We start from the raw sequence: 57671 nt of genomic DNA, 5'->3' as shown, positions 1-57671 counted from the left end.
GAAGCTAATCGTTTCTATCAACGACATGGCTTTGCATTCGTTGCGGAAGAAGAGTGGGATATCTATTACATCCGCTCGCCGCGCTGATCACGCGCCGTTGTTTCGGCAGCCAGGTGGAAGCCGAAACAACCAGATTGCGCACGGGTGGAAGTTCAGTGCTTCACCGGTAACACTTCACCGGTAACACTTCAGCAGCAACACTTCAACAGCAACACTTCAACAGCAATACTCCTGAAACAACACCTCACCAGCAATACAACACACGACATTTAATCGAGGTTGATGCGCGCACGGTCATCAGCGCGTAATAATGGTTCGGCATGATGTAAACGTTTACATCAGAGGTTGCTGCATCGTGCGTCCATCCATCAAACAAGTTGCTTTAGAAGCCGGCGTGTCGATCGCCACGGTGTCGCGTCTGCTGAACAAGCCGGACTCGGTCAGCATCGATACCGCGAGCAGGGTGAATCAGGCAATCGAGGCACTTGGTTTCAGGCCGAATTTCACCGGACGCAATTTGCGCGAAGGGCGTTCGCATACGGTCGGCGTGGTGGTGCCGACCCTATCCAACACCGTGTTCGCGCAATGCCTGCAAGGCGTCGAGATCGCGGCGCGGCAACTCGATTATTCGGTGATGTTTACCGCCACCGAATATCGCCAGCAGGACGAATTCGCAGCGGTGGAATCGCTGTTGGCGCATCGCGTTGACGGCGTCATCCTTACTGTAGCCGATGCTGACGCCAGCAGCACGCTCGATGTGCTTGATCGCGAGCGGATCCCATACATACTGGTGTACAACCAGCCGCAGCAGACTGCACGGCCATCAGTGTCGGTCGATAATCGGGCTGCTGCATACGACGCGGTAACGCACCTCATCAAGCTCGGACATACGCGTATCCAGATGCTGGCCGGACAGTTCCATGCGTCCGACCGTGCGCTGCAACGCTTCCACGGTTATCAGCAGGCCATGCACGAAAATGGATTGCCAGTACTGACACCAATCGAAGTTCCCCGTCATACGTCCGCCGCACTTTCCGTCGCCTACCTGCAAGCCTTCCGCGATCCATTGCAACGCCCAAGCGCGCTGTTTTGTTCCAACGATCTGCTGGCGCTGAGCGCGATGCGCGACCTGCGCGCACTTGGCTTGCGCGTGCCTGACGACGTGTCGGTGATGGGCTTCGACGGCATCCCGCTGGGCGATTTGATGGATCCAATGCTGAGCAGTGTTGCGCAACCATCCGAGCAAATCGGCGAGCAGGCATTGCGCGCATTGGTGCGCGCGATTGAAGAACCGCAGGACGGCCGCGCGCCGGCCACTTCGCAAATATTGCCCCACACCGTTCGCCTGGGCGGATCGGTCAGAACTTTTCATTCTCGCAGTTAAATTCAAGAAAGGAACAAGCATGCGCTTAGCACGTGTTTTCCATGCGATGGTCGCCACCGTCGCCCTAGCAGCCTCGCTCCATGCCGGCGCCCAGAATGCGATTTGCTATAACTGTCCGCCAGAATGGGCAGACTGGGCGACGCAAATCAAAGCTATCAAAGCAAAGACCGGCATCACCGTCCCACCAGACAACAAGAACAGCGGACAGTCACTGTCGCAGATCATCGCTGAAAAAGCCAGCCCGGTGGCCGACTTCACTTATGTCGGCGTGACCTTCGGCATCGAGGCCAAGAAAAGCGATGTGATTACGCCATACAAGCCAGCCGGCTGGGATGAGATTCCCAACGATCTGAAAGACCCGGACGGCTATTGGTTCACGATCCACTCCGGCACCATGGGATTGATGGTGAACGTCGATGCGCTCAAGGGCAAGCCGGTGCCACGTTCCTGGCAGGACCTGTTGAAGCCGGAATACAAGGGACTGATCGGCTATCTCGATCCAGCCAGCGCATTTGTCGGCTATGTCGGCGCGGTAGCGATCAACCAGGCGCTGGGCGGTACGCTGGATAATTTCACGCCGGGCATCAACTATTTCAAGGCGCTGCAAAAGAATCAGCCGCTGGTGCCGAAGCAGACTTCGTATGCACGCCTGCTGTCAGGCGAGATCCCGATCCTGTTTGGTTATGACTTCGATGCCTATCGCGCCAAATACAAGGACAAAGCCAACGTTGCGTTCGTGATTCCTACAGAAGGAACCGTAACGGTGCCGTATGTGGTGAGCCTGGTGAAAAACGGTCCGAATCCTGCCAACGCCAAGAAGGTGCTGGATTTCCTGTTGTCCAACGAAGGACAGGCGATCTGGGCCAATGCCTATCTGCGGCCGGTGCGCGCATCCGCTATCTCCAAAGAAGCACAAGCGCATTTCTTGCCGGCTTCGGAATATGCCCGCGCCAAATCGGTTGATTACGGCAAGATGGCCGAAGTCCAGCGCAAATTCAGTGAACGCTATCAGGCTGAAGTGCGGTGAAGATGCGTGTATCAAAACGGCGAGCGCAGCCGGGGCGCCAGATTTATCTGCTGTTTGCGGCGCCCGGCCTGACGCTGTTCCTGGCGTTCTGGCTGCTGCCAATGCTGCGCCTGGTCGAGGTGGGAGCAAGCGGGCCTAGCGGCGCCGCTGCCTATCTCGCAGTGCTGACCAATCATCACTATTTCATGAGCCTGCTATCGACGCTGTTGTTATCGGCGGCAGTCACTGTGGCGACGCTGCTGATTGCCTCGCTGGTGGGGCTGTTCCTGCAGCGTAATCGTTTTCCCGGCAAAGCGATCCTGTTGTCGATGCTGACTTTCCCGTTGGCGTTTCCCGGCGTTGTGGTTGGTTTCATGGTGATCATGCTGGCCGGACGCCAAGGCTTGATCGGTGTGGTCAGCAACTGGCTGTTTGGCGATTCGTGGGTGTTTGCGTATTCGCTGGGCGGCCTGTTTCTCGGCTATCTCTATTTTTCAATTCCACGCGTGATCCTGACCGTGATGGCGGCGGCAGAAAAGCTTGATCCGGCGCTGGAGGAAGCGGCACGATCACTCGGCGCCAATCCTCTGCGCATTTTCACCGATGTGGTCATGCCGGCCTTGTCGCCCGCCTTGATTTCCTCAGGCGCAATCTGCTTTGCGACCAGTGTCGGTGCGTTTGGCACCGCCTTCACGCTGGCGACCAATATCGATGTATTACCGATGGCGATCTATAACGAATTTACCAGCTACGCCAACTTCTCGATGGCGGCGGCACTGTCGATTGTACTGGGCGCGGTGACCTGGCTGGTGCTGGCCGTGGCGCGCTCATGGTCGGGTAGTGCAGCAGGAGCCGCAGCATGAAGCACTCTTTCCGTTTTTATGTACAACTGGCGTTCACCTTGTTGGTATGTGCGTTCCTGATCGTACCTATCATCTTGTCGATGCTGGCCGGAATTACCGATAATTTTTTCATCGGCCTGTCGAGCGGATTCACGCTGCGCTGGGTGGAGCAGGTCTGGGATACGTATCAGCTGACTATCTGGCGTTCGATTGCGATTGCGCTGGCTTGCCTGGTCGTCACCGCGATTGCCGGCGTGCCATTGGCGTATATGCTGGCACGCTATCAGGGCGGCAATAGCCGCCTGGCGCGCGCGATTGAAGAGTTGTTGATGATGCCGGTGGCGGTGCCTGGGTTGGCCACCGCGCTGGCCTTGATCATGGCTTACGGCCAGTATCGGGAATTCCGCAGCAGCGCGTTGTTCATCCTGGTTGGCCATGTGTTGTTTACCTTGCCGTTCATGGTGCGGCCAGTGCTGGCGGTGATGCAGTCGTCGCAATTGTCGGTGCTGGAGGAGGCTGCTGCCAGCCTTGGCGCAGGGCTGGGACAGCGCTTTTTCGGTGTGGTGATTCCCAACGTATTTTCCGGCATCCTGGCCGGTGCGCTGATGGTGGTGACCTTGTCGATTGGCGAATTCAATATCACCTGGATGCTGCATACACCGCTGACGATGACCTTGCCGGTTGGCCTCGCCGATAGCTATGCGTCGATGCGGCTCGAAGTCGGCTCCGCTTACACGTTGATTTTTTTCCTGATGATCATTCCTTTGCTGATCGCCATGCAATGGGTGACGCACACTACACAATCAAGAGTCCGTTTATGAAGAATGCCGTTTCCATTCAATTAGTCCAATGCGGCAAGACCTTTCCCAACGGCGCGCAGGCACTGCAGCCGCTGGATCTGGAAATCCAGCCAGGCGAAACCGTCGTGTTGCTGGGGCCATCCGGCTGCGGCAAGACCACCACTTTGCGCATGATTGCAGGACTGGAGTTTCCAGATGCCGGCGGCCGCGTTCTGTTTGGTGGCGAAGACGTGACTGCCTTGCCGATCGAGCGCCGCGGCGTTGGCATGGTGTTCCAGAATTACGCGTTGTTTCCGAACATGACGGTGGGTGAGAACATCGCTTATGGCTTGAAGATCCGCAAAATTCCGGCTGCAGAACGCCTCGCCAAAATCGAGACGCTGCTGGAGATGGTGCATTTGCACGGACTGGGTCAGCGCCGCATCGATCAACTGTCCGGCGGACAGAAGCAACGGGTTGCGCTGGCGCGTGCACTGGCTGTCGAACCTCGGGTACTGCTGCTGGACGAGCCGTTGACGGCGCTGGACGCCAAGTTACGCGAAACCCTGCGCGCCGATCTGAACCAATTGCTGCGCAAGCTTGGCATCACCGCGATCTATGTGACGCATGACCAGAGCGAGGCCATGGCGCTGGGCGACAGAGTGGTGGTGATGGAACGCGGCAAGATCGCACAGATCGGCAGCCCGCGGGATATCTATTACCGGCCCGCCAGCCATTTTGTCGCCGATTTCATCGGCACGATGAACCGGGTGAGCGGCACTGCACGCGACGGTCAGCTGCGATTTGCCGGAGGCATGCTGCCGTTCAACGGAGCTGAGAGTACGGCGACACTGATGTTTCGGCCGGAAGACGTCGAGGTCGTCACGGAAAGCATGGGCGCAGCGGACATGCAAGGTGCTGTGTTGTCGACCTTTTTCCTGGGCGACAGGACACGTCTGGTAATCGATGTCGGGGCCGAACAGCCCGTCATCGTCGAGACCGGCAAACGTGCATCCTGGCAGGTTGGAGAGCGGATTGCATTGCGCGTGCCACAACATGCGCTGCTGCATTTTGGTGAAGGAGTGCCGGCATGATTCTTTGCCAGATTTCCGATTTGCACATCAAGGCGCATGGCAAGAAGTCGTACCGCATCGTCGACACGGCAGAAAGCCTGCGGCGTTGTGTGGCCCAGGTCAACCAGTTGCGACAGCGGCCGGATGCGGTGGTGCTGACCGGCGACCTGGTCGATTTCGGTTTGCCGGAAGAGTACGCATTCCTGCGCCAGTTGCTGCAACCGCTGTCGATGCCTTTTTATCTTTTGCCGGGCAATCACGATGAACGCGAGGCATTGCGCGCAGCGTTTCCCGACCATGCATATCTGCAGCAGGGCGGTGAACGAATCGAATACGTGATCGACGATCACCCGTTGCGCATCGTTGCGCTGGATAGCGTCATTCCACGCGCCAGTAGTGGTGCCTTGGCGCCGGCTAGCTTGATATGGCTGGATCGGGTATTACAGATGCAACCGGACCAACCGACCGTCGTTGTCATGCATCACCCGCCGTTCAATACCGGCATTGGCCACATGGATAAGATCGGCCTGGAGAATCCGCAGGCGCTGGCGGATGTGGTGCGCCGTCATCCGCAAGTGGAGCGGGTTCTGTGCGGCCACTTGCATCGCTCGATTCAAGCGCGGTTCGGCGGCACCATCGCATCAACCTGCCCGGGTGTGGCGCATCAGGTGATGCTCGACCTCAGTCCGCAGGCAGCGTCGCAATTCGCGATGGAGCCGCCGGCGTTCCAGTTGCATCTATGGGATGCACAATCCGGATTGATCAGCCATACCGCGTATATCGGCGAGTTTGATGGACCGTATCCGTTCTACGACGGCGACGAACTGATCGACTGAAAGAAGGATTAGCGTAGCGTCAGTTTCAGCGCTGGCGCTTCGCCATAATCGGCATAGCGCTCATTGATATCGTCGATGCAAAATTCCAGCGTCTCGATAATCTCGGGCGCGTTCTGGCGCAATTTTTCACTGTGCTGCACTTCAATATCGAGCACCTCGTTTTCTCGCAGCCGGAATTTGCTCATGCCGTCTTCGTCGCGCAGATAACTGAGGCAATCGATCCAGGCGTTCATGTTGCGGCCGTAAAATTCCGGGAAGCCGAATACTTCTGCGGAGACGGTGTGAAAACTTTCCCAGTCGGTGATCAGTTCACCATTCAGACGTGCGGTTGGCATAATGTTTTTCCCTGCTAAATTGCGTATTGATTGCTGAACTTATCACATCTGCGGCAGGCGCTTGCGAGATTTGCGTTACGGCAGCAACAGTTTCAGCATCAACCCTGCCAGCGCGCAAGCCGCGATCACATGAATCACATTACGCTTGAAGCGAAACAGCGCAATCGCAGCGGCCAGTGCGATCAACGCAGATATCCAGTCGAAGTGAGCGCCGAGACCCTGTGGCCAAAGTACGTGATAGCCGAAGAATACCGCCAGGTTCAATATTACGCCGACTACGGCGGCAGTGATCGCCGTCAGCGGCGCGGTAAATTTCAAGTCGTTGTGCGTGGTTTCAATCAGCGGACCGCCAGCCAGGATGAACAGGAAAGACGGCAGGAAGGTGAACCAGGTCACCAAGGTTGCCGCCGCTGCGCCAGCCAGGAACAGGCTGTACGGCCCGAACAAGGCTTTTGCATAAGCGCCGACGAAACCGACAAACGCCACCACCATGATCAGCGGTCCCGGCGTGGTTTCGCCGAGCGCCAGGCCGTCGATCATTTGCGTTGGCGTCAGCCAGTTGTAGTGTTCGACCGCGCCTTGATAAACATAGGGCAGCACGGCATACGCACCGCCAAAGGTCAGCAAGGCGGCCTTCGTGAAAAACCAGCCCATCTGCGTCAGCGCGCCGTGCCAGCCATAGAAAGCGATGAGCAAGCCCATCGGCACTGCCCACAGCAAACCTCCAACCACGGCTATGCGAAGCAATCCGGGCCAGCGGAACCGGGCATGCTCGGGTGTCGGCGTGTCATCGTCGATCAGGGCCGGACCAAACGATTTGTCGGCATTGCCATGTGCTCCGCCGGTCTTGAAACGATCCGGTGCGATACGGCCGCCGATGTAGCCTATCAAGGCAGCTGCGGCGACGATGGCAGGAAACGGCACATCAAGCGCAAAAATGGCGACGAACGACGCTGCTGCAATCGCCCACAGCGTGCTGTTCCTGAGCGCTCTTGAACCTATCCGGTGTGCTGCCTGCAGCACGATGGCCGTGACCGCTGGTTTGATGCCGTAGAACAGGCCGGCGACCAGTGGCAAGTTGCCGAAAGCGATGTACAGCCAGGACAGTCCAATCAGGATCAGTAACGACGGCAGCACGAACAGCGCACCGGCGACGATGCCGCCCCAGGTGCGATGCATCAGCCAGCCGATGTAGGTGGCGAGCTGCTGGGCTTCGGGGCCGGGCAGCACCATGCAGTAATTCAAGGCGTGCAGGAAACGCCGCTCGGAAATCCAGCGGCGGTTCTCAACCAGCTCCTGATGCATGATGGCGATTTGGCCTGCAGGTCCGCCGAAACTGATAAATCCCAGTTTGAGCCAGAACATGAACGCTTCCCGAAAACTCACCGACGAAGGAGGCAAGCTGGCGGGTGCTACGGGGATTGCTTCGTGCGCATTCATTGAGTCTTGTCGCCTCGAAAACATGATTTGAATAGTTCGCGTAATCATTGGTTACGCAATACGGGCCTGCTTGCCGGCACATGATACCCATATCGTCGATGCTTTGGCCATCGCGGGCAATCACATACCGAAATGAAAAGAGGCCCTACTGCGGGGCCTCTTTTTCAAACGGGTATTGGATAACGCCGTCTGTCGCACTATTCGACGTGCAGCAGCACGCTGTCCGGAAGCGGCGCCTTGAACCAGCGCTGGGCGTTGATGTTGAGCACGCCGTTTTGCTTGATGTGAGTCAGCATGGTGTTGACCTTGGCCAGCAGGGCCGGCTCGTTTTTGTTGACGCCGATGAAGCAAGGCGAATCCTTCAGCACGATCTTCAACTGGGTGACTTCCGCCTGCTTTTCAGTAAAGGCAGCAATCAACACGTTACCTGCCGCCAGCAGTTTCGATTCGCCGGACAGATAGGATTTGACGACATCCTGGCTGGTGTCGAAATGTTTGATGATCGTGGTCGGTGGGGCAACCTTGGTCAGCTCGGTTTCTTCAATCGAACCCTTGAGCACGGCTATCGTTTTACCAGCCAATCCTGCAGCGTTTTTGACGTCCAGGTTAGGGGCGCCGAAGATGCCAAGATAGAAGGGGGCGTAGGCTTGCGAAAAATCGATCTGTTTCAGGCGTTCAGGATTTTTGCCGAGGCTGGATATCACCATGTCGACATGGTGATTCAACAGTGACGGAATGCGGTCGGAACTGGCCAGCGGCACCATGTCGAGTTTGACGCCAAGTTCCAGCGAGACCATCTTGGCGATCGAAATATCGAAGCCTTCCAGTGTCTTGTATGGGTTTTCCGAACCGAACGGCGGGGTGTCCTTGGGCACAGCGACCCGGACCGCACGTCGGCTCTGGATATCATCGAGTGAATCGGCTCGGCTTTCTGTCGCTGGCAATAGCGTGCCGGCCAAGGCGATGGAGTAGACAAGAACGCATGCAAATATACCGGTATAACGCTTCACAAGAAGACTCCCAGAATTGATTGAACGACTACATTTGCCATCTTCGCAATGGCTTGAGACGCTGCTGCAACACTTGCTACCGGCAGGATTCTATGTCTGCATGGAAAGTTTGTATACGTAATAGTTGGGGATTGTTTTGGACTGTCTCTTTGTCGCAAATGCATGCGGAAGTCATTGGCAAACTGCATGAAAACAAGCAGTAAATCGTGGCAGCGATTGCGCAGTTGTAGCCGGGAGCGGATACAACTGCGCTGGCATCGCTGCCATGCTCACGTGCACGCGTGTTAAGCAGCGTTAATGCCCGCTACCTGCTCCAGTTCTTTCATCGCCTCGTCCGGCAACACCAACTTGCCTGCCGCCAGATTCTCGTGCAGGTGTGCGACAGACGAGGTACCCGGGATCAGAAGGATGTTAGGTGCGCGACGCAGCAGCCAGGCGAGCGCGACCTGCATGGGCGTGGCGCCAAGGCGCGCAGCCACATCCGACAAGGTAGATGATTGCAGCGGAGTGAAGCCGCCGAGCGGGAAAAAAGGCACGTAGGCGATGCCGTCTCGGGCAAGCTCGTCGATCAGGGCGTCGTCTTCCCGATGCGCCAGGTTGTAATGGTTTTGTACGCAGACGATCTCGCAGATACGGCGTCCTTGCGCGACCTGCGTCGATGTGACGTTACTCAGCCCGATGTGACGCACCAGACCCTGGCGTTGGAGCTCGGCCAAAACCGTGAGCGGCTCTTCGATTGACCCTTCGACAGGCCCGTGGATGCCGAGCATGCTGCGCAGGTTAACCACCTCGAGCACATCCAGGCCAAGATTGCGCAGGTTGTCATGGACCGCCTGGGTCAGCTCTTCGCGCGACATGGCTGGAATCCATGAGCCGTCGTCGCCGCGCCGGGCACTGATCTTGGTGACGATGGCCAGATCGTCTTGATAAGGATGCAGCGCTTCGCGGATCAGCTGATTAGTGATGTGGGGACCGTAGAAATCGCTGGTGTCGATGTGATTTACGCCGCGTGCGACGGCTTCGCGCAGCACAGCCAATGCGGCGTCGCGATCCTTGGGAGGACCGAACACGCCAGGCCCGGCAAGTTGCATGGCGCCATAGCCGAGCCGTTTTACGGTACGGCCACCCAGTGTGAAGCTGTCGGATTGTTCGATATTGGACATGATGAAGTTCCTGTAAGTGAGAGACGACTCATAGTAGGCTTTTTCCGCTCACACAATAATTGGGTACAATCCATACGGGTTGTGCGGATTGGCGAACAGTAGAGGTGCGAAAAAATGAAGGTCGACCTGGGAGATCTCAATGCTTTCGTGGTGGTGGCGCGTGCCAAAGGCTTTCGCGAAGGCGCACGCGTAAGCGGCAGCAGTGCATCAGCGCTCAGCGAGGCGGTACGGCGCCTGGAGGCGCAGCTTGGCGTGAGGTTGTTCAATCGCACCACGCGCAGCGTCGTTCCGACTGAAGCCGGTGACGGTTTACTGGCGCGGCTTAGTCCTGCCTTGGGCGAGATCGAGTCTGCACTCGACGTGGTGAATGGCTTTCGCGACAGGCCAGCCGGCACCTTGCGCCTCAACGTACCTGTGAGCGCCGCGCGGCTGGTGTTGGGCAGCATCGTACCGCCGTTTCTCGCCGCCTATCCCGACATTCAACTGGATATCATCGCCGAAGACAGTTTTGTCGACGTCATCGCGGCCGGCTGCGACGCCGGCATTCGCTACGACGAGAGGCTGGAACAGGACATGATCGCGGTGCCAATCGGACCGCGCGTCCAACGCTTTGCCACGGCCGCGTCGAGCGCTTACCTGGATCAGCGCGGTCGGCCGAAACACCCGCGCGAACTGCTCGGGCATGCCTGTCTGCGCGGCCGTTTTTCCAGCGGCTCAATGCCGGCGTGGGAGTTTGAGCGGAAGGGAGAGGTATTGCGCGTTGATCCGACCGGGCCGCTGATCGTACAGGCTGGCGGCGGCGCCGATCTCGCCGTTGAAGCGGCGATCGGCGGCAGCGGCATTGTGTATCTCTTCGAAGACTGGCTGCGTCCCCATCTTGACAGCGGTGCACTGGAGCCGGTGCTTGAATCATGGTGGCCGCGCTTTTCGGGGCCGTTTCTTTACTATCCCGGGCGGCGCCTGGTGCCGGCACCTTTGCGCGCGTTCATCGATTTTATCAAGGCGTCTGCCGATCAGCGTTGACTACAAGCGATTTCGAATCTCAATAATAAAGGCCGCCTTGAGCAAAAACGAAAACTCAAATGGCCCTTTGATTGACGCGCTTGCTTAACGCTTCCGCGCTTTCTTTGCGTTCGCTGTAGCGATCTACAAGGAAAGATGAAACGTCACGCGTAAGCAGGGTGAATTTGAACAGCTCCTCTATCACGTCAACTACGCGCTCATAGTAGGAAGACGGTCTCATGCGGCCCGCATCATCAAATTCCAGAAATGCCTTGGCAACCGAGGACTGGTTGGGAATGGTGATCATGCGCATCCAGCGGCCGAGAATACGCATCTGATTGACTGCGTTGAAGGATTGCGAACCACCGGATACCTCCATTACCGCCAGTGTTTTGCCTTGCGTCGGCCGCACCGCGCCGATAGATAATGGAATCCAGTCGATCTGCGCCTTCATGATGCCGGTCATGGCGCCGTGCCGCTCGGGCGAGGTCCAGACCATGCCCTCGGCCCATTGCGCCAGTTCTCTCAACTCCAGGACCTTGGGATGGTTCTCAGGTTCGCTATCGGGCAAGGGCAAGCCGTGCGGATCAAAAATTCTGACCTCGCCGCCCATTTCTGTCAGCAGGCGCGCCGCTTCCATCGTCAACAGACGGCTATAGGATTTTTCACGCAGGGAGCCGTATAGCAGCAGGAAGCGGGGCGCGTGGGTTGAGCGCGCGACGTCGGAGAAATCCGCGGCGGACGGTGCGCGGAAAAGGTCGGCATCGATATTCGGCAGATCGGGCAAATTATTTGACACGCCATCCCTCCGCGTTGATCACCACTTCGCCATCTTCTTTGGCAAACGCAGCTTTTTGCGGCAATGACAGGATATCCAGCAGCAGCTCGGATGGACGACACAGGCGCGTGCCTTCTGGTGTGACAACAAAAGGCCGGTTGATCAGGATCGGATGGGCCAGCATGGCCTCCAGCAATTGCCTATCCGTCAGGTCCGGCGCATCCAGCCCAAGTTCTGCGTAGGGTGTTCCCTTTTGCCGAATGGCTTCTCGCACCGTCAGGCCACTGTCCGCGATCAGTTTTGTGAGTGTTGCCAATGACGGCGGTTGCTTCAGGTATTCAATCACTTCGGGCTCGACGCCGGTATTGCGTATCAGCGCCAACGTATTGCGCGATGTACCGCATTCGGGGTTGTGATAAATCGTAATGTTCATGGTTCGACTTTCATTAAAGCGGGCAGCCAGCCCGCCGGTCATGTATCAACGTCCTTCGTACCAGCCTTGCGTGCGGTTCACGATACCGACAATCAGCAGCATGACCGGCACTTCGATCAGTACCCCGACGACGGTAGCCAGCGCCGCGCCGGATTTGAATCCAAACAGGCTGATTGCTGCGGCCACCGCCAGTTCGAAGAAGTTGGAGGCGCCGATCAACGCTGAGGGGCAAGCGATCGAATGCTTTTCCCCGACAACCTTGTTGAGCCAGTAAGCCAGCGCGGAATTGAAAAAGACTTGTATCAGGATGGGGATCGCCAGTAATGCGATGACCAGCGGCTGTTCGATGATTGCATTGCCCTGGAATGCAAACAGCAGCACCAGGGTCAGCAACAGCGCCGCAATCGACCAGGGCTGGATGCGCGCCATCAGCTTGTCAAAATTGGCCTGGCCACGGCGCAGCAGGGATCTGCGCCAGAGTTGAGCAATGATCACCGGCGCCACGATATACAACATCACTGATGTCAGCAGCGTCGCCCACGGCACGGTAATGCTGGACACGCCAAGCAAGAGAGCGACCAGTGGCGCAAATGCAAACACCATGATCAGATCGTTCATCGCAACTTGCGACAGCGTGAAGTAAGGATCACCGCCCGTAAGCCGGCTCCACACAAACACCATTGCCGTGCACGGCGCGGCGGCCAGCAGGATCAGTCCGGCGACATAGGAATCGAGCTGATCAGCCGGCAGATAAGGCGCAAACCAATGACGGATAAACACCCAGGCAAGCAGTGCCATCGAAAATGGTTTGACCGCCCAGTTGATGAACAAGGTAACGCCGATGCCGCGGACATGTCCCTTGACCTGGTTCCAGGCAGAGAAATCGATCTTGAGCAGCATGGGAATAATCATCACCCAGATCAGTCCGCCGACCGGCAGATTGACCTTGGCAACTTCCAGCGAACCGATTGCCTGCACCCCGACTGGAAAGAGCTGTCCGAGCAAAATGCCGACAACGATGCAAAGCGCCACCCAAACGGTCAGATAACGCTCAAACAGATTCATGGAGCCGCTTGCTGCATGTCTGTCGGCATCTACCGCCGGGTTGTCTGCAGGGATAGTCGCGTGCGCACGCTTCATGACGCCGAATCTTCCGAGGTGGAGCAAGCAGGATTGCAGACCGGCGTGCAGGGATTACCGCCGCAGCAATTCTCGGTCAGAAAGGCGAGCAGGCCGTTCATGGTGGCAAAATTCGCCGAGTAAATGACGAATCGCCCCTCATTGCGAAACGTCACCATGTCGGCGTGCGTCAGTTCCTTCATGTGGAACGATAGCGACGACGGTGATATCCCCACGGCTTCGCTGATCTTGCCCGCAGGCAGGCCGGCAGGCCCGGCTTGCACCAGGGCACGAAAGATCGCCAGGCGTGAGTCTTGGGCGAGTGCTGTAAGGGCAGCTACGGCTGAGTTTGTTTTCATATTTCAATGATAGTTGAAATATTGAATAAATCAATAGTTTCTTGTATGTGGCTAAAGGCCGTCGATCAATGTGGCGATGGCGATGGCGATGGCGGTGCGGGAATCTCCCGGGTTTTCGCTGGTAGGCGAAAACCGCTCAGACAGCGGCAAGCATGCTTGCCGAAACCCTGTCTTCGCCCCGCGTCCGTACCGGACGCGGATTCGATGCTCTGAGGCATCAATACCAATAAAAAAGGCCACCCTTCGGGTGACCTTTTTGTATTGGTGGTGGAGGCGGCGGGAATCGAACCCGCGTCCGCAAGTCCTCTACAGACAGTTCTACATACTTAGTGCTGTCATTTGATTTAACCCAGCCGACGCGGACGCACACGCTTCGTTCAGGCGAGTCACCTAAATTTAACTGTTAGCCAGGTAACCCGACTAAAAGCGATTCCCTGTAAATGACTCTACTGCTGTTTTACCAGCCCACCCCAGGGACGAGATGGTGTAGAGCTAACCGGTTATTAAGCGGCTAGTGCGTACGAGTTATCGTTTGCAGTTAGATCTATTCCGATTGTATTTACGAGGTAGTCGGTCCTCGGTATGCCCTGCGCTGCTTTGTAACCCACGTCGAAACCAGGTCGCCCCCAAGCAGATTGCTATTGTAACGCACTTGGGGCCTGCCTGTCAGGACGTTGCCGGTATTGAAAGACCGGCGGCTTTTGCCTATTTCAAGGCGAAATCGACGCGATTCGGCTGGCCCTTGTCCTTGATGCCATCGGCAGTCAGCTTCGGCGCGATCAGGAAAATCCGTTCCAGCGGGATCTGGCCCTTGGTTTCGAGGTAGGAGCGGACAGCTTCGGCGCGGCGGGTCGCCAACGCGCTCAATGCGTCTTGGGTCACCTGGGTATTGGCGACGATCAACTTTTCCATTTCCGGCGTCGGCAGGGATTTGGCAAAGCCGATGGCGTTGCGGGGTTTGTCGAATTTCTCGGAACCGTACACTTTACCCATGTACTTTTCCTTGTCGGCCTCGGTCAAGGCGACTTCGTCCGGTTGTGCATCGTCGCTTTGATTCACCGAGTCCTTGAGTTTCAGCGCTGCCAGCTTGCGGTTCAGGATTTGCTGGCGCACGCCATCGGTATCGGTGACCGGGTCAACACGGCCGATCAGGTCCAGCTTCAATGCCGGACGATCTTTCAATGCCTTGGCGATCGTATCGAGCTTGCTTTGTGTGGCGGCCGTGAGTGTTGCCGAGCCTGGCGCGAATTCGGCGTAGCCGAGTTCATCGCCGCCAGAGCCGCCGAAGGCGGAACTGATCAGTGCGAAAGGCGAGGTGACGGCCTTGACGATCAGGTTGATGAAGATGCGCACAATGATGCCGCCGATCGAGAATTGCGGGTCCGACAAGGTGCCGGAAATCGGCAGGTTGATGTTGATCTGGCCGTTGCGGTCTTTCAGCAGCGCCACGGCCAGCAGCACCGGCAGCTTGGTGGCGGTTGGGCTGTCGATCTTGTCGCCGAAGGTGAGCTGGTCGATGCGCACATTGTTTTCTGCGACCAGCTTGTCGTTCTCGATGTGATAGCTGACGTCCATCGACAGCTTGCCTTTCTCGATCGCATAGCCGGCGTACTTGGCGGCATACGGCGTCAGGCGCGGCAGCTCGACGCCGTTGGCGCTGGCCTTGATGTCGAGGAACATCGGCTTGAACAGTGGGTTGAGCGAACCGGAAATGGCCACTGGCGCGTCGTTGTCGATCTTGCCGTTGAGGTCGATCGGCGCCGGCGCCGGCTTGTCGGATGCGATCGCGCCGACCGTGCCGTTCATGCCGGTCATGTTGGCGGTGTAGTTCGGCTTGACGAAGTTGTCGGTGTAGTTGATGTTGCCGCCCTTGATCACCACCAGGCCGATCCGGATTACCGGTGCGTTTTCTTTGGGTGGCGCCACAACGATGGGGGCTACCGTGACTGTCCCTTCGCTAGTTGGCTTGGTGACTTTTGGCGTGCCCTGGCCCATGCCTTCGCCTGCCTCGGCGGAAGTCAGGGACGGTGTCGGCGCGCCGGGCGGGGCGTTCTTTGAGACGACAATATCCTGCAGGTTGAGTTTGGCCTTGTCGGACAGGATGATGCGCGCGTAGAAATCGTCCAGCGCGATTTTTGCCAAGGTCACATGTTGCCGCGGGCCGCCGATGCTGGCGTTGATGCCGCTGACATCGAGCAGTTTCCATTTGAGGAAGTCGGCGGAATTTTCCTTGTCCAGCACACGGAAATTCGCCAGGCGCAGCGTGCCGTTATAACTGGTGGCCAGCTCCTGGCGGGCGCTAGGCGGCACTAGCGTCAGTTTGCCCTTGGTGCTGGCCAGGCCGGAGGTCAGCGTCACGTTCAGGTAGTCGGTGAAGTAGGGCTGCAGCGCCGGCACTGACAGGTTCTGCGCATCGATGGCGAGGTCGAGCGACTTCATTTGCGCAGCGATGTTGCCGTCGACCGACAATTTCCCGCTTTTGTTGATCTGGCTGCGCAGGCTGATCTTGATCGGTTTGTCGAGTTTGCTGGAGACGTTGTCCGCGGTCAGGTTCAAATTGTCGGCACGCAGTTTGACCGTCGGTTTTACTGAGTCGTCGAGATAGGCGACGGCGCTGTCGGTGATCGCGAACTGATTGATGTTGGCGACCCAATCCGGTCCGGCTTTCTTGGCCGGTGCAGCCGCCACCGCCGCCTTTGGCGCAGCGCCGTTGGCGACGAATTGCTGGAGGTTGAGCTTACCCTTGGCATCGCGCCGGACATCGCCCTGGATGCCGGCCACGCGCAACGCATTGGCGTTGAAGGTATGGGCTTCGGTATCGACGCTGCCGTTTTCCAGGCTGATTTTCTTGATGCCGATGCTGCCGCCGGCATTCGATTTGGCTGCAACCTTGAGGTCGTTGACGTCAATCCCGAGCTGATGCAACTGGATCCGGCCGTCGCTGATGGAGAGCAGGGTGTCGAGCGATAGCTGGCCGGACAGCACGGCCGCCAGCGAGCGGTTGATATAAGGTTGGTACTGCGCAAGCGACAGGGCATCGATGCTAGCTTTGCCGGCGACTGCGCCTTTGGCTGGAGTAACCTGGCCGATGAACTGGATGTGCTGGTCGCCGTCGCTGCCGGTTGAGAGTTTGATGGTTGCCGGCTTGGCATTGGCAGCCATCGACAGTTGGCTGGCATCCAGCGCGACGTTCTTGACTTGCAGGTTCAGCGCCGGCGTTGCATTGGCGGCGTCGAGCCAGTTGACCGTGCCGTTATGGATGCTTAGCTTGGCGAGCGTCATTGCAGGGGCGGTGCTCGTGTTGGCCGGCTTTTTCGGCGCGTCCTTGGCGATATCCTGTTTGGCTGCCGGCGTGCTCAGGGCGGCCCAGTTGAGGCTGCCGTCAGCATTCAGGTTGACCCAGACTTCCGGTTGCTGGATGTCGATCTGATCCAGTGCGGCGCTGCCGTCGAGGACATTGAGTTTATGTATCTGCGTGTTGATCGCCTGCGCTTTCAGCAGCGGCGCGGCATTCTTGTCGGCCAGCGCAACGTCGGCCAGGTTGATCGCACCCGACAGCACGATTTCGGGTTTGTCCTTGTTGCGGACAAAACTCAGGTCGAGTTTGGTGGAGAGCTTTGTGCTTTCGATTTTCAGGGGCAAAGCCACTGGCGAAAACGCCACGAAACTGGCGACATCGAGCTGGTCGATATCGATCGCGAGCGCGGTTTCCTGGCTGCCGGCAAACGGCTTGCTGCGGCCCTTCAGGTCGAACGGCGTGCCATTGATCTTGGCTGACAGATGCGGCTGGACGAAGGTGTCGACCTTGCTCGGGAAATTCGATACGTAAGGCAGGCCGATGTTCAGCGCTTCGATATCGACCAGCTTGTTGGTGACCTTGTCGTCGAACTTGATCGTGCCGTTTTCGAGCTGGATATTGGAGATCGAAAACATGGCCGGTTTGTCGCTCTTCGGCATCGCCAGGACGCGGTCGATGATGTCGGAAAAATTGTAGCGGCCGATGCCTTCGGCGCTGGTGCGCACGATATGCAGGTTCGGGTTGACCAGCTGGACTTCATTCAATACCGGCGCCAGGCGGAACAGCGAAGCCGACGACGCATTGACCAGCAGCGTCTTGGCAGAAAATGCCGGTGTGGTCTTGTCGGGTTCGTACAGCGTGACATCGGACGCCGTCAGCGTAATCGTGAACGGATTGAAGCCGATCTTGCCGATGCTGACCTTGCGGCCAATCTGCGCTTCGGCTTGTTGTTCGGCCACGTGCTTGACGAGAGGGGGAACGGCGAACCAGCTGATGATTGCCAGCACCAGCAGCGCAGCGACCGTGATGCCTGCCCAGCGCATGGCGCGCGGGAGCCAGGAGGGACGAGGGAGATTTGCCATTTTTTTTCCTTATGGGCAAGGATGTCCACAATATACCGCCAGACAGCATTGCCAGCTAATTTATCAGAATCCGAGAAAACGTTGCAGCGAGGTGCAACCTGGAGTGTTAACCCGATGTTTCGACCTCGTGTGGCAGCCTGTAGACGTCATGCGTTGCACTCTTGTCGTCGCCAGGCTGCGACCGGTTCGTAATATTTACGGTTGCTGCGCCGGCAGCAATGCCAGCAGTTGAAGAGGTGTATCGATCAGTGCATCGGCGGCCCAGGAATCGGGTGCCGATTCGCCGCAATAACCCCAGGCCGCCGCAACGGTTGCCATGCCCGCCGCTTGTCCGGCCTGGATGTCGCGCAGGTCATCGCCGACGTACCAGCATTCGTGTGGCGCAACATTGAGGCGGCGCGCCGCTTCCAGCAGCGGTTCCGGGTGGGGTTTGGAGTGGGCGGTAGTATCGCCCGAGATCACGCAGTCGGCATCGCCGAGACCGATTTGCAGCACCAGCGGATCGGTGAAGCGGGCCGCCTTGTTGGTGACCACGCCCCAGCCGAGATTGCGTTGCCGGAGATCCTTGAGCAGTGCCGGAATGCCGTCGAACAGCGTACTGTTGACGGCCAGTGCGGCGGCGTAATGATCGAGGAAGCCGTCACGTAACTCGTCGAAGCCAGGATCGCCCGGCTTGAGGCCGAAGGCGGCGCCGATCATGCCGCGGGCGCCGGCTGATGTGTGTGGGCGCAGCTGTTCGTAAGGCGTGTCGTCGAGTCCTCGATCGTTGCGTACGCGATTCATGGCTGCAGCCAGATCCGGAGCGGTGTCGGCAAGCGTACCGTCGAGGTCGAACAGGATTGCGCGTGGCATTGGCAATGGCATGGTGGTTCCTCAGTGCGGAAAGCGACAGGCCTGAGGCGTAGCCGCTTTCGAATCAGATAAATAAAACCCGCCGCACTCGCGCATTGCTGCAACTGGCTCGATGGAGCGCAGCGGCGGCGATGCTAGACAGGTTTGGTGCAGGCCATCAAATAGTTGACGCCGGTATCCTGGTTAAGCGAATAGATGCGGGTGAGCGGGTTGTAGCTCATGCCGCGCAAGGTATCGACTGTCAGTCCAGCGTTGCGGGCAAACTGCGCCAGTTCGGCCGGTGTGATGAACTTGGCGTAGTCATGCGTCCCTTTGGGCAGCATGCGCAACAAGTATTCGGCGCCGATGACCGCCTGCAGATAGGCTTTCGGATTGCGATTCAGCGTGGAGAAAAATACCTGTCCGCCGGGTTTGACCAGTGTTGCGCAAGCGCGCACGATGGATGACGGATCGGGCACGTGCTCCAGCATTTCCATGCAGGTGACGACATCGAATTGCCCTGCTTCGCGTTCTGCCAGGTCTTCTGCCGCAATTTTTTCATAGCGGACTTCGATCCCGGATTCCAGGCTGTGCAGGTCGGCAACTTTCAATGCCTTGTCGGACAAGTCGATGCCGGTGACTTTGGCGCCTTTCCTGGCCATCGATTCGGCCAGGATGCCGCCGCCGCAGCCGATGTCGACAACATTCTTGCCGGCGAGCGCGGCGCGCGAATTGATCCACTCCAGGCGCAGCGGATTGATTTCATGCAATGGACGAAATTCGGATTCAGGGTCCCACCAGTGGTGAGCCAGGTCGCTGAATTTCTTGAGTTCTGATGGGTCTGCGTTCATAGGCTGAATCATAGCTGGAAAGTAAGGTTTTGCGGTTTTAAACCCTATTAAAAAGTTATCAAAGCCTGTAATGACAGCGACTGCTTTACGATATTGCCGCCCGCGGCGATAGCTATATCCGATGAGGGGCCGTGCTTCCGTTGCGCCTGTTCAATCTTGTCAGGCGAAAAAAAACCCCGCCGAGGCGGGGTTCTGATCGAGTTTTAATCGATTAGTTAGTACGTGTACCAACAACTTCGATTTCAACGCGACGGTTTTTAGCGCGGCCAGCTGCTGTCTTGTTGTCAGCGACTGGTTGCGACTTGCCTTTACCTTCGGTGTAAACACGGTTAGCTTCGACACCCTTGTGTACCAGGTATGCCTTAACAGCTTCAGCGCGACGAACCGACAGTTTTTGGTTGTAAGCAACGGAACCGATCGAGTCAGTGTGACCAACAGCGATGATGACTTCCAGGTTGATTGCGCCCAGTTTCGATGTCAGGTCGTCCAGCTTAGCTTTGCCTTCTGGCTTCAGGACAGCTTTGTCGAAGTCAAAGAATGCGTCAGCAGCGAAAGTGACCTTTTGCGATACTGGAGCTGGTGCTGGAACAACTGGAGCTGGTGCTGGTGCAACTGGAGCTGGTGCAGCTTGGGCGATTTCGCCGTCGCAACCTGGAACCGAGTCAGCTGGTGTCCAGTAGCCGGTGTGCCAGCACAGACCGTACGGGTCACGTGCGATCACGCCATTGGAGCTTTGAACATAGGCGCTGTATGGAGTAGGAGCCTGGATATCTTTGATTTCCTGCGCGGAGGCAGAGAGTGCGACGACTGCGGACGCAGCGAAGACGAGTTTTGCTAATTTATTCATGTTTCTCCTCTCGGTTGAGATATCCGCAGATTAACTGCGCAACTAATATACGACATCAAAAATTGGATAGTACCACGTGGTTCAGGCCGTTACGTGAGGGATTGACCACACGCAATGAACTTGACCACCATTCTGCCACAGGCCGCTATGACTAGCGAAGGATGCCAAATGATCCAGCACACGTTTTGCCCGCTTCGTTGTTTTCATACAACATAACATTATGAAAACATCCCCACGGGCAATATATTACATCGCCATAAGGGAATTATCGAAATTATTTTAATTTGGTTGCATTTTTATTACGACTCTGCGATCCGGGCTTAGGCAATCGATGAGTTGTTTATGGCTGAGTTTTTTACTGCAGCTGGAAACCGGTTCCGCTTCGCCGGCGCCGATAACGTCGATTCGATTGTGGATACCTTTGCTCTTCAAATACGATGCAACACTGGCGGCACGTTGTTTTGATAACTTTTGGTTATATTTCTCCGAGCCAATCCGATCCGTATAGCCGGTGACTATGATGACGCCGTTGCCGCAGAGATTTGTTAATTTGCCAATTATTTCCTGGTCGATGCGCTGTTTGGCAACCTTGGTCAGGGTTGCCCTGCCAAAACTGAAGGTCTGGTCGCTCAACAACGTGACGTTGCATTGCGCAACGTTTGCCGCAGGTACTTTTTCCGTATTGGCAACTAATGGATTTTCTGCAAGGGCCGGTGCGATTGCCTTCATGACCGGCGGAGTCAGCGTGCCGTCGCAACCGGTCACCGCGTCATTTTGTTCCCAATAGCCGGAGCGCCAGCACAAGCCATCCTGGCTGCGCACGATTGGTCCGCGGCCATCCTGCAGGTAGGCGTTTTTTTCTGTTGTTGCATGAACATCCGTGGTTTGGGCGAAGCTTGAACTGGCCGCGAAGCCGAGAGCCGAACCTAGCAGCAGGCTCAGCGCAATGATATGACGCATAATTATTTCCTGAGAGAAGTGGCCGGCGGGCGCATGCAAGCGCTGCCGAATTGCCGGGCAAGGCGGCATTTAAACATATTTTTTTGCCATACAGCGATTCCTGGCGGAAGTATGGAGCCCTTGCTTGCCTGAAAAGCCAGAAGCGCCTCCCCCGCGTGCTAAAATCATGCGTCTAATTACTGCCATTCGGGGCTGTAGTCGGCGATATGCCGATATTTCAGCGCTGAATGACGGTCTGGCTGATTGTGGAAGAGGCGTTCGCCGCGTTTCCGCGGTGTCGAACCTTGTCCTGCAAGCAGCCATATATATCTGTGATCGATCAACCCAAGTAAAGACTCGCCGACTCGCTAATGGATCAATTCGCTAAAGAAACAATCCCGATTTCCCTCGAAGAAGAAATGCGCAAGAGCTATCTCGATTACGCGATGAGCGTGATCGTCGGCCGTGCGCTGCCGGATGTGCGCGACGGCCTCAAGCCGGTGCATCGCCGGGTCTTGTTCGCCATGCATGAAATGAACAACGTCTGGAACCGCCCGTTCGTCAAATGCGCGCGCGTGGTCGGTGAGACGATGGGTAAATACCACCCGCACGGCGACGCGTCGATCTACGACACGCTGGTGCGGATGGCGCAACCCTTCTCGCTGCGCTACATGCTGGTCGACGGCCAGGGTAATTTCGGCTCGATCGACGGCGACGGCGCCGCGGCGATGCGTTATACCGAGTGCCGCCTGGACAAGATCGCCGGCGAACTGCTGGCCGACCTGGACAAGGAAACCGTCGACTTCGTGCCTAACTATGACGGCAAGGAAAAGGAGCCGTCGGTGTTGCCGACGCGTATTCCAAACCTGCTGATCAACGGTTCGTCCGGTATCGCGGTCGGTATGGCGACCAACATCCCGCCGCATAACCTGACCGAAGTGATCGACGGTGCTTTGCACGTGCTGCGCAATCCCGAATGCGCGATCGACGAGTTGATCGAGATCATCCCGGCGCCGGATTTCCCGACCGCCGGCATCATCTACGGCGTCTCCGGCGTGCGCGACGGTTACCGCACCGGCCGTGGCCGTGTGGTGATGCGCGCCAAGACCCACTTCGAAGAGTTCGGACGTGAAGGCCGCACCGCGATCATCATCGACGAGCTGCCGTACCAGGTAAACAAGAAGGCGCTGCTGGAACGTATCGCCGAGCTGGTGCGCGACAAGAAGCTGGAAGGCATTTCGGACCTGCGCGACGAGTCGGACAAATCCGGCATGCGCGTGGTGATTGAGCTCAAGCGCGGCGAAGTGGCCGAGGTAGTGCTGAACAACCTGTACAAGCAAACGCAGCTGCAAGATACCTTCGGCATGAACATGGTGGCGCTGGTGGATGGTCAGCCGAAGCTGCTGAACCTGAAGCAGATGCTGGAATGCTTCCTGTCGCATCGTCGCGAAGTCGTCACACGCCGTACCGTGTTCGAACTGCGCAAGGCACGCGAACGCGGCCACGTGCTGGAAGGCCTGGCGGTAGCGCTGGCGAATATCGATGATTTCATCGCGCTGATCAAGGCGGCGCCAACGCCGCCGGTAGCGAAATCCGAACTGATGGCGCGCGCCTGGGATTCGTCCATGGTGCGTGAGATGCTGGCTCGCACCGGCGAGGAAAACCTCGGCGGCATCGAGTCCTTCCGTCCGGAAAACCTGCCGAAACATTACGGTATCCAGTCTGATGGCTTGTATAAGCTGTCGGACGATCAGGCGCAGGAAATTCTGCAGATGCGCTTGCAGCGTTTGACCGGGCTGGAGCAGGACAAGATCGTCAATGAGTACAAAGACGTGATGGAACAGATCGCCGACTTGCTGGATATCCTGGCCAAGCCGGAGCGCGTCACCGTCATCATCACTGATGAAATGACCGCCGCCAAGAACGAATACGGCATCGGCAACAAGGATGCACGTCGTTCGCAGATCGAGCACAATCCTACCGATCTCGGTACCGAAGACTTGATCACGCCGCAGGACATGGTCGTGACCTTGTCGCACACCGGCTACATGAAAGCGCAGCCGGTCTCGGAATACCGCGCGCAAAAACGCGGTGGCCGCGGCAAGCAGGCGATGGCGACCAAGGATGACGACTGGATCGACCAGCTGTTCGTCGGCAATACCCATGATTACATTTTGTGCTTCAGCAATCGCGGCCGCCTGTACTGGCTGAAGATCTGGGAAGTGCCGCAAGGTTCGCGCAACTCGCGCGGCAAGCCGATCGTCAACATGTTCCCGCTGCAGGATGGCGAGAAGATTACTGTCGTCTTGCCGTTGTCGGGCGATAACCGCAGCTTCCCTGAAGACCGCTACGTGTTCATGTCGACCAGCCTCGGCACCGTCAAGAAGACGCCGTTGTCCGACTTCAGCAATCCACGCAAGGCCGGCATCATCGCGGTCGATCTGGACGAAGGCGATTTCCTGATCGGCGCGGCGCTGACCGATGGCCAGCACGATGTGATGCTGTTCTCGGATTCCGGCAAGGCAGTACGCTTCGACGAAAACGATGTGCGCCCGATGGGCCGCACTGCACGTGGCGTGCGCGGCATGAACCTGGAAGAAGGGCAGCAGGTCATCGCCTTGCTGGTCGCCGAAAATGAGCAGCAATCGGTATTGACTGCAACCGAAAACGGCTTCGGCAAACGTACTCCGATCACCGAGTACACCCGCCATGGCCGCGGCACCAAGGGCATGATTGCAATCCAGACCAGCGAACGTAACGGCAAGGTAGTCGCCGCGACATTGGTTGAGCCTAGTGACGAAATCATCCTGATCACCACCGGTGGTGTCCTGATACGTACCCGCGTCGCGGAAATCCGCGAAATGGGGCGCGCTACACAGGGCGTCACGTTGATCGCGGTGGAAGACGGCACCAAGCTGAGCGGTTTGCAGCGCGTGGTCGAATCTGACGCCGAAGTGGACGCTGAAGCCGATGCCGGCAACGGCGAAACAGGTGGCGCTGCTGACGCAGCCGATCCGGCAGCCGAGTAAAGTATCAAGCCGCGCGATCCGAGCCATGGCACGGACCGCGCGGTAGTGTTCACGTTTTAAATTTGCTGGCCGGTATGCATCAAGCAGGCGCGCAGCGCTTGGCAGTAAATCAGCAGCAAAATCGGCAATAAGTACGCTATCCGTTGGTCTGTACCCGCAGTTCGCAGTTTCTGTAATCCTGGCTTTTATCTGACGACATTCATCATGCCTATCTACAATTTTTCCGCTGGCCCCGCCGTATTACCGAAAGAAGTGCTGCAGCAGGCTGCGGCCGAAATGCTGGACTGGCATGGCAGTGGCATGTCGGTGATGGAAATGAGTCATCGCGGCAAGGAATTCATGTCGATCCTGGCGGCGGCGCAGCAGGATTTCATCGAGCTGTTTGCGGTGCCTGCAAATTACAAGCTGCTGTTCATGCAAGGCGGTGCGATTGCCGAAAATGCGATCGTGCCGTTGAACCTGATGGGCCGTAAAAGTCAGCCGGCAACCGCCGATTACATCAATACCGGTTCCTGGTCGACCAAGTCGCTGAAGGAAGCCAAGCGTTACGGCAACGTCAATGTCGCCGCTTCGTCGGAAGAGCAGCACTTTGCCCGCATTCCGGCGCGCGACAGCTGGCAGTTGTCGAAAGATCCGGCTTACGTGCATATCTGCACCAATGAAACGATCGATGGCGTCGAGTACCAATTCACGCCCGATATCGCAGCCGAGACCAACAATGCGCCGCTGGTGGCCGACATGTCGTCGCACATCCTGTCGCGCGTGGTCGATGTCTCCAAATACGGCGTGATCTACGGCGGTGCGCAAAAGAATATCGGCCCTGCCGGCCTGACGCTGCTGGTGGTGCGCGAAGATTTGCTGGGCCATGCGTTGCCGGCCTGCCCGTCGGCGTTCAACTGGAAAATCGTGGCTGATAACGATTCGATGTACAACACGCCGCCGACCTATGCGATCTACATCGCCGGGCTGGTGTTCCAGTGGCTCAAGAAACAGGGCGGCGTCGCCGCGATGGAGCAGCGCAATATCGCCAAGGCGGCGTTGTTGTACGAGCATCTGGATTCCACCGATTTCTACAAGACCAAGATCGCCAGCGATTGCCGTTCGCGCATGAACGTGCCGTTCTTCCTGGCCGATGAAGCGTTGAACGAAGCGTTCCTGGCCGGCGCCAAGGAACGCGGCCTGTTGCAACTGAAGGGGCACAAGTCGGTAGGCGGCATGCGCGCATCGATCTACAACGCAATGCCAATTGAAGGCGTACAGGCGTTGGTTGAATACCTGAAAGAGTTTGAAAAGCATCGCGGCTAAGGCATTACTAAGGCATTAGCAAGTCATTATCGTTGTCGGCGATTGCCGGTTTTACCCAGCAGCAGAACACCAGATAGAGAAATACAGTCATCATGAGCGAAGATAAACTCCTGCCCTTGCGTCAACAGATTGACGCTATCGATGCGGAAATCCTGGCCTTACTCAACCGCCGTGCGCAAATTGCGCAAGAGGTCGGTCACGTCAAGGCCGAGACCAACGCGCCGGTGTTCCGTCCTGAGCGCGAAGCGCAGGTATTGCTCAAGGTTGCCGAGCGCAATCCCGGCCCGTTGCAGGGCAGCGATGTGCAGACCATTTTCCGTGAAGTGATGTCGGCTTGCCGTGCGCTGGAAAAGCGCGTTACCGTCGCCTACCTGGGCCCGGCCGGCACCTTCAGTGAACAGGCGGTGTATCAGCAGTTCGGCCATGCGGTGGAAAGCCTGGCTTGCGTGTCGATCGATGAAGTATTCCGTGCGGCCGAAGCCGGTACTGCCGATTTCGGCGTGGTGCCGATCGAGAATTCGTCCGAAGGCGTGATCAATCGTACTCTCGATCTGCTGCTGCAAACTACGCTGAGTATCAGCGGCGAAGTATCGATCCCGGTGCATCACAGCCTGATGAGCAAGGATGGCACGATGGATGCGGTGACCCGCATTTGCGCGCATTCGCAAGCGCTGGCGCAATGCAATGCCTGGCTCAACCAGCATTATCCGTTGCTGGAACGGCAGGCGGTGGCTTCCAATGCCGAAGCGGCGCGCATGGCGAGTGAAGATCCGACGGTGGCTGGAATTGCCGGTGAGATCGCCGCGCAAAAATATGGCCTGCAGATTGTCAGCGCCCACATTCAGGACGATCCGCACAACCGTACTCGTTTTGCCGTGATCGGACGCCTGCAGACTGCGGCCAGCGGCAAGGACCAGACTTCATTGGTGCTGTCGGTGGCGAACAAGGCGGGCGCGGTTTACAACCTGCTGGCGCCGCTTGCCAAGCATGGCGTGTCGATGACGCGTTTCGAGTCGCGGCCGGCGCGCATGGGCGCGTGGGAATATTATTTTTATGTCGACGTCGAAGGTCACGCGGATGACGACAAGGTGATCAAGGCGCTGGCCGAGTTGAAACAGAACGCGGCGTTCTACAAGCTGCTGGGATCGTACCCGCGCAGTTTTTGATCCGGCTTGATCCTATTCTTCATTACTTCAATCTTTCAATATTTCGTTTCGAAAGCAGACAATGTCAATTCAATTAGGTCCAGAGTATGTGCGCGCCATCGCCCCGTATCAGGGCGGTAAGCCGATTGCTGAAGTCGCGCGCGAGTTCGGTCTCGACGAAGCCAAGATCATCAAACTGGCGTCCAATGAAAATCCGCTCGGCATGCCGGAATCGGCGCGTCTGGCGATGCAGCAGGCAGTCGCCGATATCGGCCGCTATCCAGATGCCAACGGCTTCGATCTGAAAGCAGCGATCACCGCCAAGTACGATGTGCCGGCCGACTGGATCACATTGGGCAACGGCAGCAACGACATTCTTGAACTGGCGACGCACGCTTTCGTGCAAGCGGGCGAGGCTGCCATGTATGCGGAATTTTCCTTTCTGGTGTACGCATTGGCGACACAAGCCGTCGGCGCCCGCGCGATCGTGGTCAAGGCCAAGGATTTCGGCCATGACCTGGATGCGATGGCCAAGGCCATTACCCCGGACACCAAACTGATCTTCATCGCCAATCCGAACAATCCGACCGGCACTTTCATTCCTGCCGCCGACATTGAAGCGTTCCTGGCGCGCGTGCCGGCGCAAACCGTGGTGGTGCTGGACGAAGCCTACAACGAATACCTGCCGCCGGAACTGCAGTATGAGTCGATTGCCTGGGTGCGTAAGTATCCGAACCTGCTGGTGTCGCGCACCATGTCGAAAGCCTATGGCCTGGCGGGTTTGCGTATCGGCTTCGGGATTGCGCAACCGGTCATCACCGATTTGCTGAACCGGATCCGCCAGCCGTTCAACGTCAACTCGCTGGCGCAAGCCGCCGCGGTTGCCGCATTGAACGACAGCGCCTTCCTGCAACGTAGCGCGCAGCTGAATCGCGATGGTTATCACCAGCTGACGCAGGTCTTTGACGAACTGGGCCTGCAATATGTGCCGTCGTTCGGCAACTTCGTGCTGGTCAAGGTTGGTGAAGATGGCGATGCGGGAGCGCGCGTCAACCTGGCCTTGCTGAAGCAAGGCATCATCGTGCGTCCGGTCGGCAACTACGGCTTGCCGCAATGGTTGCGTGTCACGATCGGCTTGCCGAATGAAAACGCGGCATTCATCGACGCGTTGAAGAAATTGCTGGCCTGATCATTTGCTGCGGCATCAACCCGGTTTGAATTTTTAATCTCTATTAAAGCAACAGTCGTGTTCAAGAAAATCGCAATATTCGGTGTCGGGTTGATCGGCGGTTCTTTTGCACTGGCCTTGAAGAAGGCCGGCGCAGTGGAGCGGATCGTCGGCGTCGGTCGCCATCCCGCCACCCTGGAGCGTGCGCGCGAACTCGGCATCATCGATGCCGCCGCCACTTCAGTTGCGGATGCGGTAAGCGGCGCGGACCTGGTCCTGATCGCCGCGCCGGTGGCGCAGACGGCAGCCATCCTGGCCAGCATCGCACCACATCTGCAGGCCGGGACAATCGTTACCGACGCCGGCAGCACCAAGTCCGACGTCGTGCTGGCGGCAAGGGCCGCGCTGGGCAGCAAGATTGCCCAATTCGTACCTGGTCATCCGATCGCCGGACGCGAACAGAATGGCCCCGATGCAGCGCTTGCCGAGCTGTATGTCGGCAAGAAGGTGGTGTTGGCGCCGTTGCCGGAAAATGCTGAACAGGATGTCGCCAAGGTGGCGGCCGCGTGGCAGCAATGCGGAGCCTTGATCCATCGGCTTTCGGCGCAGCAGCACGACGCCATTTTTGCCGCCGTCAGTCATTTGCCGCATGTGCTGGCCTATGCGCTGGTGGACGATATTGCAAACAAGCCGCACGCGGCGGACCTGTTTCAATATGCGGCCAGCGGCTTCCGCGACTTTACCCGCATCGCCGGCTCGTCGCCGGAAATGTGGCGCGATATTTCATTGGCCAACCAGGGTGCCTTGCTCAACGAGCTGGACGCTTACCTGGTGCAACTAACCCGGCTGCGCGGTTTGCTGGCAGCGGGCGACGGTCCTGCCATCGAGGCAATTTACGGCAACGCCCAGCAGGCAAGACACAGCTGGATCAGCGCCATCGAGGCGGCCGAACAACAGAACAAGGAAGGTGGCGATTGATGAGTACCCAACGAACACAGCAGTACCCGCATTACCTGGATCTGCATCCGGTCGCGCATGTGCGCGGTACGGTCCGGCTGCCGGGTTCCAAGAGCATTTCCAATCGTACCCTGCTGCTGGCGGCACTTGCCGGCGGCACTACCCAGATTCACGATTTGCTGGCGTCGGACGATACGCTGGTGATGCTGATGGCGCTCAAGCAGTTAGGTGTCGTTTGGGAGCAGAAAGAGGGATCGCAGACCTATACCGTGCATGGCAGCAACGGCAGTTTCCCGGTGCATCAGGCCGATCTGTTCATGGGCAATGCCGGCACTGCCATCCGGCCGTTGACCGCAGCGTTGGCGGCAATGGGCGGCGACTACACGCTGCACGGCGTGGCACGCATGCACGAGCGGCCGATTGGCGATCTGGTTGATGCCTTGAATGCAGTCGGCACCCGGATTGCCTACACTGGCGTGGCCGGTTATCCACCTTTGCATATCCAGCGCGGCCAGTTGCACGCGCAACGCATGCAGGTGCGCGGCAACGTGTCGAGCCAGTTCCTGACGGCTTTGCTGATGGCGGCGCCGTTGATGGCCAAGAATGAGGCAGTAACGATCGAAGTGATCGGCGAGTTGATCTCCAAGCCTTACATTGAAATCACGTTGAACCTGATGCAGCGTTTTGGCGTGACGGTGGAGCGTGACGGTTGGCAGTCGTTTACCGTGGCGGCAGGGCAGCAGTATCAAAGTCCGCACAGCATCCACGTCGAAGGCGACGCTTCTTCCGCTTCGTATTTCCTGGCGGCCGGCGCGATTGCCGGCGGCCCGTTGCGGGTTGAGGGCGTCGGCAAGGACAGCATTCAGGGCGACGTGCGTTTTGTCGAAGCGCTGCAGCAGATGGGCGTCAAGATCGCGATGGGCGACAACTGGATCGAGTCGTCCTCGAACGGCGTCCTGAAGGCGATCGATGCCGATTTCAATCACATTCCCGATGCGGCGATGACGATTGCCGTGGCCGCGCTGTACGCAGACGGCCCGAGTACCTTGCGCAATATCGCCAGCTGGCGCGTCAAGGAAACCGATCGCCTGAGTGCGATGGCGACGGAACTGCGCAAACTGGGCGCGATCATCGAAGAGGGCAGCGATTACCTGCGCGTGACGCCGCCGGCGCAACTGCAGCCAGCGACCATCGATACCTATGACGACCATCGGATGGCCATGTGCTTCTCGCTGGCTTCGCTCGATGGCGCGGCGCGCCGTGGCACTACGGTGCGTATCAACGATCCGAAATGCGTGGCCAAGACCTTCCCCGATTATTTCAACGTGTTCGCGCAAATCGCCGAGCAGACCTTGCTGTAAGCCGGCGGATCGCGCATGAATTTGACACTTGCCGATGTGCGCGAGGTGTTGCACCAGGCAACCTTTGAGCGTGGTCAGGAATATGTGCAGCAGCGGCGCGTGCTGGCAGTCGAGCAGGATGGCGACGTGCTTAACGCCACCGTCCAGGGTAGCGACAGTCATATCTATCGACAGGAAATAACGCTGTCGATGTTTCACGATGCGCCCGATATCGAGAGCGTGTGTTCCTGCGCGGTCGGGAACAACTGCAAGCATGTGGCGGCGGCGTTGATCGAATACCTGCAACGCCCCGGCGCCGCCGGCAAGCCGCAAATTCCGCCACCCCAAACGCCGCCTCCGGCAGCTTTGTCCAAGCCCCTTGCGGCGCCGACACTTGCACGGCCGATGGAAGCATGGTTGTCGCGTGTCGAGGGTGAAATCGCCGGCAACGGTGCGGCGCCGCAGCAGCCTGGCTTGCGCCAAAAGGCAGCTACCCATCATGTGGTGTTTGTGCTGTCTTCCGCCTATAACGGCAAGAAGGCAGTCCTGCATTTGTGCAAGGCGCAGCAACGTCCTAACGGCCAGTTTTCTGCCGCCCAGCCGATAACCGATGTGCCGCGCCTGCTAGCCGATCCGTCGGTGTTCCTGCGCGCCGAAGATCGCGATCTGATCGGCTTGTTCGTGGCCCAGAATGACGGTAATCACGCGCAGCATGCGGCTTGTGAATTGAGCGGAAAACTCGGCGCGCTGCTATTGCAGTCGCTGCTGCAGCAACAGCGTTTGCTGTGGGCGAATTCATTGGCGGATTTGGCTAAGGGTACCGCCTATCCGCTGCAACTGGCAGCTACGCGCCGCGCCAGCCTGGCCTGGCATGAGGCGGTCCAGGATCGCGATGATGGCCGGGATGCCGACAGCGACATGCTGCAGCTCGGATGGCAGTTTGAGGCAGAGCCGGACAGTCAATCGATGGCAAACCGTACCCGCAAGAATATTGACTACCTGTTGCCGACCGAGCCACCTTGGTACATCGATAACCTGTCATGCGGAGAACTGCAGCTGTCGCATCGCGACGCCAGGATTTCCAGCAAGGCGCTCAACGACCTGGTCATCCAGGCACCGTTGCTCGATCCCGATGATCGTGTCGCCGTAGCGCAGCAATTGCTGGCGCAGGGTTTGAACGACGTGATTCCGTTTCCGCCGCAAATTCCGCAAATCATCCGCAAGAATATTGCTCCGCAGCCGTTGCTGGTCCTGGGCAATTTGCCGAGCGTTAGCAATCCTGCGATGCAGGATTTTGCGGAGCTGCATTTCCGTTATGACGGCGAACTGGTCTCGGCCCTGTTTGCACCCGCACTCAGTCGCAACACGCAGGCCGGCATCGAGCAGATTGTGCGCGATCAGGCTGCCGAAGAAGGCTTCAGGCAATCCCTGACCGCGCTCGGCATGCTGCCGCTGCAAGGCACCCAGCATCCGCTGGCGATGATGCCCGGCATGTTCATGCTGCCGGATCAGGCCGCTTGGCTACGTTTTGCAAAAGACGGATTGCCGCGCTTGGTCGAGCAAGGCTGGCAGATCGACAAGCGCGCCGAATACCGTTTTGACGTCGCCGAAGTGGAAGACTGGTATGCCGAGATTGATGAGGCTGGCGAGCAGGCTGCCGGCATGTCGTTCGATCTCGAACTCGGTATCGTGGTTAACCACCAGCGCGTGCCATTGCTGCCGCTGCTGGTCGATCTGATCCGCCAGGCGCCGCAGGATTTCGATCCGCGCACGCTGGCGCAGCGCGACGATGCCGACGAATTGTTGGTGCGCCTGGCCGATGGCGTCCACGTCGCCATGCCATGGGGCCGCATCAAGCCAATCCTGAACACGCTGGGCGAGCTGTACTTCGCCGAGAAAGCGGATGGTCCGGTGCGCTTGTCGACGCTCGATGCCGCGCGCCTGGCGGAGCTCGATGCCGGCGCCAAGTTACGCTGGGTCGGCGGCGATCGTTTGCGCAGCATGGGACAGAAGCTGAGCACCTTCGGCGGCATCCGCAAGATTACAGCACCACCTGGCTTGCAGGCCACATTGCGCGACTACCAGCTGGAAGGGGTAGCGTGGATGCAATTCCTGCGCGAATACGACCTGGCCGGCATCCTTGCCGACGACATGGGGCTGGGCAAAACGGTGCAAACGCTGGCGCACATATTGCTTGAAAAACAGGGCGGTCGCTTGACCGCACCGGCGCTGGTCATTGCGCCGACCAGCCTGATGGATAACTGGCAGCAGGAAGCGGCGCGCTTCGCGCCAGATCTGCGGGTATTGGTGTTGCAGGGCAAGCAGCGGCTTGAGCAGTTTGAACAAATCGGCGAGTACGACCTGGTCTTGACCACGTATGCGTTGCTGCCGCGCGATGAAGAGCGCTGGCGCGAGCATGCGTTCCATTTGCTGATACTGGATGAGGCGCACTACATCAAGAATCCGCGCTCCAAAGTGGCGCAAAGCGTGGGCTTGCTGAATACCCGGCATCGGCTGTGCCTGACCGGCACGCCGGTGGAAAATCACTTGGGCGAACTGTGGGCGCAATTCCATTTCCTGTTGCCGGGTTTGCTGGGCGATGAGAAAAGTTTCAACCGCGATTTCCGCCACCCGATCGAAAAGCAGGGCGACGCCAATCGGCGCGCGTTGCTGGGGCGGCGCATCAAACCTTTCCTGCTGCGTCGGACCAAGGACAAGGTGGCCAAGGAATTGCCGCCGAAGACCGAGATGGTGCGCAGCGTGACCTTGACTGGTGCACAGCGCGACCTCTATGAAAACGTGCGCCTGGTGATGGACAAGAAGGTGCGTGAAGAGGTGGCGAAAAAAGGCGTGGCGCGCAGCCATATCGTGATTCTGGAAGCGTTGTTGAAGTTGCGGCAGGCATGCTGCGATCCGCGCCTGATCAAGACCGATCTGCTGGAAGACGGCATGGCGGCGCCGCTCGATGCGCCGTCGGCCAAGCTGGTGGAATTGCTGGAAATGCTGGAAGAGTTGCGGCAGGAGGGGCGCCGCATCCTAGTGTTCTCGCAATTTACCAGTATGCTGGGGCTGATTGCCGCCGAACTCGATCAACGTGATATCGGTTACGCGTTGCTGACCGGCGCTACCCAGGATCGCGTCGAACCGGTGCGGATGTTCCAGGATGGTGAAGTGCCGGTATTCCTGATCAGCCTGAAGGCCGGCGGCGTCGGCCTCAACCTGACCGCGGCGGATATCGTGATCCATTACGATCCGTGGTGGAATCCGGCGGCGGAAAGCCAGGCTACCGACCGCGCCTGGCGTATTGGCCAGGACAAGCCGGTGTTTGTCTACAAGTTGATCGCCAAGGGCACCGTAGAAGAAAGCATACAGTTGCTGCAACAGAAGAAAGCCGATCTGGCGCAAGCGATGTTGTCGCCGGTGGGCGAAACCCAGAATATCGGATTGACGCAGGACGACTTGCAGGCGATTTTTGCGCCTTTGTCTGAGTCATAAAATATATTTCATTAAAGAAATATTGTTTTCATTTTTTAATTACAACCGAATATTCCCATGTCCAATACCCACATTCCTGTCATCACCATCGACGGTCCAACGGCATCCGGCAAGGGCACAGTTGCGCAGAGGGTTGCGCAGCACCTCGGTTTCCATTATCTCGATTCCGGCGCCCTGTACCGGCTGACGGCATTGTCCGTCTTGCGTCGCAACATCGCGCTGGATGACGAGCATGCGCTAGCCAAGGCGGCCGAGCACTTGCACTGCCATTTCAGCGGTGCGCATATTTTCCTGGCAAACGAGGATGTCTCGAACGATATCCGCGCCGAAGCAGTCGGCAATCTGGCCTCGAAAATTGCTGCAATACCAACAGTTCGGCAAGCCTTGTACGGCCTGCAACTGAGTTTTCGCCAGCATCCCGGGCTGGTTGCCGACGGCCGCGACATGGGGACCGTGATTTTCCCGCATGCCGGCTTGAAGGTGTTTTTGACGGCAAGTGTCGAGGCAAGGGCGCAACGACGCTATAAGCAATTGATTGACAAGGGTTTTTCTGCTATTATGGAAGACCTCTTAAAGGATTTGACGGAACGTGATGCGCGCGATACCAATCGTAGCTCGGCACCGTTGAAGGCTGCGGAAGGGGCGTATTTGCTGGATACTTCTGCAATGACTGCTGATCAAGCGGTCGAACAAGTGCTCGGTTGGTACGCTGCTACCAAGCAGGTCTGAGTAGGAAATTGTTCCAGGCGTTTGGCCTCATGTGAGGTTAAGCGCGTTGTTTTTTTGCAGCACCTTGGTGTTCGATCTGACGCAAAGTCCGGTTGAACGTTGAAAAACCTAACCCAATATTGACCGCCTCTGCCTGAGTAATTGCGTTGCGCGGCAATACTGTCAACTAGTCAAAACTATGTCCATCACTGTTCTGTCCCCTGCATCTGCCGGCGCCGATGAATTCGCCGCGCTGTTTGAAGAATCGCTGTCACGTCAAGACATGCGTTCTGGTGAAGTGATTTCTGCTGAAGTCGTGCGCCTTGACCATAACTTCGTTATCGTCAACGCTGGCCTCAAGTCCGAAGCCTTCATTCCAATCGAAGAATTTAAAAATGACAACGGCGAACTCGAAGTAGCTGTCGGCGATTTCATCTCCGTCGCTATCGAATCGCTGGAAAACGGTTTCGGCGACACCATCCTGTCGCGCGACAAGGCCAAGCGTCTGGCATCGTGGCTCTCGCTGGAAAAAGCGATGGAGTCCGGCGAGATTGTTACCGGTACTGTCAATGGCAAGGTCAAGGGCGGCCTGACCGTTCTGACCAACGGCATCCGTGCCTTCCTGCCGGGTTCGCTGGTCGACACCCGTCCGGTCAAGGACACTACGCCGTTCGAAGGCAAGACCATGGAATTCAAGGTCATCAAGCTCGATCGCAAGCGTAACAACGTCGTGTTGTCGCGTCGTGCGGTTATCGAAGCTTCGATGGGCGAAGAGCGCCAAAAGCTGATGGAAACCCTGAAAGAAGGCACCATCGTGACCGGCGTGGTCAAGAACATCACCGACTACGGCGCGTTCGTGGATCTGGGCGGCATCGACGGCCTGTTGCACATCACCGATCTGGCATGGCGTCGTGTGCGTCATCCTTCGGAAGTGCTGACAGTTGGTCAAGAGATCACTGCCAAGGTTCTGAAGTACGATCAAGAAAAGAATCGCGTTTCCCTGGGCGTCAAGCAACTGGGCGATGATCCTTGGACTGGTCTGTCGCGTCGTTACCCACAAAGCACCCGTCTGTTCGGTAAAGTCACCAACCTCACCGACTACGGCGCATTCGTTGAAGTCGAACAAGGTATCGAAGGCCTGGTCCACGTTTCCGAAATGGATTGGACCAACAAGAACGTGGCGCCAAACAAGGTTGTCCAACTGGGCGACGAAGTTGAAGTCATGGTTCTGGAAATCGACGAAGACCGCCGCCGTATCAGCCTGGGCATGAAGCAATGCAAGGCTAATCCTTGGGACGACTTCGCTGTTACCCACAAGAAGGGCGACAAAGTTAAGGGCGCGATCAAATCGATCACCGACTTCGGCGTGTTCATCGGCCTGGCCGGTAACATCGACGGTCTGGTGCATCTGTCGGATCTGTCCTGGACTGAAACCGGCGAAGAAGCCGTTCGTCGCTTCAAGAAGGGTGACGAGCTGGAAGCCATCGTTCTGGCAATCGACGTTGAGCGTGAGCGCGTTTCCCTGGGCGTCAAGCAACTGGAAGGCGATCCATTCAACAACTTCGCTGCAATGAACGACAAGGGCGCACTGGTTACCGGTACCGTCAAGTCGGTTGAGCCTAAGGGCGCAGTGATCCAGTTGTCGGATGAAGTCGAAGGCTACCTGCGCGCTTCCGAAATCTCCCGCGATCGCGTGGAAGATGCCGGTACGCACCTGAAGGTCGGCGACACAGTCGAAACCATGGTCATCAACATCGATCGCAAGGCTCGCAGCATCCAGCTGTCGATCAAGGCGAAAGACAATGTTGAAACCCAGGAAGCAATGCAAAAGCTGTCTTCGGCTTCGGACTCTAATGCTGCTTCCGGTACGACCAGCCTGGGCGCACTGTTGAAGGCAAAGCTCGACAACAAGAACTAAGCAACAACTAAGCGAGTAAAGCTAATGACAAAGTCGGAGCTGATTGCCCGCTTGGCCGAGCGTTATCCGCAACTGGTCGCTAAAGATGCGGATTACGCGGTCAAAACCATACTTGATGCGATGGCGGATGCCTTGGCAACCGGCCAACGTATCGAGATTCGTGGTTTTGGCAGTTTTGCGTTGAATCGCAGGCCGCCGCGGATCGGGCGCAATCCCAAGTCCGGCGAAAAGGTGATGGTCCCTGAAAAACGGGTGCCGCATTTCAAGCCAGGCAAGGAATTGCGTGAACGAGTCGATGCGATGGTCGGGCAACCGATTCAAGAAGACTGAGTTGTGAGTGCAAAATCGAAACGGCATCTTCGGATGCCGTTTTTTTTCACGTACAATTTCGCTTCATTTAAAGTTAATATTGTTGGTATGTTGGTTGTAAATTTGCAAAAAAGGCAATAATAATAACGCCTGCGAACTGCAAATATGATTCGAGGTAGGCGATCAATTTGTCGCGGCTAAGCAATTTTTACTTAATCACAGAAAGCGCATCATGAAAATTATTTCCCGAATTCTCTCGATCTTGCTGTTTATCGTGTTTTTCGGTTTCGCTTTGCAAAACAAAAGCAATGTTGAACTGCAGTTTTTCCCTGGCCTGACGATGACAGGACCGTTGGTGTTGTTCCTGCTTGGTTTCTTCGTCTTTGGCGCGATTCTCGGCGTATTGGCGATGGCGCCGTCGGTATTCCGTCACCGCCGCAATGCATCGAAAAACAAGAAGGCCCTGACCACCATGCAAAAAGAGCAAGAGGCTCAGCGTCTGGCACAAACACAAGCGCCGCAACCGGACAGCATCAAGAATATATAATGCCGCCAGGTATTGAACTCGCAGGGTTACCGCCACGAGCGGTGACTCCAGGGTTTGATTGGCAGGCATCCCCAGCTGATTCACGTCACGCATAAAGCACATCACAAGCCCGTATGGAATTTGAAATTTGGTGGTTACTCGGTATCCCGGTCTTTTTTGGATTAGGCTGGATCGCCGCACGGGTCGATATCAATCAATTGGTATCCGAATCACGCAGCTTGCCCAAAGGGTATTTCAAGGGCTTGAATTTCCTGCTTAACGAGCAGCCCGATAAGGCGATTGACGCCTTCATCGAAATCGTCAAACTCGATCCGGAAACCGCAGAGCTGCATTTCGCGCTCGGCAATCTGTTCCGCCGCCGTGGTGAAACAGAGCGCGCGATCCGGGTCCACCAGAATTTGCTGGCGCGCCCGGATCTGGCGCAAGAGCACCGCATGCATGCGCAATACGAATTGGGCCAGGATTACCTGAAGGCCGGTTTGCTGGATCGCGCCGAAGAAAGCTTCAACCTGCTGGCCGGTACCCAGTATGGCGCCCAGGCTGGCCGCGCACTGCTGGAAATCTATCAGCGCGAAAAGGAATGGTTGCGCGCCATCGAGGCGGCGCAGGCCTTGCAGCAATCGGGCGCTGGCGGACGGCAAAAGGAAATCGCCCAGTTCTATTGCGAGCTGGCGCAGGATGAGCTGGTCGACGGTCATCCCGAAGATGCGATGTCCCTGCTCGAAAAGGCATTGAGCAACGACCGCAACAGCGTACGCGCCACCATCCTGCTGGGTGATGTTCATCTGGCCAAGGGCGACGTTGAGGCGGCCCTGCAAGTCTGGCGCCGGGTCGAGCAGCAAAGCGTGCTACACGTGGCGCTGGTGGCGCAACGCCTGATGGATGGCTACCGTGCCGTCGGCCGGCCGCATGAAGGCGTCAACCTGCTGCGCTCATATCTGGCCGAGGCGTCTTCAATCGATTTGCTGGAAGTGGTATTCAAGGCCGTCCTTGAGCTTGATGGCGTTGATGCGACCAATCAGCTGGTGAGCGACGAATTGCGCCGTACACCGACCCTGCTGGGACTGGATAAGCTGCTGGAGGCGCGGTTGATGAAGATCACGCCGGAAATGCACTCCGAGCTTTCCGTGGTCAAGAACCTGGTGCACGGATACACGCAGAAACTGGCGCGCTATCAGTGCAGCCATTGCGGCTTCAAGGCGCGCCAGTTTTATTGGCAATGCCCGGGTTGCAGCCGCTGGGAAACCTATCCGCCGCGCCGGACAGAAGAATTGAACGTAATGAATTAATTTACGGCAGGGTGGGCACGATGTGTCCGCCCTACAATCGGTTGAATTGCACAGAAAAACGGCAACACGGAATAACATGAAAATTACTATTATCGGCACCGGTTATGTTGGTTTGGTTACAGGCGCTTGCCTGGCCGAATTGGGCAACGATGTATTTTGCCTGGACCTTGATCAACGCAAGATTGCCATGCTCAACAGCGGCGGCATTCCGATTCATGAGCCGGGCCTGGCGGAAATCGTCAGTCGCAACCGCGCCGCCGGACGCCTGCATTTCTCGACCGACATCGCAGCCAGCGTGGCGCATGGCCAGATTCAGTTCATCGCGGTCGGTACGCCGCCGGATGAAGACGGTTCCGCCGACCTGCAATATGTCCTGGCGGCTGCCGCCAACATCGGCAAATACATGACCGGTTTCAAGGTGATCGTCGATAAGTCGACAGTGCCGGTTGGTACCGCCGACAAGGTCGGTGCGGCGATCCAGGCCGAGCTGGATGCGCGCAATTTGAGCGGCGCACCGATCCAGTTTTCCGTGGTCTCCAATCCCGAGTTCCTGAAAGAAGGCGCGGCGGTCGAGGATTTCATGCGGCCTGACCGCATCGTCATCGGCTGCGACGACAGCCCGCAAGGGCAGCAGGCGCATGCGCTGATGAAGCAGTTGTACCTGCCGTTCAATCGCAACCACGAACGCACCTACTGGATGGATGTGCGTTCCGCCGAATTCACCAAATATGCGGCGAACGCCATGCTGGCCACGCGTATTTCATTCATGAACGAACTGGCCAACCTGGCCGACAAAGTGGGCGCCGACATCGAAGCCGTGCGCCATGGCATCGGCTCCGATCCGCGCATCGGCTACAGCTTCCTGTACGCCGGTTGCGGCTACGGCGGCTCCTGTTTCCCCAAGGATGTGCAAGCGCTGGAGCGCACCGCACGCGATTACGGCCAGGAACTGCTGATTTTGCGCGCCGTCGAGCAGGTCAATAATCATCAGAAGCATGTGCTTGGCCAAAAGATTGTCGAGCGCTTCGGCCCGGATCTGAAAGGCAAGCACTTCGCACTGTGGGGGCTGGCGTTCAAGCCGAACACCGACGATATGCGCGAGGCGTCTTCACGGGTACTGCTGCGTGAGTTGATCGACCGCGGCGCCACTGTGGCGGTGCACGATCCGGTTGCGATGGCTGAGGCGCAACGCGTGCTGGAACTGGATTTTGCGGATGATCGCGGCGCATTGCAGCGGATCCGCTTCTGCGACAACCAGGCCGATGCGCTGCAGGATGCCGATGCGCTGATTATTGTCACGGAATGGAAAACCTTCCGTAGCCCGGATTTTGACCAGGTCAAGGCCAGCCTCAAGGCGCCGATCGTGTTCGACGGTCGCAACCTGTATGAACCGCAAGTCATGCGCGACATCGGTTTTGAGTATTACGGCATCGGCCGTTCCGTCCTGGCGCGCGAGTAAACAGCATGAATACACAATCCTTCAAGATTCCCGCATCCTTCGACAATGTACGGATCCTCGTGGTCGGCGATGTCATGCTGGACCGTTACTGGTTTGGCGATGTCAGCCGCATTTCTCCAGAGGCGCCGGTGCCGGTGGTGCGGATCGAAAAGCGCGAAGAGCGGTTGGGCGGCGCCGCCAACGTGGCGCGCAATATCGCCACGCTGGGCGGTGCAGCGGGCCTGCTGGGGGTAGTGGGCCAGGATGAGGCCGGCGACACCGTAGACGGCATGCTGGAGGAAATGGGCGTCAATAGTTTCCTCACCAGGGATCCATCCATCTCGACCATCATCAAATTGCGCGTAATTGGCCGCCAACAGCAATTGCTGCGCATCGATTTCGAAGAAGCGCCGACCGACGCCGTGTTGCGCGACAAGCTGACTCGCTTCAACACATTGCTCCCGGAATACCAGGTGATCGTACTGTCCGACTACGCCAAGGGCAGCCTGGTGAATGTCGCGGACATGATTGCCGCCGCCAAGCAGGCAGGCAAATGCATTCTGGTGGATCCGAAAGGCGACGATTTCTCGCGCTACGTCGGCGCTTCGGTGCTGACGCCGAACAAGTCGGAAATGATCCGTATTGTCGGCAGCTGGAAAAGCGAAGCCGAACTGACCGAGAAGGCGCAAAAATTGCGCGAGTCGCTGCAACTGGAGGCGCTGTTGCTGACCCGTTCGGAAGAGGGGATGAGCTTGTACACAGCGCAGGAAATTACGCATTTCCCGGCCATGGCGCGCGAGGTATATGACGTCTCCGGCGCCGGCGATACCGTGATTGCCACGCTGGCGGTCATGCTTGGCGCGGGATTGCCGATTGCCGATGCGGTCGCCCTGGCCAATCGTGCCGGCGGCATCGTGGTTGGCAAGCTGGGTACGGCGACGGTCAGTCGCGAGGAGTTGCTCGGCTAAGCAGATTCTTGTTTGTGGTGTAAATGGCAACTTCTTCTGTCTTGATGGCTATACTAAATCGTCATCATTTCAACGGGAGAAGTTCGACATGCTTACAAGATTACTGCTGGTATTTTGCGCATTGATGGCCTCGGCGAGCCTGGCGTTGGCCCAGGCAGATGTCAACAAGGGCGATCTCGCCGCCCTGACCAATATCAAGGGGATCGGTCCGGCCAAAGCCAAGCGCATTATCGATGAGCGCGGCAAAGGCGGCAATTTCAAGGATTGGGCCGATTTTGAAAATCGGGTCCCAGGTATCGGTGAAAAGAGCGCTTCCCAGTTGTCGCAGGCCGGGTTATTGGTGAACGGCAAGGCAAAGGGCGTTGTCGAGCCCAATAAAAATAATGTAAAGAGCAATCCGAAGAGTAACGCGCTCGTGGCAACTTCCCCGCCCAAGCCGGTGGCAAAGGTGAAGTAAGTTGCTGAAGTAAGCGGTTTTGGGTCATGTCTTCAGGCTCCTGGCCGACACATTTTGCATTCATACATAGCCTCGTGGTGCATCCCCGAGGCTTTTTCCATTTTTGTGGCCAATTCATGGCTTGCTGTGCATTCTTTCACCAGGATTTCCCGGCTTCGATACGCGTAGCAAGGTCTCATATTAAAATGGGCTTTTTGCACGAGACGCTTGATCAAACTATGCCTTATCTGACTATCGAAGACACAATCGGCAATACCCCTCTGGTGCAGCTGAAGCGCATTCCCGGCAGTGATGCCGCGCAGCGGAACAATATTATCCTGGGCAAGATGGAAGGCAATAATCCGGCCGGATCGGTCAAAGACCGGCCTGCGCTGTCGATGATCAAGCATGCTGAAATGCGCGGCCAGATCAAGCCTGGCGATACGCTGATCGAGGCGACCAGCGGCAACACGGGGATTGCATTGGCGATGGTGGCGGCGATGCGCGGCTACAAGATGGTGCTGCTGATGCCGGAAAACCTGAGCGAGGAACGGCGCCAAAGCATGGCGGCATACGGCGCCAAGATCATTCTGACGCCCAAGACTGGCGGCATGGAGTATGCGCGCGACCTGGCAGAGAAAATGCAGAAGGATGGCGAGGGCCTGATTCTCGACCAGTTTGCCAATCCCGACAATCCGCTGGCGCACTATGAAACGACCGGGCCTGAAATCTGGCGCGACACCGAGGGACGTATTACCCATTTTGTGAGCGCAATGGGAACTACCGGCACCATCATGGGCGTGTCCAGCTACCTGAAGGAGCAGAATCCAGAGATCCGCATCATCGGCGCGCAACCGGAAGAGGGTTCGCAAATTCCAGGTATCAGGAAATGGCCGGAAGCCTATCTGCCGAAAATTTATGACAACGCGCGAGTGGACCAGATTGAGTCGGTGAGCCAGGCGGCGTCCGAGCACATGGCGCGAAGACTGGCGAGCGAAGAGGGGATTTTCTGCGGTATTTCAGCTGCGGGCGCGTGCGAAGTGGCGCTCAGGATTTCACAGCAAGTAGAAAACGCGACGATTGTTTTCGTCGTGTGCGATCGTGGCGACCGGTACTTGTCTACAGGCGTCTTCCCTGCCTAAAGCAGTATGCTCTGTGGAGCATGCCACGATAGGGCAGGGATATAGCCGACATGTTGATTACTTCAGCTTTTCGGCTTCGATCTTGTCTTTTGGCTTGAACTGCTTGTCGCTGATACGGAATTTTTCGCGGCGATCACCCATCAGGGCACGCAATTCACGAATAGTCAGGTCGCTTACTTCGTGCATACGGATCAGCAACGATGCGCCAACCGGCAGGCGGCGATGGCGGATTTTGCTGATGACCGGAGGCGCAACTTCGAGTGAGCGTGACAGGGCCGCATCATTTTTCAAATGCAACTTGTCGATCAAGGAATCAAGCAGATGATTCGGGTCGTAAGTCACCTGCTCATCGAGCTTGTTGCTGGTAGGTGCTTCTGGGGTAGTGTTGATAGTCATAATCAATTAATTCCGTTATCCTAGTTGATATATAGAGAGTGATTACGTAATACATAAAGAGCTATTACGGAGTGCACCTTCCTGTTTTATTGGCTAAATTACAAATTGCCTTATTTTATACTCTTTTTAAGCATTATTTCCACAAAGAAACTCCCAATTCCTTTCTTCGTGGGACCAACGGTACTGCTAATTATATCGCACAGCGTATTGCACATTAGATAGGCAGAAAGCAAGGTAACCTTTGTTTAGTGACCAAATATACAAATAAGTTGCACATGCTCAATTTAAAATTTTCTTATTACGATGTCTATTACTATTTAGTAACTTTCCGTAAAAAACACAAGGAAAATCAGTTTTACAACATAATCTAGTTGCTATTGTACCAATAAAATACGCTTGATGCTTGGCGTCAATGCTTCTAGCAATTCTCCTGCCATGGTCCTTAGCCTTGGCCTTCCTGCAGCGTTCTCCTCCAACCTTCTAATCCCAGCCGATTCAAGGTTTGCATATTTTTATTGAATATTTCCGATGCCTCTGGAAATGCATCGACCGCGCGTTCGACACTGGCTTCGCGCAGCAGGTGCAACGTCGGATAAGGTGAACGGTTGGTATAGTTGCTGATGTCGTCGAATCCGGCGTCCGCGAATTGGTAGTCTGGATGGAAACTGGCTACCTGCAGCTCTCCTTCCAGATCCAGTTCTTCAATTGCGGCATCGGCAACATCCAGAAAATCGTTGTAATCGAGGAAGTCTCGTAATGCATCGGGATGGATCAACAGGGTCGTATCGGTTTTCTCAGGATCCGCTTCCTGCAGGTAGTTGAGCTCGCGGACCAGGTCAGCCAGCAATTCTTCCGGCGTTTGGGCGCTGCTGACAACGTAGCGAATCTGGTTCTTGATAAATACGGCCTTGGCAAACGGGCATAAATTGAGCCCGATGACGGCGCGTTCCAGCCACAGCTTCGTGTGAGCGATTACTTCGCTGGAAAATACTTCCTGGTCTGATGATGTTGCGGTTTTCATTTTTGAATTTGTGATCTATTTGCAAGCAATTTTGATAAGTATGGAAATCTGGCCCGTCGCCCTGGGAGCATCGCCGAAGCGGCCCCGAGGCCATATATGTTCTCTCATTTAAAGAAATCGGGTTATTCTTCCGATCCCGTGAGTGCGTCACACCGGGTTTGATCCATTTATATATAACAATAGGCGTTATGGCCCTTAAAGCAACTATTTTCAAAGCCGATCTGCAAATTGCCGATATGGATCGTCATTATTACCAGGAACATGCGTTGACGATTGCCCGTCATCCGTCTGAAACCGACGAGCGCATGATGGTACGCCTGTTGGCATTTGCCCGCCATGCATCGGCGGCGTTGGTTTTCGGCAAGGGTTTGTCGGATGCCGAGGAACCGGATGTTTGGGCCAAGGACCTGACTGGCGCCATTGACCTATGGATAGAAGTCGGGCAACCGGATGAAAAGCGCATCCTGAAAGCCTGCGGCCGCGCTGCGCAGGTGGTGGTGTACAGCTATAGCAGCACCAGTCACATATGGTGGAACCAGATCAGCAGCAAGGTAGCGCGTGCGCGCAACCTGACGGTGATCAATATTGCCGCAGCCAGTAGCGAGGCATTGACCCGGTTCGCGCAACGCAATATGCAGCTGCAGTGCACGATCCAGGATGGACAGATCTGGCTGACCGCCAATGACGAGACGGTCGAAGTTGAGCTCAGCGTTAGCAACGCTTAGCGCTTAAAAATATCCGAAACGACGGCTTCAGAAATTTTCAAGCCATCATTGCTGCCCGCGCGCGACGCGTACTGCGCGTCCCAGATCGACCACCGACATGGCGTAGAAGAAGCTGCGGTTGTATTGGGTGATGGCGAAGAAGTTATCTGTGCCCAGCCAATATTCGGTAGGGTTCTGGCCGTTTTGCAAATCGATCAGGCCGAAACGCATGTCGGCTGGCGGCACCACGCCCGGCACGACACCGGCGGCCATCAGGTCGTCGAGCGAATATTTCGCCTCCAGCCCTTGTCCGATAAATGCCTGCCAGCGGTTTTCGACGCTGGTGTCGGTCGACAATGTCGCCGGGAATACGATCGGCATGCCGGTTTTCCAGCCATGCTCCGCCAGATAATGGGCAATGCTGCCGATCGCATCGATCGGCGAGTTGCGCAGATCGATCTTGCCGTTGCCGTCAAAATCAACGCCGTATTGGCGAATACTGCTTGGCATGAATTGCGCCCAGCCGATGGCGCCGGCATACGAACCGAGCAAGCTGAATGGATCGATGCCTGATTCCCGTGCAAACAGCAGCGTGTTTTCGAGCTCGCCGCGGAAGTAAGCCATGCGGGCATCGCGCGTCGGCGTGTTCGGATAGTCGAATGCCAGCGTAGTGATCGCATCCATCACGCGGAAATTGCCGACATTGCGGCCGTACACGGTTTCAACGCCGACGATGCCGACGATGATTTCAGCCGGTACGCCGTATTGCGCCTCTGCCCGCTTCAATGCGTCGGCATAGGTATTCCAGAATTCCACGCCCGCCTGGATCCGCACCGGCTCGACAAAGCGCGCGCGGTAGGCTGCCCAGTTCTTGGGTTTGCTTGCCGGCGCCGGCTTCATCAGCTGGATCGCACTGTCTACATAGCGGATCTTGTTGAACGTCGCGACCAGCTCATCTCTGTCGAAACCATTTTTCTCGACCATTTGATCGATGAAGGCCGAGACATCTTTCCATTCGGCGAAGTTGGCGAACTCGCCATCGTCGGCGGTGCTGCTGGCTTTGCGCATTTTTGCCGATGGCGACTTGCTGCTGGTGTTGTTGGTGTTGCTTGTTTTGCTTGTACTACTTTGCGCCTGCAAGTTGGGGCTGATCGAGATCGCCGCTGCGATGGCGCATAGCTGGACGATTTTATGGAGGCCTACGGAAGATTTCATCGACATTGGGAGAGCAGTAATTTTAGTTTTGCCATCAAAGGCGCTGGCGGAATTGTGTCCTTGCCGTCATCAGCGCTGAAATCAGCACCATAACGCAGGGTTTCGTACAAACTCATGAAGCGCTGTACCGCAAGCTTTGCTGTCGGCGACAGCGGTGAGTCGCTGGCGCACAGGCGGTGTTCGTAAGTTCGCGGCCCCTCGTGCTTGTGCCGTGGGATGCCGCGTCGAGCCATCTGCGCGCATAGCGCCGAGTATACCGTATCGAGTGGGTTGGCCTTGTTTCGCGCCAGTAGCAGCGGCAGCGTGACAGTGCCGGCCGCTACTGCGCCGATGGCCAGCATCAGGATCGTCAGGCTGCGCCAGTCGAACTCGCCCAAGCCGAGCCAGCGCAGGAAGTCTTGCTGGCGCGCCGGCGTGTAGTTGAGCACCCATTGATTCCAGCCGTTGCCCAGTGCCTCCCAATTGGCGCGCGCGATCGATGCAGCGTTGGTCAATGCCGACCACCAATTGCTTTTGCCGAGCGTCGGTCCGAGCAGGCCGCCGAAGAAGGAATGCGGCAGCACGTTGCTGAGCTGGGTTTCAATCCTGCTCGGTGCGACCGCTGCGGTGGGATCAACGCGTACCCAGCCATGTGGCGGCAGCCAGACTTCGGCCCAGGCATGGGCGTCGGATTGGCGCACGGTCATCATGTTGTCGACCGGGTTGGTTTCGCCGCCCTGATAACCGGTGACCACCCGTGCCGGAATGCCGGCGGCGCGCATCAGGAAGACGAAGGAACTGGAGTAGTGTTCGCAAAATCCGGCGCGGCTGGAAAACAGGAAATCGTCGACGCTATCGCGGCCGAGCAGTGGCGGCTCCAGCGTATAGCTGAAGTTTTCATTACGGAAGAAATGCAATACGGCGTCGACCAGAGCCCGGTCGTCGGCGGCTTTCGCGCGCAGGCTGGCGGCAAACTCCCTGGTGCGCGGATTGTAGTTTTGCGGTAAGGCCAGCGCTTGCTGCAAATCGCCTGGATCGATGCGCTCTGATACCGCTGGCGCCAGGTTTGAAACGACATCGTAACGAATCCGCTCGCCGATGACACGGGCTGCGCGAATCTGGTGTTCTGGAGTGATGCGGGTCGAGATGCCTTCGAGCGCCGGCGGCGCTTGCGGGGTTTCGAGGGCAAACAGCCAGCGCTGGCCGTTGGGTTCCATCGTGATTTGCTGGCGAACGGATGTCGCCGCATTCGGTGTGGCGACAGCTTCGTCATTGGTAGTCGCGCGACTCGTCACGCCCGGGGTCCAGGTCCTGCCATCAAAATGCGTCAGCACTACGCCGCGCCAGTACAGCTTGGCGGGAGCTGGTTGCGGATCGAGGAATCTGACGCGGAAAGCGATGTCATCGGACATGGCGAGCTGCGAGATATTCCCCGGCGCCATGCTGTCCGACAAGCCGGTGCGGCCGCCGTGGGCGTCGCCCGGCAATCCCCACAAAGGCCCTTGAATCCGCGGAAACAGCAGGAACAGGATCAGCGTCAACGGCAGTGCCATCGCCAGTATCATGCCGCCCAGGCGCAGGCGCTGCTTGAGCGGCGGCTGTTTGCCCGTGTACTGGAACGACAGTTGCGTCGTCAGGATCAGCACCAGCGTGGCGATCATCCACAACAGCGACGGCAGCGATTGCGAATAAAAAAATGTCGTGAGCAGCAGGAAAAAACTCAGCAGCAGCACCACGAACAGATCGCGCCGGGCGCGCATCTCCAGTAGCTTGAAGGTCAGCAGCAACACCAGCATCGCGACTCCGGCATCGCGGCCGAGCAGGGTGCGGAAATCGAGATAGACGCCGCCCATGGACAACACCGCAAGCGGTAGCAGCAGCCACATCGGCGGCAGGCGCTGGCCGCGCATGGTGATCGCGGCGCGCCACAGCAGCAAGCCGCTGCAGATTGCCGAGGTCCACCACGACAGGTGCAGAAAATGCGGCAACAGCACCATGACGCAGGCGCCAAGCAGCAGCAAGGTGTCGCTCTTGTCGCGCGGCAGGTTGTGCATGTAAGCGCTGGAGCTGCGGAAAATCTGTGTGCTTTCCAACTCGGATTTGAGCTGCTGGACCGGCGTCGTCATAGCGCACCTTCATACAGTGCCAGCGCGCGCAGGCACGCTTGCCGATGGGCCGGGCCGAGCGCGGCTTCGTAATGCGTGGCGCCGAGACGGAACGCGTAGGGCAATTGGCGCGCTTCCGCTTCCAGGATCCAGCGCGTCATGCGCGACAGCTTGGCTTCGATGTCCATGCCGTAGGGCAGGGAGACGTAATCGATCAGCAGATCACTCACCGCGCCGCCCTCGAATTGTTTGACGATCAGTTTGGCGTCGTCATCCGTATCCAGCCTGGCGATCTGGCGCCAGGCAAAGTGCTTGAGCGAATCGCCGGACTGATAGGCGCGGATACCGGCGAAATCCTGGTGGCCCGCCGAGCCGTTGCCGTCGCTTCTTTCCATTGGCGCCAGCGGCAGCGGCGGTACCGATGCCGACGATTCCGGTTGCGGGTAGACCAACGCCCGGCAATCCGGTTGCCAGTAGCTCCAGGCCCGCAACAGACCAAGCGGGAAGCGGGTTTGCAGACGAATCCTGGGAGCCGGGCGCCAGCCGCGTTCGCTGGTGGTCACGGCCAGCGTCACGTTGCTGGCGGCATGGGCGGCAATATCCAGCGGCTGTTCCAGCGCCGGCAAGCCGCGGCCAATGAAGCCCAGCCAAATTGCATAGCGAGGATGCTTGCGGCGATTGATCACATGCAGCTCGAACAGTGCGTCTTCACCGGAAAACACAGGCGCCACCTTGCCGGCGGACAGATGCAGATAAGCCAGGTTGCGAAAGGTCAGGTGCATGTCGATGACTGCGCATGCTGCCAGCAGAAAGGTCAACGCAAAGCCGAGACTGAGGTTGTAATTGATGGATGCCAGGAACAGCAGCACCAGGGTCACGGCAAATGCCAGGCCGGGCCGGCTCGGCACGATGAACACGCGGCGCTGGGTCAGGAATACCTCCCCCGGTTCAGCTTCGCGCAGCTGAAACAATGACTTGTTCAGCCAATGCCGGATTTTTTTGCGGAGCGAGTTCAACATGACGAGGGCAGGGACGGGGCAGTAATGCGCAGCGCCTTAAACCGCGACCGACTTCATCAACTGCAGCACCAGGTCGCGGCCGCCAAGGGCGCTGCCGGTATGCGATTTGAGCGGACGCAGGCGGTGCGCGGTGACCGGCACCAGCACCGCCTGGACATCTTCCGGAATCACATGGTTGCGGCCTTCCAGCGCGGCCCAGGCGCGGGCAGCCTGCAGCAATGCAATCGCTGCCCGTGGGCTCATGCCTTCGGCAAACATGCCGTTCTGGCGCGATGCATGCGCCAGAGCCTGTACGTAATCGATCAGTTTGCTGGAGGTATGAATTTGCTTCAGTGCCAGCCGGGCTTCGATCAATTCGGCCGGCTGCATGACCGGCGGCATCGACTTCAGCAAGACCCGGCGATCTTCGCCCATCAGCAGCGCGCGTTCGGCGGCAGCGTCAGGGTAGCCGAGCGACAGGCACATTAGAAAACGGTCGAGTTGCGATTCCGGCAAGGCAAAGGTGCCGATCTGGTGGGCCGGGTTCTGGGTGGCGATGACGAAGAATGGATCGGGCAGGTCGCGGGTGATGCCTTCCGCGGTGACCTGGCGTTCTTCCATGGCCTCCAGCAATGCCGATTGCGTTTTCGGCGTGGCCCGGTTGATTTCGTCGGCCAGTAGCACTTGTGTGAACACCGGGCCTTGATGAAAGACAAAGCTGGTCTTTTCGCGGTCAAACACGGAAATCCCGACCACATCCGCCGGCAGCAGATCGCTCGTAAATTGCAGGCGATTGAAGCGCAGCCCTAGCGAAATGGCCAGCGCGTGAGCCAAGGTGGTCTTGCCGACCCCTGGGACGTCCTCGATCAGCAAATGGCCGCCTGCCAGCAGGCATACCAGCGCTTGCCGGATTTGATGGTCCTTGCCGACGACGACCTGGTTGACCTGGTTTGCAACTGCGTGGATTTTCGCGAACATGGGCTTTTCTGTTGTTCTGTTGAATGGTGCGGCACTGTGGAGAAAGAATCATACAAACTTCCCCGAAATTCACCTAGTTCCTTTTCGGAAATGTGAGAAGTTTTAGGAATCTGCTTGATTTCCGTCAAGAGAAACAACGGCGTAACGGCGCATAGTCGTGGCATCGCTCCTTTCTTGGGTACACTATCTGGATGTAGGAGACGCAAGTATGAAATCCGGTATCGAAACCGGGATAGATTTAAGAAAGGCCTTTGGCGAAATCAAGTGACTACTGCTTTCTATACGCATCCCGACTGCAAGCTGCATGACATGGGGCCATGGCATCCGGAATCGCCATCCAGGCTGCAGGCGATCGAAGACCAGTTGATCGCCAGCCGCATCGATCAGTTGCTTGATTACCGCAGCGTGCCGCTGGCACAGGAAAGCGATCTGGCGCAGGTGCATAGCGCCGCCATGATTGCGTTGGTCCGGGAGCACAGCCTGGCGCTGGCCGGCACGTCCGGCTGTTATCCGCTGGATGCCGACACCCTGCTCAACGGCCATAGCTGGCAGGCGGCGTTGCGGGCGGCGGGCGCTGCGTTGGCGGCGACGGATGCCGTGATCAAGGGCGAGATCGATAATGCATTCTGCTCGGTGCGCCCGCCAGGGCACCATGCAACGTCGACCACGTCGATGGGATTTTGCCTGTTCAATAACGTCGCGATTGCTGCGCGCCATGCGCTGGAAGTGCACGGATTGGAGCGGGTCGCGATAGTCGATTTCGATGTCCATCACGGCAACGGCACCGAAGAGATCTTCGCGCACGATCAGCGGGTGCTGATGGTCAGCTTCTTCCAACACCCGTTTTACCCGTACAGCGGTGCTGAACCGGCCGGCGGCAATGCCGTCAATGTTCCGGTGCCGGCCTACAGCGACGGCAGTGTGGTGCGCCAGCTGGCGACAGAGAAGTGGCTGCCTGCGCTGGATGCGCATCGCCCGCAAATGATTTTTGTCTCGGCCGGATTCGATGCGCATCGGGAAGACGACATGGCGCAGATGGGGTTGGTCGAGGCCGATTACGCCTGGTTGACGCGACAGGTCATGCGCGTCGCTGCACAGCACGCGCAGGGGCGCATCGTCAGCTGCCTGGAAGGCGGTTACGATCTGTCGGCGCTGGGCCGCAGCGTAGTTGCTCATTTGAAAGTGTTGGCCGATCTCGAGTGACTGACGGCCCCCGGAAGCGTCAATAAGGCGGGGTGCGGCCTGGCATCAGGCCGTCTTTACCGTTGCGGTTTGCGGTGGAACAGGAATAAGTCCGTACAATAGCGGTTTATTTTCGCCAGACAAGACAACGCATGTCCATACAATGGTTCCCCGGTCACATGAACGCCGCCCGCAAGAAGGCGGCGGAAGCTATGGAGAAGGTCGATCTTGTGATCGAAGTGCTCGACGGGCGTTTGCCGCAAGCCAGTTGCAATCCCATGATCGAGCAATTGCGCGTGCACCGCCAGCGCCCTTGCCTGAAAATCCTCAACAAGAGTGATCTCGCCGATCCTGCCGCCACCCAGGCCTGGATCAATTATTACAACGCGCAAAAAAATGTGAAAGCGGTAGCGCTGAGTTGCAAGAAGCCGTCGGATGTCGCCAAGATACCGGGTTTGTGCCTGGCGCTGGCGCCGCATCGCGGTACGCCGCTCAAGCCATTGCGCATGATGATCATGGGCATTCCTAACGTCGGCAAGTCGACCTTGATGAATGCCTTGCTCAAACGCCGCGTCGCGGCCGTCGGCGATGAGCCGGCGGTGACCAAGGTGCAGCAGCGTCTGTACCTGGGTAATAACATGGTGTTGATCGATACGCCCGGCATGCTCTGGCCAAAAATCGCCCATCCGAGCGACGGCTTGATGCTGGCCGCCAGCCATGCGATCGGCAGCAATGCGTTGATCGAGGAAGAGGTTGCCACTTTCCTGGCTGATTTGCTGTTGATCCGCTATGCCCCGCTATTGGCGGCGCGTTATGGCCTCAAGACCGATGGGATTGACGGCGTGAGCGTGATTGAAGGCGTGGCCACCCGCCGCGGATTCCGCCTCAAGGGCGGCGATCTGGACCTGGAGAAAGCGGCTCACACCCTGTTGCAGGATTACCGGACTGGGGCGCTTGGACGCATCAGCCTGGAAACCCCGCAGACACGCGCTGAACTGCTGGCCCGTTACCAGGAAGAGCTGGCGCAAAGACAGGCTGAAGCCGATGCTGAGGCCGCTGGTGACGAAGACCAGGACGACGCAAGGTAAGTCTGCCGCCAAGACGGCTAAAAAGCCCGCGATAACCTCAGGTTATCGCGGGCTTTTTTCTTGTTTGCGATAGTGCGAAATTTGACAATTGATTTGACAGTTGTTCATTGACGATTTTTCAGCAATCTCCCCCAGAATCTCAGCTGATTTTACATTTCCAGCATTCTTTGCCGATGCATGCCGAATGCGGTATTGAAACCGTCTGTCAGGAGTGATTTCAGAGTCATATTGGTGATTGTTTTATTGTCATTAAATTGTGTGGTCTCAAGGCCTGTGTTTTTCTCAGCTACTTCCAAAAATCAATAGTTGTCATTCATTTCATTGATTGGTCAATATCGAATAGTTGCCATTTTGAAATGTTTGAATGAATTGTCTGCAATTGTAAAATCGCCGTTTTTCAAATTCCTTTGCAATACTTGTTTTTCTTTTTGGAAACATATTTATCATTTCCAAGAGGAAATAGATGCCGTGAGTCACTTGTTTTTTTCAGCCACAAATTTATTTTTAACAGTTATTTTTGACAAACTTATTTTTCATTTTGGCAATTGTGAGATTTTGATATCAGTAAAAGAAATAACGCAAAATAGTCAATGTTTACAATGACTTATTTTTCTTATGTGTAATTTTTCCGCCTCTTTTTGCACAATCCTGCTTAATTTCCCCCCAATTTTCTCTCGTCATATATGATTTTTTCCGTTGTTTATTTGCGACTTACGGGAACTTATTTAGATGACATAAATATAAAATGAAATTAACATTTGGCACATTAGTAAAACGGTGGCATTTGACATCCAATGATGTTCATAGCGCAGCGATGGGCAGGCCGTCATCGTGTAAATCGTAAAGATTAAATGTACTTAAATGATAACTTTTAAAGCTCTTGTTCACTGTTTTTTGCCGGGCAACGGTCGGATGTTCGCATAGTGAATTGAGGCATCGAGCGTAGTTTTCATTGTTCTTTTTGCATATGAAGTTGTTTCCTCGCACCGATTTCTAGAAAACTGAAACCGAAATATTGCAGATTACGTATCTGTTTTGGTGCAAGTCATGCAGAGAAAGAGGCGGGAAGTAGAAGTCTTTGCATCAACAATTGTTACCTAAAGTTAAATATTGTTAATTAAAAAAATTGAAGCAGGAATGGTGAGATTATTCGGCCATCTTGCAAGACGCTTGAATCCCTAATTTTTTGAATCAGGATCTGACGCGAAAATCGAGTAGTTCCGCGCTATCCCCTTGATGCGAATTGGCAGGGTTTTTTGCAAATATAAAAACTACATATCAAGGGTGAGCATGAACAAGTCGAATCATGTGGTCTGGCTCGAACAGCCGACCGGCGCGGGTAAGGGGCCTGGCGCCAAATTTCGGAGCGGACGCAGTCACGTCGGGCTGTTGTTGCTCACTCCCCGCATGTCGCCTGGCGCAGGCGCACAACAGAGGTCGCGCTGGCCCCGTTGTGCGGCAACCGAAGGTCGGTCGGCCATCGGTATGACGCCATAGCGACAGTCGCTCGATGACGGGGTGTCGTTACCCAGTTCATCACCGCCCGCAGCCTTTCCGTTTTCCACATTCGTCGTTTCCATGTGATCTCGCTTGCGCGATCTATCTGATCCCTTGTCGCGAGCCGCATTAATTTTTACATAGAGCTAAACATGAATAAAATTTACCGCACCGTCTACAACGAAGCACTTGGCATCTGGGTTGCCGTCTCCGAGAACACGGCGGCGCGGGGCAAGCGCAGCAGCTCGAAGGTGGGGGCGGTGATGGCTGCAGCGGTGCTGGGGGCGACGGCGTTGATGCTGCCGGCTGCGCATGCGAGTTATACCGGCAATCAGAGTGGGGTCGGAACGATTACAGGTGGTGGAACCAACGGAATCGCCATCGGCGGAAGCACTTCAAGCCAAGCCTCGGCAAACGGCACCAATGCCGTAGCAATCGGAACGGGCGCCACTGCATCTGCCGGATATGCGATCGCTATCGGCAATAACGCGGTTGCGTCTGGCGGGAGTTCAACTGCATTTGGTTCCGGTGCCCAAGCCAGCGGTGTAGGCGCCTATGCCCTTGGTAACGACACCCGCGCCAGCGGCACTGCTTCCGTCGCCATCGGTGGTGGTAGCGGAACCGGATCCGGGGGCGCGAGCGCATCGGGATCGCAGTCGATTGCAATCGGACAGAATTCCAATACTTCGGCTGCCGCTACTAACTCCCTCGCCATCGGCAATACGGCGGTGGTGACGGTAACCAATGGCGTCGCCATTGGTACAGGGGCGACGGTATCCAATGCCAATAGCGTAGCGCTGGGTAACGGCTCGGCGACCACTGTGGGCGCCCAAACTGGCTATACCGCCTATGGTTTGACTGCCGCACAGACCTCCGCTGGGGAAGTCAACGTCGGCAACCGCACGATCACAGGTGTGGCGGCAGGCATCAACCAGGGCGATGCTGTTAATGTTGCACAATTGTCGACGGTAACGGGTTCCTTGTCGACTGGCCTGAGCACAGCGTCCAGCGGTATTACTTCGCTGTCGAGCGGTCTAAGTACAACCAATAGCAACGTCACCTCGTTGTCGACCTCGACTTCGAGCGGCATTAGCACATCACGGGTTGCGGAAGCCTCTTTGTCAACTGGCTTGAGCACAACGAATAGCAACGTCACCTCGCTGTCGACCTCGGCCTCAACCGGCATCACTTCGCTGTCTACTGGCCTGAGCACAACCAACAGCAATGTGACTTCATTGTCGACTTCGACTTCGAGCGGTATTAGCACGTCACGGGTTGCGGAAGCCTCCCTGTCAACTGGTTTGAGCACAACGAATAGCAACGTTACGTCCCTGTCCACTTCAGCCTCGACGGGCATCACATCGCTGTCTACCGGTCTGAGCACCACGAACAGCAATCTGACTTCGTTGTCGACATCAGCTTCGACAGGCATTACATCGCTGTCGACTGGTCTGAGCACGGCCAACAGTAACGTCACTTCGCTGTCTACTTCGGCTTCGACCGGCATCACATCGCTGTCGACTTCGACATCAACCGGCTTGAGCACCACCAACAGCAACGTGACATCGTTGTCGACTTCAGCTTCGACGGGTATCACTTCGCTGTCGACAGGTCTGAGCACAACCAACAGCAATGTGACATCGTTGTCCACTTCGGCTTCGACCGGCATCACATCGCTGTCGACTTCGACATCAACCGGTTTGAGCACCACCAACAGCAACGTCACGTCGTTGTCGACTTCAGCTTCGACAGGTATCACTTCGCTATCGACTGGTTTGAGCACGGCCAACAGCAATGTGACTTCGTTGTCGACTTCGACTTCGAGCGGTATTAGCACGTCACGGGTTGCGGAAGCCTCCCTGTCAACTGGTTTGAGCACAACGAATAGCAACGTTACGTCCCTGTCCACTTCAGCCTCGACGGGCATCACATCGCTGTCTACCGGTCTGAGCACCACGAGCAGCAATCTGACTTCGTTGTCGACATCAGCTTCGACAGGCATTACTTCGCTGTCTACCGGTCTGAGCACCACCAACAGCAACGTGACATCGTTGTCGACTTCAGCTTCGACGGGTATCACTTCGCTGTCGACAGGTCTGAGCACCACCAACAGCAACGTGACATCGTTGTCGACTTCAGCTTCGACGGGTATCACATCGCTGTCGACAGGTCTGAGCACAACCAACAGCAATGTGACATCGTTGTCCACTTCGGCCTCGACCGGCATCACATCGCTGTCGACTTCGACATCAACCGGTTTGAGCACCACCAACAGCAACGTGACATCGTTGTCGACTTCAGCTTCGACGGGTATTACTTCGCTGTCGACAGGTCTGAGCACAACCAACAGCAATGTGACTTCATTGTCGACTTCGGCTTCGACCGGTATCACATCGCTGTCCACTGGCTTGAGCACAACAAATAGTAACGTCACCTCGCTGTCTACCGGTCTGAGCACCACTAACAGCAATGTGACCTCATTGTCGACCTCGGCTTCGACGGGTATCACATCGCTGTCGACTGGCTTGAGCACGGCCAACAGCAACGTCACTTCGTTGTCGACATCGGCCTCGACGGGTATTAGCACATCACGGGTTGCAGAAGCTTCCTTGTCGACTGGCTTGAGCACTACCAACAGTAACGTGACGTCGTTGTCGACTTCAGCCTCGACGGGTATTAGCACATCACGGGTTGCGGAAGCTTCCTTGTCAACTGGCTTGAGCACGGCCAACAGCAACATGACATCGTTGTCGACTTCAGCTTCGACGGGTATCACTTCGCTGTCGACTGGCCTGAGCACGGCTAACAGCAACGTGACGTCGTTGTCGACTTCGGCTTCGACAGGCATCACTTCGCTGTCCACTGGCTTGAACTCGACGAACAGCAACGTAACGTCGCTATCGACATCGACTTCCACTGGAATCGCATCACTGTCAAGCGGAGTTGCGAATTCGGTCCAGTATGACAGTCCAGCGCATACCAGCGTGACGTTGGGAGGAGTCGGGGCTACTGCGCCGGTAACTCTTACAAATGTGGCGGCTGGTGTGAATTCAACCGACGCGGTGAATTTCAGTCAACTCTCATCTTTGTCCACCTCGTCATCGACTGGACTGAGCACAACAAGGAGCGGTATCAGTTCGCTGTCGACCGGTTTGAGCACGACGAATAGCAACGTGACATCGCTGTCCACTTCGGCATCCACAGGTATCACCTCGTTGTCGACAGGTCTGAGTACGACCAATAGCAACGTCACATCGCTGTCGACTGGCCTGAGCACAACCAACAGCAACGTGACTTCGTTGTCGACTTCGGCTTCGACTGGCATCACATCGTTGTCGACTGGCCTGAGCACAACCAACAGCAACGTGACTTCGTTGTCGACCTCGGCTTCGACAGGTATCACCTCGTTGTCGACTGGCTTGAGCACAACCAACAGTAACGTCACTTCGCTGTCGACTTCGGCCTCGACAGGTATCACGTCGCTGTCGACCGGTTTGAGCACGACGAATAGCAACGTGACTTCGTTGTCGACCTCGGCTTCGACAGGTATCACATCGCTGTCAACCGGTTTGAGCACGACCAACAGCAATGTGACTTCGCTGTCGACTGGCCTGAGCACAACCAACAGCAACGTCACTTCGTTGTCGACTTCGGCTTCGACTGGCATCACATCGTTGTCGACTGGCCTGAGCACAACCAACAGTAACGTCACTTCGTTGTCGACATCGGCCTCGACTGGCATCACGTCGCTGTCAACCGGCCTGAGCACAACCAACAACAACGTGACTTCGTTGTCGACCTCGGCTTCGACAGGCATCACATCGTTGTCGACTGGCCTGAGCACAACCAACAGTAACGTCACTTCGTTGTCGACATCGGCCTCGACTGGCATCACGTCGCTGTCAAC

General features: G+C 57.1%; 46 protein-coding genes, 1 other RNA gene and 1 pseudogene (1 of these 48 cut by a window edge). 28 read left to right on the top strand and 20 right to left on the bottom strand.

Features of this window, described 5'->3' with window-relative positions; translation table 11 throughout:
- From ACIPF8_RS23930 to ACIPF8_RS23900, 7 genes are all read left to right on the top strand, one after another.
- Window positions 1–87 carry the 3' end of a GNAT family N-acetyltransferase gene (locus ACIPF8_RS23930; RefSeq protein ID WP_400426177.1) on the top strand. The gene continues 369 nt to the left of window position 1, outside the view, so 87 of the gene's 456 nt are visible here — the last part of the coding sequence; its start codon lies off the left edge, out of view; the stop codon is at window positions 85–87.
- Between the two features lie 268 nt (window positions 88–355).
- Window positions 356–1384, top strand: a complete 1029-nt coding sequence (locus ACIPF8_RS23925) for a LacI family DNA-binding transcriptional regulator (protein WP_400426175.1) — start codon at window positions 356–358, stop codon at window positions 1382–1384.
- A gap of 19 nt (window positions 1385–1403) precedes the next feature.
- The gene (locus ACIPF8_RS23920; RefSeq protein WP_400426173.1) at window positions 1404–2411 is read left to right on the top strand and encodes an ABC transporter substrate-binding protein; all 1008 of its coding nucleotides are present in this window, start codon (window positions 1404–1406) and stop codon (window positions 2409–2411) included.
- Window positions 2412–2413: 2 nt separating this feature from the next.
- A complete protein-coding gene (locus ACIPF8_RS23915; protein WP_400426171.1) occupies window positions 2414–3253 on the top strand; it encodes an ABC transporter permease in 840 nt (279 codons plus the stop codon).
- Window positions 3250–4053, top strand: coding sequence for an ABC transporter permease (locus ACIPF8_RS23910; protein ID WP_400426170.1), 804 nt, complete (start codon window positions 3250–3252; stop codon window positions 4051–4053). Before ACIPF8_RS23915 ends, ACIPF8_RS23910 begins: the two co-directional genes overlap by 4 nt.
- On the top strand, window positions 4050–5105 hold the full coding sequence (locus tag ACIPF8_RS23905; protein ID WP_400426168.1) for an ABC transporter ATP-binding protein: 1056 nt from the start codon (window positions 4050–4052) through the stop codon (window positions 5103–5105). Before ACIPF8_RS23910 ends, ACIPF8_RS23905 begins: the two co-directional genes overlap by 4 nt.
- Window positions 5102–5920: a phosphodiesterase gene (locus ACIPF8_RS23900; protein WP_400426166.1), complete on the top strand. Its 819-nt coding sequence runs from the start codon at window positions 5102–5104 to the stop codon at window positions 5918–5920. Before ACIPF8_RS23905 ends, ACIPF8_RS23900 begins: the two co-directional genes overlap by 4 nt.
- Window positions 5921–5928: 8 nt before the next feature.
- On the opposite strand, the gene ACIPF8_RS23895 is transcribed toward ACIPF8_RS23900, so the two are convergent.
- From ACIPF8_RS23895 to ACIPF8_RS23880, 4 genes are all read right to left on the bottom strand, one after another.
- Window positions 5929–6255 (bottom strand): barstar family protein, encoded by a 327-nt coding sequence (locus tag ACIPF8_RS23895; protein ID WP_400426164.1) that lies wholly within the window; start codon window positions 6253–6255, stop codon window positions 5929–5931.
- A gap of 75 nt (window positions 6256–6330) precedes the next feature.
- A complete protein-coding gene (gene chrA / locus ACIPF8_RS23890) occupies window positions 6331–7695 on the bottom strand; it encodes a chromate efflux transporter (RefSeq protein WP_400426162.1) in 1365 nt (454 codons plus the stop codon).
- A 197-nt stretch (window positions 7696–7892) separates the two neighbouring features.
- A complete protein-coding gene (locus ACIPF8_RS23885) occupies window positions 7893–8705 on the bottom strand; it encodes a transporter substrate-binding domain-containing protein (RefSeq protein ID WP_400426160.1) in 813 nt (270 codons plus the stop codon).
- 284 nt (window positions 8706–8989) lie between these two features.
- On the bottom strand, window positions 8990–9868 hold the full coding sequence (locus ACIPF8_RS23880; protein WP_400426158.1) for an aldo/keto reductase family oxidoreductase: 879 nt from the start codon (window positions 9866–9868) through the stop codon (window positions 8990–8992).
- 114 nt (window positions 9869–9982) lie between these two features.
- Here ACIPF8_RS23880 and ACIPF8_RS23875 point away from each other — a divergent pair, with 114 nt between their 5' ends.
- The gene (locus ACIPF8_RS23875; RefSeq protein ID WP_400426156.1) at window positions 9983–10891 is read left to right on the top strand and encodes a LysR substrate-binding domain-containing protein; all 909 of its coding nucleotides are present in this window, start codon (window positions 9983–9985) and stop codon (window positions 10889–10891) included.
- Window positions 10892–10946: 55 nt separating this feature from the next.
- On the opposite strand, the gene arsH is transcribed toward ACIPF8_RS23875, so the two are convergent.
- The 10 genes from arsH to ACIPF8_RS23825 all read right to left on the bottom strand — a co-directional run bounded on the left by arsH (window position 10947) and on the right by ACIPF8_RS23825 (window position 21428).
- Window positions 10947–11648, bottom strand: coding sequence for an arsenical resistance protein ArsH (gene arsH / locus ACIPF8_RS23870; RefSeq protein WP_400426185.1), 702 nt, complete (start codon window positions 11646–11648; stop codon window positions 10947–10949).
- 10 nt (window positions 11649–11658) lie between these two features.
- The gene (gene arsC / locus ACIPF8_RS23865) at window positions 11659–12081 is read right to left on the bottom strand and encodes an arsenate reductase (glutaredoxin) (protein ID WP_400426154.1); all 423 of its coding nucleotides are present in this window, start codon (window positions 12079–12081) and stop codon (window positions 11659–11661) included.
- 45 nt (window positions 12082–12126) lie between these two features.
- A complete protein-coding gene (arsB, locus tag ACIPF8_RS23860; RefSeq protein ID WP_400426183.1) occupies window positions 12127–13146 on the bottom strand; it encodes an ACR3 family arsenite efflux transporter in 1020 nt (339 codons plus the stop codon).
- A gap of 71 nt (window positions 13147–13217) precedes the next feature.
- The gene (locus tag ACIPF8_RS23855; protein WP_400426152.1) at window positions 13218–13559 is read right to left on the bottom strand and encodes an ArsR/SmtB family transcription factor; all 342 of its coding nucleotides are present in this window, start codon (window positions 13557–13559) and stop codon (window positions 13218–13220) included.
- Window positions 13560–13824: 265 nt separating this feature from the next.
- Window positions 13825–14187: a transfer-messenger RNA gene (gene ssrA, locus ACIPF8_RS23850) on the bottom strand.
- A gap of 77 nt (window positions 14188–14264) precedes the next feature.
- Window positions 14265–17939 (bottom strand): DUF748 domain-containing protein, encoded by a 3675-nt coding sequence (locus tag ACIPF8_RS23845; protein ID WP_400426150.1) that lies wholly within the window; start codon window positions 17937–17939, stop codon window positions 14265–14267.
- A gap of 195 nt (window positions 17940–18134) precedes the next feature.
- Complete coding sequence (locus ACIPF8_RS23840) at window positions 18135–18803, bottom strand: HAD family hydrolase (protein ID WP_400426148.1); 669 nt, start codon at window positions 18801–18803, stop codon at window positions 18135–18137.
- A 122-nt stretch (window positions 18804–18925) separates the two neighbouring features.
- Complete coding sequence (gene ubiG / locus ACIPF8_RS23835) at window positions 18926–19621, bottom strand: bifunctional 2-polyprenyl-6-hydroxyphenol methylase/3-demethylubiquinol 3-O-methyltransferase UbiG (protein ID WP_400426146.1); 696 nt, start codon at window positions 19619–19621, stop codon at window positions 18926–18928.
- A 211-nt stretch (window positions 19622–19832) separates the two neighbouring features.
- Window positions 19833–20468: an outer membrane protein OmpA gene (ompA, locus tag ACIPF8_RS23830; RefSeq protein ID WP_400426144.1), complete on the bottom strand. Its 636-nt coding sequence runs from the start codon at window positions 20466–20468 to the stop codon at window positions 19833–19835.
- A gap of 279 nt (window positions 20469–20747) precedes the next feature.
- The gene (locus ACIPF8_RS23825; RefSeq protein ID WP_400426142.1) at window positions 20748–21428 is read right to left on the bottom strand and encodes an OmpA family protein; all 681 of its coding nucleotides are present in this window, start codon (window positions 21426–21428) and stop codon (window positions 20748–20750) included.
- A 350-nt stretch (window positions 21429–21778) separates the two neighbouring features.
- Between ACIPF8_RS23825 and gyrA the strand changes: the two genes are divergently transcribed.
- From gyrA to cysM, 16 genes are all read left to right on the top strand, one after another.
- Window positions 21779–24436 carry a DNA gyrase subunit A gene (gyrA, locus tag ACIPF8_RS23820; RefSeq protein ID WP_400426140.1) on the top strand — a complete coding sequence of 886 codons (2658 nt, stop codon included), beginning with the start codon at window positions 21779–21781 and terminating at the stop codon, window positions 24434–24436.
- Between the two features lie 204 nt (window positions 24437–24640).
- Window positions 24641–25741 (top strand): 3-phosphoserine/phosphohydroxythreonine transaminase, encoded by a 1101-nt coding sequence (gene serC / locus ACIPF8_RS23815; protein ID WP_400426138.1) that lies wholly within the window; start codon window positions 24641–24643, stop codon window positions 25739–25741.
- A 92-nt stretch (window positions 25742–25833) separates the two neighbouring features.
- Window positions 25834–26907 (top strand): prephenate dehydratase, encoded by a 1074-nt coding sequence (gene pheA, locus ACIPF8_RS23810; RefSeq protein ID WP_400426136.1) that lies wholly within the window; start codon window positions 25834–25836, stop codon window positions 26905–26907.
- 61 nt (window positions 26908–26968) lie between these two features.
- Complete coding sequence (gene hisC, locus ACIPF8_RS23805; protein ID WP_400426134.1) at window positions 26969–28075, top strand: histidinol-phosphate transaminase; 1107 nt, start codon at window positions 26969–26971, stop codon at window positions 28073–28075.
- Window positions 28076–28132: 57 nt separating this feature from the next.
- Entirely contained in the window at window positions 28133–29032 is a 900-nt protein-coding gene (locus tag ACIPF8_RS23800; protein WP_400426132.1) for a prephenate dehydrogenase, read from the top strand.
- On the top strand, window positions 29032–30372 hold the full coding sequence (gene aroA, locus ACIPF8_RS23795) for a 3-phosphoshikimate 1-carboxyvinyltransferase (protein ID WP_400426130.1): 1341 nt from the start codon (window positions 29032–29034) through the stop codon (window positions 30370–30372). The genes ACIPF8_RS23800 and aroA overlap by 1 nt, the downstream gene beginning before the upstream one ends.
- Window positions 30373–30387: 15 nt before the next feature.
- Window positions 30388–33846: an SNF2-related protein gene (locus ACIPF8_RS23790; RefSeq protein WP_400426128.1), complete on the top strand. Its 3459-nt coding sequence runs from the start codon at window positions 30388–30390 to the stop codon at window positions 33844–33846.
- Window positions 33847–33903: 57 nt separating this feature from the next.
- Window positions 33904–34575, top strand: coding sequence for a (d)CMP kinase (cmk, locus tag ACIPF8_RS23785; RefSeq protein ID WP_400426126.1), 672 nt, complete (start codon window positions 33904–33906; stop codon window positions 34573–34575).
- A 178-nt stretch (window positions 34576–34753) separates the two neighbouring features.
- A complete protein-coding gene (rpsA, locus tag ACIPF8_RS23780; protein WP_400426124.1) occupies window positions 34754–36472 on the top strand; it encodes a 30S ribosomal protein S1 in 1719 nt (572 codons plus the stop codon).
- A gap of 24 nt (window positions 36473–36496) precedes the next feature.
- Entirely contained in the window at window positions 36497–36802 is a 306-nt protein-coding gene (locus tag ACIPF8_RS23775; protein ID WP_400426122.1) for an integration host factor subunit beta, read from the top strand.
- A gap of 211 nt (window positions 36803–37013) precedes the next feature.
- Window positions 37014–37328, top strand: a complete 315-nt coding sequence (locus ACIPF8_RS23770) for a lipopolysaccharide assembly LapA domain-containing protein (RefSeq protein WP_061534470.1) — start codon at window positions 37014–37016, stop codon at window positions 37326–37328.
- 113 nt (window positions 37329–37441) lie between these two features.
- Window positions 37442–38617 carry a lipopolysaccharide assembly protein LapB gene (gene lapB / locus ACIPF8_RS23765; RefSeq protein ID WP_400426120.1) on the top strand — a complete coding sequence of 392 codons (1176 nt, stop codon included), beginning with the start codon at window positions 37442–37444 and terminating at the stop codon, window positions 38615–38617.
- 76 nt (window positions 38618–38693) lie between these two features.
- The gene (locus ACIPF8_RS23760) at window positions 38694–40076 is read left to right on the top strand and encodes a UDP-glucose dehydrogenase family protein (protein WP_400426118.1); all 1383 of its coding nucleotides are present in this window, start codon (window positions 38694–38696) and stop codon (window positions 40074–40076) included.
- 5 nt (window positions 40077–40081) lie between these two features.
- Window positions 40082–41023: a D-glycero-beta-D-manno-heptose-7-phosphate kinase gene (rfaE1, locus tag ACIPF8_RS23755; RefSeq protein ID WP_400426116.1), complete on the top strand. Its 942-nt coding sequence runs from the start codon at window positions 40082–40084 to the stop codon at window positions 41021–41023.
- A gap of 88 nt (window positions 41024–41111) precedes the next feature.
- The gene (locus tag ACIPF8_RS23750) at window positions 41112–41480 is read left to right on the top strand and encodes a ComEA family DNA-binding protein (RefSeq protein WP_400426114.1); all 369 of its coding nucleotides are present in this window, start codon (window positions 41112–41114) and stop codon (window positions 41478–41480) included.
- A 218-nt stretch (window positions 41481–41698) separates the two neighbouring features.
- The gene (gene cysM, locus ACIPF8_RS23745; RefSeq protein WP_400426112.1) at window positions 41699–42601 is read left to right on the top strand and encodes a cysteine synthase CysM; all 903 of its coding nucleotides are present in this window, start codon (window positions 41699–41701) and stop codon (window positions 42599–42601) included.
- 57 nt (window positions 42602–42658) lie between these two features.
- On the opposite strand, the gene ACIPF8_RS23740 is transcribed toward cysM, so the two are convergent.
- Complete coding sequence (locus ACIPF8_RS23740) at window positions 42659–42997, bottom strand: hypothetical protein (protein ID WP_400426110.1); 339 nt, start codon at window positions 42995–42997, stop codon at window positions 42659–42661.
- Between the two features lie 442 nt (window positions 42998–43439).
- A complete protein-coding gene (locus tag ACIPF8_RS23735) occupies window positions 43440–44018 on the bottom strand; it encodes a DUF1415 domain-containing protein (protein WP_400426108.1) in 579 nt (192 codons plus the stop codon).
- 188 nt (window positions 44019–44206) lie between these two features.
- On the opposite strand from ACIPF8_RS23735, the gene ACIPF8_RS23730 reads away from it, so the two are divergent.
- Window positions 44207–44743, top strand: a complete 537-nt coding sequence (locus ACIPF8_RS23730; protein WP_400426106.1) for a YaeQ family protein — start codon at window positions 44207–44209, stop codon at window positions 44741–44743.
- A 45-nt stretch (window positions 44744–44788) separates the two neighbouring features.
- Here the strand turns inward: ACIPF8_RS23730 and mltB are convergent, their stop codons facing one another.
- Genes mltB through ACIPF8_RS23710 form a run of 4 tightly spaced genes read right to left on the bottom strand, consistent with a single transcriptional unit; the run spans window position 44789 to window position 49997 of the window.
- On the bottom strand, window positions 44789–45943 hold the full coding sequence (mltB, locus tag ACIPF8_RS23725) for a lytic murein transglycosylase B (RefSeq protein ID WP_400426104.1): 1155 nt from the start codon (window positions 45941–45943) through the stop codon (window positions 44789–44791).
- Complete coding sequence (locus tag ACIPF8_RS23720; protein ID WP_400426102.1) at window positions 45934–48042, bottom strand: DUF3488 and DUF4129 domain-containing transglutaminase family protein; 2109 nt, start codon at window positions 48040–48042, stop codon at window positions 45934–45936. The genes mltB and ACIPF8_RS23720 overlap by 10 nt, the downstream gene beginning before the upstream one ends.
- Entirely contained in the window at window positions 48039–49040 is a 1002-nt protein-coding gene (locus ACIPF8_RS23715; RefSeq protein ID WP_400426100.1) for a DUF58 domain-containing protein, read from the bottom strand. Before ACIPF8_RS23715 ends, ACIPF8_RS23720 begins: the two co-directional genes overlap by 4 nt.
- Before the next feature lie 36 nt (window positions 49041–49076).
- Window positions 49077–49997 carry an AAA family ATPase gene (locus ACIPF8_RS23710; protein ID WP_400426098.1) on the bottom strand — a complete coding sequence of 307 codons (921 nt, stop codon included), beginning with the start codon at window positions 49995–49997 and terminating at the stop codon, window positions 49077–49079.
- A 264-nt stretch (window positions 49998–50261) separates the two neighbouring features.
- Here ACIPF8_RS23710 and ACIPF8_RS23705 point away from each other — a divergent pair, with 264 nt between their 5' ends.
- The 3 genes and pseudogenes from ACIPF8_RS23705 to ACIPF8_RS23695 all read left to right on the top strand — a co-directional run.
- Complete coding sequence (locus tag ACIPF8_RS23705; RefSeq protein ID WP_400426096.1) at window positions 50262–51200, top strand: histone deacetylase family protein; 939 nt, start codon at window positions 50262–50264, stop codon at window positions 51198–51200.
- A 131-nt stretch (window positions 51201–51331) separates the two neighbouring features.
- Window positions 51332–52267 carry a ribosome biogenesis GTPase YlqF gene (ylqF, locus tag ACIPF8_RS23700; protein WP_400426094.1) on the top strand — a complete coding sequence of 312 codons (936 nt, stop codon included), beginning with the start codon at window positions 51332–51334 and terminating at the stop codon, window positions 52265–52267.
- A 1697-nt stretch (window positions 52268–53964) separates the two neighbouring features.
- Window positions 53965–57671: pseudogene (locus ACIPF8_RS23695) on the top strand (beta strand repeat-containing protein); the annotation flags it as partial.

The organism is Collimonas sp. NPDC087041 (genome assembly GCF_044745265.1).
In the GTDB taxonomy this organism is placed as follows: domain Bacteria; phylum Pseudomonadota; class Gammaproteobacteria; order Burkholderiales; family Burkholderiaceae_D; genus Collimonas.
This window is presented reverse-complemented; position numbering and strand designations above follow the sequence as displayed.

Excerpts from the sequence above, each read along its gene's own strand:
- ACIPF8_RS23920 (WP_400426173.1), top strand. The coding sequence starts at position 1,404 with ATGCGCTTAGCACGTGTTTTCCATGCGATGGTCGCCACCGTCGCCCTA.
- ACIPF8_RS23915 (WP_400426171.1), top strand. The coding sequence starts at position 2,414 with ATGCGTGTATCAAAACGGCGAGCGCAGCCGGGGCGCCAGATTTATCTG.
- ACIPF8_RS23910 (WP_400426170.1), top strand. The coding sequence starts at position 3,250 with ATGAAGCACTCTTTCCGTTTTTATGTACAACTGGCGTTCACCTTGTTG.
- ACIPF8_RS23905 (WP_400426168.1), top strand. The coding sequence starts at position 4,050 with ATGAAGAATGCCGTTTCCATTCAATTAGTCCAATGCGGCAAGACCTTT.
- ACIPF8_RS23900 (WP_400426166.1), top strand. The coding sequence starts at position 5,102 with ATGATTCTTTGCCAGATTTCCGATTTGCACATCAAGGCGCATGGCAAG.
- ACIPF8_RS23895 (WP_400426164.1), bottom strand. The coding sequence starts at position 6,255 with ATGCCAACCGCACGTCTGAATGGTGAACTGATCACCGACTGGGAAAGT.
- chrA (WP_400426162.1), bottom strand. The coding sequence starts at position 7,695 with ATGAATGCGCACGAAGCAATCCCCGTAGCACCCGCCAGCTTGCCTCCT.
- ACIPF8_RS23880 (WP_400426158.1), bottom strand. The coding sequence starts at position 9,868 with ATGTCCAATATCGAACAATCCGACAGCTTCACACTGGGTGGCCGTACC.
- ACIPF8_RS23875 (WP_400426156.1), top strand. The coding sequence starts at position 9,983 with ATGAAGGTCGACCTGGGAGATCTCAATGCTTTCGTGGTGGTGGCGCGT.
- arsC (WP_400426154.1), bottom strand. The coding sequence starts at position 12,081 with ATGAACATTACGATTTATCACAACCCCGAATGCGGTACATCGCGCAAT.
- arsB (WP_400426183.1), bottom strand. The coding sequence starts at position 13,146 with ATGAATCTGTTTGAGCGTTATCTGACCGTTTGGGTGGCGCTTTGCATC.
- ACIPF8_RS23855 (WP_400426152.1), bottom strand. The coding sequence starts at position 13,559 with ATGAAAACAAACTCAGCCGTAGCTGCCCTTACAGCACTCGCCCAAGAC.
- ACIPF8_RS23845 (WP_400426150.1), bottom strand. The coding sequence starts at position 17,939 with ATGGCAAATCTCCCTCGTCCCTCCTGGCTCCCGCGCGCCATGCGCTGG.
- ACIPF8_RS23840 (WP_400426148.1), bottom strand. The coding sequence starts at position 18,803 with ATGCCATTGCCAATGCCACGCGCAATCCTGTTCGACCTCGACGGTACG.
- ubiG (WP_400426146.1), bottom strand. The coding sequence starts at position 19,621 with ATGAACGCAGACCCATCAGAACTCAAGAAATTCAGCGACCTGGCTCAC.
- ompA (WP_400426144.1), bottom strand. The coding sequence starts at position 20,468 with ATGAATAAATTAGCAAAACTCGTCTTCGCTGCGTCCGCAGTCGTCGCA.
- ACIPF8_RS23825 (WP_400426142.1), bottom strand. The coding sequence starts at position 21,428 with ATGCGTCATATCATTGCGCTGAGCCTGCTGCTAGGTTCGGCTCTCGGC.
- gyrA (WP_400426140.1), top strand. The coding sequence starts at position 21,779 with ATGGATCAATTCGCTAAAGAAACAATCCCGATTTCCCTCGAAGAAGAA.
- serC (WP_400426138.1), top strand. The coding sequence starts at position 24,641 with ATGCCTATCTACAATTTTTCCGCTGGCCCCGCCGTATTACCGAAAGAA.
- pheA (WP_400426136.1), top strand. The coding sequence starts at position 25,834 with ATGAGCGAAGATAAACTCCTGCCCTTGCGTCAACAGATTGACGCTATC.
- hisC (WP_400426134.1), top strand. The coding sequence starts at position 26,969 with ATGTCAATTCAATTAGGTCCAGAGTATGTGCGCGCCATCGCCCCGTAT.
- aroA (WP_400426130.1), top strand. The coding sequence starts at position 29,032 with ATGAGTACCCAACGAACACAGCAGTACCCGCATTACCTGGATCTGCAT.
- ACIPF8_RS23790 (WP_400426128.1), top strand. The coding sequence starts at position 30,388 with ATGAATTTGACACTTGCCGATGTGCGCGAGGTGTTGCACCAGGCAACC.
- cmk (WP_400426126.1), top strand. The coding sequence starts at position 33,904 with ATGTCCAATACCCACATTCCTGTCATCACCATCGACGGTCCAACGGCA.
- rpsA (WP_400426124.1), top strand. The coding sequence starts at position 34,754 with ATGTCCATCACTGTTCTGTCCCCTGCATCTGCCGGCGCCGATGAATTC.
- ACIPF8_RS23775 (WP_400426122.1), top strand. The coding sequence starts at position 36,497 with ATGACAAAGTCGGAGCTGATTGCCCGCTTGGCCGAGCGTTATCCGCAA.
- ACIPF8_RS23770 (WP_061534470.1), top strand. The coding sequence starts at position 37,014 with ATGAAAATTATTTCCCGAATTCTCTCGATCTTGCTGTTTATCGTGTTT.
- lapB (WP_400426120.1), top strand. The coding sequence starts at position 37,442 with ATGGAATTTGAAATTTGGTGGTTACTCGGTATCCCGGTCTTTTTTGGA.
- ACIPF8_RS23760 (WP_400426118.1), top strand. The coding sequence starts at position 38,694 with ATGAAAATTACTATTATCGGCACCGGTTATGTTGGTTTGGTTACAGGC.
- rfaE1 (WP_400426116.1), top strand. The coding sequence starts at position 40,082 with ATGAATACACAATCCTTCAAGATTCCCGCATCCTTCGACAATGTACGG.
- ACIPF8_RS23750 (WP_400426114.1), top strand. The coding sequence starts at position 41,112 with ATGCTTACAAGATTACTGCTGGTATTTTGCGCATTGATGGCCTCGGCG.
- cysM (WP_400426112.1), top strand. The coding sequence starts at position 41,699 with ATGCCTTATCTGACTATCGAAGACACAATCGGCAATACCCCTCTGGTG.
- ACIPF8_RS23740 (WP_400426110.1), bottom strand. The coding sequence starts at position 42,997 with ATGACTATCAACACTACCCCAGAAGCACCTACCAGCAACAAGCTCGAT.
- ACIPF8_RS23735 (WP_400426108.1), bottom strand. The coding sequence starts at position 44,018 with ATGAAAACCGCAACATCATCAGACCAGGAAGTATTTTCCAGCGAAGTA.
- ACIPF8_RS23730 (WP_400426106.1), top strand. The coding sequence starts at position 44,207 with ATGGCCCTTAAAGCAACTATTTTCAAAGCCGATCTGCAAATTGCCGAT.
- mltB (WP_400426104.1), bottom strand. The coding sequence starts at position 45,943 with ATGTCGATGAAATCTTCCGTAGGCCTCCATAAAATCGTCCAGCTATGC.
- ACIPF8_RS23720 (WP_400426102.1), bottom strand. The coding sequence starts at position 48,042 with ATGACGACGCCGGTCCAGCAGCTCAAATCCGAGTTGGAAAGCACACAG.
- ACIPF8_RS23715 (WP_400426100.1), bottom strand. The coding sequence starts at position 49,040 with ATGTTGAACTCGCTCCGCAAAAAAATCCGGCATTGGCTGAACAAGTCA.
- ACIPF8_RS23710 (WP_400426098.1), bottom strand. The coding sequence starts at position 49,997 with ATGTTCGCGAAAATCCACGCAGTTGCAAACCAGGTCAACCAGGTCGTC.
- ylqF (WP_400426094.1), top strand. The coding sequence starts at position 51,332 with ATGTCCATACAATGGTTCCCCGGTCACATGAACGCCGCCCGCAAGAAG.